Here is a 57,671-nt window from a genome sequence, read left to right as displayed (position 1 = left end):
ATCAATAACCCCTCTACAATCTCTATCGTTCCTTCCTGTATAAAAGGAAGCATTTGATCCAAAGAAAAAGGAATCGAATTTAGAAGAGACGTCTCCCCTGCTTTCATTGAAATATAAACGCTCTGTTCCTGTTCACGGATCCCCACATTTTCAATCCCCCATGATTCATAAAGGAAATCAATAAATGGATATAAAATATCCTCTCCTTTTGAAACTTGGATATGAACATATCCTTTATAATCTAGTGTATCTTTATGGATCTCATAACATGGTTCTAATCCATACTTTTCAATTCCTTCCTTATATTCCACCCATTTTTGATACTCAAGAAGATAAAAGCCCCAGTTATGCTCCTCGTCTTTCATTACTCTAGCAGCTATACTATCCGACGACTGAAAATATTGAAAAAGTGCAATATCATTCGTAGAATCATAGAATTCACTTCTTCGCACACGATCCGATTCCGAAGATTGGAAGTATTCCTTTGCCTTCTCGAAGGCCTCGTCTGAAATCACATAGGTTGTTCGTTCATCACCAAAAGGAACCTCTACCGCTTGAATGGTACCATCTTTAATATATTTGTAGACGCTTTGAACCGATAATCCTAACTGTTTCGCCACTTCCGATGGACGCATCCCGGTTGGGTGACCTTCTCTCTCCATAGCTATCCTATCTACTTCCTCTTTATAATAGCGAGCCTCTCGGTGTAACCGATGTGGATCTGCAATTTTTCTTATTTTTCCTTGTTTTGCATAATGATAAACAGTTGCTTTCGAAACCGCTAATTTTTCAGCCACTTCTTTTTGTGTATACCATTCATTCATATCCAACTACCCCTACCTTATTAATAACCCTGTTCTTCTGTTCAATTATTTATTTAAAAGAAATAATTATATATAATGATATCTATCTCTTTAGGTATCTATTAATATAAACATTTAATTACATATTTTTAATTATTAACTAAAATTCATTTTAATATCTATATAAGTAAATATCAATCAATATATAGATATTAATAAAATATGTTAATGTATATTATATATCTAACATAAACAAAGGGAACATTTTTTTAGGTTAATCAAAATTTATATGTATTTTAATATTTGTTATAATGTATATAACTTACTAAATTAATAGATATGCATGATTTATCACATATAGGTATTAGTTTTGATAATTCAAAAAGAAGGTGAATTAAATATGAATAATTTAATATTAAAAAATAAAGACCTTCAAATAAATGAGTGGAAAAAGAGGATTGGAGACTGTTCTTCAGTTCATCTTTTACAAGAGCAATTAGATCTTGCAGAGAAAAACCGAGAGAAGCCGTTTTCGGATTTTTCAGATGTGGAAATGATTCAGTGGTTTTTATATCGAAAACAGCATTTGAATCAGCAGCATGATAAATCCTCCCGAACCATCAAAGAGTATGAACGGGAACTCACGCAATTTACAGAACAAATAGTTCGATATTCTGAAGAGATTGATGTAGATATGGACTATATAATAGAAGGTTCTTTATTCAAATCACTTTCTCCCCGCCATATGAGGAGATACCAAGAATGGCTAGCGGAAAAAAGCCCCTATGTACAAAAGAACGGATCATACTCAGCAGCCACCTTAGCAAGAAAAACAACGATTATTAAAAACTTCCTGGTATTCATGTATGAGGTGGAATATATTCATGAACCGTTACATAAAGGCTTACTTACAGCAACAGTAAGAAAAGATGATCGGCCTAATCGTGACCTAGGGCCACAAGAAGTAATACAACTGCTCGATCACTTCCGTAAAATTAATCATCCTATAGCCTTTGCCATGATTCATGTACTAACCACTACAGGTTTAAGAAATGAAGAGTTTTGTAAGTTGAAAGTAAAAAATCTCCAATATGATTCAATCAACGGGGGTTACTTTCTAAATGTATTGGGAAAAGGAAACAAATGGAGACAGATTCCCTTGAAAGAGAAAGTCTTACATAGCATTCATATGTTTCGGGAAGCTAGAGGACTGAAAAATCTAACAGATTCCGATAAAGAAAGCCACTTATTTACTACGAATACAGGGAATCCATATAGCCCATCCTATTTATCACAGTATTTGACCAAAATCATCAAAGAAACGAATCTCCCTTTTATTTTACATCGCTCATCTCCTGTTGGGCCACATACTTTCCGACATGCCTTTGCAATTATTTCTCATAAAAGTGGAGTAGATATTTATCAGATCATGCGCTCGCTCGGTCATGAAAAAATTGAAACAACCATGATCTATTTAGAAAAGATTTTTGAAAAAGAGCGTCATGCGATTCATGGATGGAATCATGAAGTTTTTGGAGAGTATATATAATAGAGGGAACTAGTAAATAAATTTGATTGCTCTAAACTTTGATATAAGAGCAAATATAAAGAGTGTATTTTGAGCACAACTTTTCAAAATACACTCTTATTTAAAACATAACCTTTTTGTACATTTATATGACGAGTTTAAAGACTAAGTAAACTATGTGGAATTATAAAACAATTATTTTAAATAAACTATGTTGAATTTTTGACTCTTTTTCCTAATTTCACACTAGCAAAAATCAACATAGTTGCTCTTATGTTGAATTATTATAACAACCGTAAATTGCTCCATAACTTACAACTAGGCTTTACTTTTACAAAGACTGTAAAAGTTTCTACTTACGAACGGGCAGATTAATTCAATAAGCTATTAGTCTTTTATGGTAAGATTATAGAATAAGACAAAATAGGTTTTGGGGAAAAGTTGAAAGTCACCGTTTTTAGAATGAATAATATAAAACTATTATAGGAGAGTCCTAAAGTGAAAAAGAAAATGAACTATTTAATCTTACTTTTAACGATCATCTTTATGGTTGGTTGTACCAACGTAGAAGATTCATCCAATACAGATGTAGAAACAGATTCACAAGAAGTAACAGTTGAAAATAAAAATAATGCAAAAAAAGAAGAAACTGTCACTACGGTTGTTGATGAACCAGTAGTTGAGGAAACACCGAATGTTCCGGTTGCGGAGGAAAAAACAACCCAACCAAATAATGAACTATTTTCGGGATACAAACTTATTGAAGTTGATGGTGGTGATTTGTCTGGGTATCGTGAACCTAACGTCGTCGTAGACATTGGTTATGGGGACCGTGAATATTGGGCATTTACTAATGAATACGGGCAACTAGTACGTGTCATTGCTGACGAAATCGTTCTACAAGATGACAGTAACGAACCTGTATTATCGTCTGGCAGATACTATTCTGATGAGGCAAAGGTTCCAGGTGTTGAAAGTGACGTTTTAGATGAAGGACATGTCATTGCTGATTCTCTAGGAGGGGTAGCAAATGCTTATAATATTACCCCACAAGATAGTACGCTCAACCGACACGGTGATCAAGCCTATATGGAAGACGCGATCAGTAGAGCAGGTGGAGCTACAAATTTTGAAGCAATTATCACATATCCGAATACGGAAACGCAGATTCCTTCAAGTTATCAGTATACCTATACTTTAATGGGTAACGAGATTGTTGATACATTTGACAATGTGAACCCTGATGAAGTAAATGAATCACTCGGTTTAACAGGTAGTGAGTCTTCTAATTCAACTAATTCAAACACAAGCGGTGATATTTCTAGCGTTGATTCAAACGGTAATGGACAGGTGACGATTAAAGAAGCAAAAGAAGCAGGCTTTAGTATGCCAATAACGAGTGATCATTGGTTATACCCATATATGGACGATCGTGATAATGATGGTATGGTAGGTGAGTAAGCTCATAGAACTTTGAGGCAAAATATATGAACGAAAGAACATTTTCCTCGTTGGACGATTTATTACATTTTGCAAATGGGTGTCTGTACAGGAGAAAGGCTTTTTATCCTTCCTCCTTAAGAAAACTTCAATGAATTAAAGTGTAAAGAAGTTAAAAAAGGAGATATTTTAATTTTTAGACTAGTCGAACCAATCGGAAGGGCTTGTGTCGTACCACGTCCTTCTGAAAAAATGATAACTTCAGTAGATGTTGTAATATTTAGAGTATGAAAACAAATATAATACAAATTCTGTTAACCAATTGTTAAATTCGAAAAGGTTTGGGCTATGATGAATAATTTAAGTACAGGGAGTACCCGAAAAAGAATAAGCAAAATTAATTTTGGTAATGCAGTGATAAGAATCCCTTCCTATTCCGAGCAACAAAGGATTGCTGATTATTTATCAACTCTCGGTTCCTAAATGGAAATAGAAAACGAGAAACTATCTTCTTTAATAAAATTGAAAAAGGGTTTAATGTAACAAATGTTTATCTAATAATTTTTGAAACCTTATCGTTAAAATATCATGCTATGGAGGAAATAATCTTGAGTTCACCAATTGATTTATTATTTGAAGAAATCTTTGAATATAAACCTAAGAAGGCTGGAGAAGCATATGAGATACTTGCAGCAGCTGTTACTAAATTATTGGGAAAAGGGAGCCAAGTTAAGCATGATGAAAAAATGAGAGGTACATTCAGTGAAACATTATATCAAATTGACGTATTATTGGAGCAACAATCCAAAAAGGAAATGGGAGAAGCGAAAGACTATACTGTTAAAGGTGCAAAAGTTGGACGGGCAGATTTACAAAAGTTAGGAGGAGCACTAGTTGATTTACCAGATATTGATGGGGGAATATTTTTTTCGGCAACAGACTATACCAAACCAGCAAAGAAATATGCAGAAGCAAGTCAAAAAATATTTGGAAAAGAGATAAAGCTCTTTAATTTAAAACCATCAACCGAGTTAGATGAGCAAGGTCGGATAATGATTATTACAATAGAAATGCATATATTACTGCCTATTTATAAAAAAGCAAAATTCACACCGTTATTTTCCGATTCAGGACAAGTTGAAATAACTAGATTGATTGAATCAGGACAACTAGAACAAGGAGGAATGAAACTAAGTATTGAAGAAATTTATGATGATAATAGAAATGTAATTACAACAGTAAAGGAATTAACTTCGAACAACTTCGGAGGTAACTCTAGTTTTAACGCAAAGGGAACATTCTATTTGAAAGGCCGATATATTTCTATATCTGGATTTCTAATAGAAATATTGGGAATCACTTATGATATTCCATTTTCAGAAACTATTGAAACAATTGAAATTCACTCGCAAGGTAAAGCCAAATTATTATTAAAAGACCAATTTGGTCATATTGATAAACTAATTACAGATGATGAATTAAGAAATATTATTAAAGAAATTAACATTAATTAGTACTTAATAAAGAAATCAAAATGGCTATTCAACAATCAGACCTTTAATTAAGAAGGATCACAGTAATGATCAAACTTTATTTTAAAGCAACAAATAAAAACTCCTTTTTTACTAGAATAAAGGATAAACCGGGATTAATTTAATTAGATGGTTGATTAAGTAATTCATATTCATTAATCTTTTTATAAAAGGTGATATTTTCATTCCCACAAGATCGATAAATTCTACAGCCTTTATTTGACCGTTCTTCCATTCAAGGTAAAATCATTTTTCTATGTCCCCTCATTTGTTCCTAAATCTGAAAAAGAGCAAAAAAAATGCACCTATTCTTTTCGTTGACTATTAAATAGTCAAAACTGTTAGAATAGGTGCTGCTTAATTGGCTACCTTAAGCAATTACTTCACCCAATGTTATTTAATAAACTTTATAAACTTGCTGCTTCCTCTTTTGATAAAGTTACGCCTTTACCCATCTTCTCATGATTTTCTGACCAATCTCTAAGGTCATATTTAGGTTCACTACCATTCCAACTAATTAGGTTAAGTTCTTTTTTCCATCCCTTTGCTGATTCAGATAGAACCCCAATGGTTTCAATAATTTCATATTTAAGGTCCGCCATTAAATTTCATCCTTTAACTCAATAATTGAATTTAACACCCAATAATTATTCTATTTCAGGATTTCCAGTAAATATTTCACCATCTGTATTGTAAGTAACACTAAACACCATATCAGAGAGCCACTTTTTAAACGAGTCATTATCATTATACTGCTTAAAGATTTCTATATTATCAGTCATTAAGTTGAAAACCGCTTTATTTACCGCTTTTTGACTTTCAATTTTAGCATTTTGTTTATCAGAATTTTTCATAGCATTTTGATAATCCTTATCTTTTGCTACAATTTCAGGAATGGATGCAATATGCTTTTTGACATGGTCTTCATCCTTCCAAGGAATATTTCCGAAAAGGTCATGAAAAGTTGATAAAATGTTACTTAATAAATCAAGTTCTGGGTCAGGCTTCCCACCCCCAGCGGTTGTGGGAACAGGGTCAATTTCATAATATGGTGAATCTTCCAGAACAATAGACATTTTCGCCTGTGCTTCTGCCCTATAACTATCTAAATCAATTGCTTCAAGAATTCCTTTTGATAAATCTTCTTCCTTGGGTGCAGGAAGTTTCGGTATTAAAAGATTTAAAAATATAGATAGTTTTTCCCACTCAGCATTACCATAAGGCAAAATTGATGCTAAAAAGCCATATGTCCGAGTAAATGCTTTCGCCTTACTCTTAAAATCTATTTGTTCACTTTCGTCTAATTCATCTTCGTAGTTTTTTGCACTAACATCTAAAATTGGGTCAAGTTTATCCCTATCTGCACCATTCAAGTAAAGCTCTACGATTGTATCTATATGATAATCAGTAAATACATGATATCTTCTAATATCGCTTTCAATATCATTTAATTTATCTGGGTCAGTTTCATCAGAAAGAATCGTAGTCTGATAATATTTTGAAAATGCTTCTTTTATAATATCTGTCTCATTAGCAAAGTCTAAAACAAATGTATCATGTTTTTGTGGATGTGCTCTATTAAGCCTAGATAACGTCTGAACCGCTTTAATATCTGTTAAAACTTTATCTACATACATTGTATGGAGAAGTGGCTCATCATACCCCGTTTGAAACTTATTGGCAACGACCAAAATTCTATAAGGGTCTCTTTTAAGCTTCTTCTCGATTTCATTACTTGGAAAACCATTAATGGTACTCTCTGTTAACTTTTTACCACCGAATTCTTTTTCCCCAGAAAAAGCTACAATTGCTTTGAATGAGCTCTTTCTCTTTTCTAAATAGGCTGTTATAGAATAGTAATATTGTATTGCCCTCTCAATACTGCTCGTAACAACCATAGCACGAGCCTTTCCACCAATTTTACCCTTGGCAATAACTTGCTCGTGGAAATGGTCAACCATGATTTCTGATTTTAACTCAATTGCCTTTTCGTTCGACTCTACATACTTTCTTAACTTTTTCTGAGCCTTTTTCTTATCAAACATCGGGTCATCTTCTACTATTTTAGCAATCTTATAGTAACTCTTTATTGGAGTATAATCTCTAAGAACATCAATGATAAATCTTTCTTGAGTAGCTTGTTTCATTGTGTATACATGAAACGGCTTGTGTTTTATTTTTCCGTCTGCTTCATAAGGAACACCGAACATTTCTAGAGTTTTATTTTTAGGTGTAGCAGTAAATGCAAAGTAACTAGCATTCGTGAGCATTTTTCTACCCTCTAATATTTTCACTATCTTATCCTCAATAGTCTCTTCATCGCGATCCTCATATTTACCAGATAAAGCCATGTTCATTTTCGCAGACATATTCCCACTTTGGCTTGAGTGAGCTTCATCAATGATAATGGCAAAGTTATTTTTTCTATGCTGATTCCCTATATCCTCAAGAATATAGGGAAATTTATGAACAATTGTAATGATAATTTTCTTGCCATCTTGAAGAAGCTTTTTTAAGTCTCCTGAACTTTCAGCATGACCTACTGTATTAGACACTTGCATAAAGCTTTTAATCGTATTCTTAATCTGCTTATCTAGGTTAACCCTATCCGTAACAACAATAATAGAGTCAAAAATATTTTTCCCATCTTTAGTTAGCGAAACAAGTTGATGGGCAAGCCAAGCAATTGAATTTGATTTCCCACTACCAGCACTGTGTTGAATAAGATACCTCTGTCCAACACCTTTCTTGCTTACATCAGCTAAAATAGCCTCTACCCCAGAAAGCTGATGATATCGAGGGAATATTTGTTTTCTCTTAACCTTCTTAGTTTCCTCGTCTTTCTCTTCAACAATTTGAGCATAATTTTCGATAATATTTGCTAGCTCATCTTTGACTAATATCTCTTTCCAAAGATAGTCTGTTTTAATACCGTTCGGATTTGGTGGATTTCCTGCACCATCTTTATGACCTTTATTAAAAGGTAGGAACCAAGACTTTTTTCCTTCAAGCTTTGTACACATCTTAATCTCGTTATCATCAACAGCAAAATGAACCATACATCTACCAAAGTTAAATAACAGCTCTCTTGGATCTCGGTCAGTTTGGTATTGATATACTGCATCATCAACATTTTGCTTTGTCAGTCTATTTTTCAATTCGCAAGTTATAACCGGTAGACCATTAATGAAAATGGCAAAATCAAGAGCAAGCCTTGTATTATCTCGTGAATACATCAGTTGTCTGGTAACACTAAAGATATTTTTATTATACAATTCTCTTGCTTTGGCATTTTCCTGAGAAGGTGTTAGATAAAATAAATCCAGTGTTACTGGATACATTTTTATACCGCTTCTAAGAACATCAATGATACCGTTCTTAGTAATTTCTCCTTGTAAACGATTCAAAAACTTAGTCTTGTTAACATCACTTTTAAATACACCTAATTTTTCAAGTTGATCTGGTTGAGTATCCTGTAAAAACTTGAATAAACGAGTTTCATCTATTGCATATTCTTTGTTGTAGTCATTGTTTTGCCCTAGTTCATAACCATTATTCTTAACAAGATAATCTACAATAAGCCTTTCTAATCCTGACTCTTTGGTGTTAGATGGCATTATCCCTCACACTCCTCGATATCTTCAACTCCCTCGGTTTCATCAACTAATTCTTCATCAAGATCTGTAGGATCTAGTTCGTCTTCATATATCTCATCCACGGCAAAGTCCCGTACATCTATTTTACCTGTTATCACATCAGAAATTAGACTGGTATGGTACTCAGTGATCAGGTCAATTTCTTTATTAATACTTCTTATACTTTTATTTAAAACATCCACTTTTTGATTAATACTTTTAACAATAGCCTGTTGCTCTTCAAGTGGAGGTAAAGCAATAATGGTATTAAAATAACTTTTTTCATTTAGATTTTGTATACCTGTTGTCTGTGTAATATGTGGTAAAGTGAGCCTTAAAAGATTTAAAGCATGAAGATAAAGCAAAAGGTACTCGCTTTTAATAAGCTCAGAATCCACACTAACTTTGGTTATAAAATTAGAACAAACAGCGACATAATCTTCGTTAAACAATACTACTCGACCAACTGGTTGTTTATCACCACCACCTGATTTTTCAATTAACAAGTCTCCCTTTTTTAGAATACGACTGAGATTTTTGCTTTTTTCTACACTTCTAACCGTGAGTTTTTCTTTAGAAACAGATAAATGGTCCCTATCGAAATCCGCAACTCTTACACAAATTAAATGATTAACTGCATTCCCCTCGTTGGGATCTTCTCCCCAAGTGCCGTTAGCAACACTATCAATACAATTTTTTACACGCATTGGTTCCCAATGCTCTGGAATATCTCCAAGCCAAGCAACACCAGAAGGCTTTAGCCGCACTTCAGAATTTACTCCTCGTGTTACTGCACTGGTTATAATAGCTTCTTTTAATTCTCTTAGTAACTCGGCCTGTCTTTTCTTAATCCGAACAAGTCGGGAAACCTTTCTACTATAGTAATCTAAAAAATCGGAGATTTTCTTCTGTTCATTACTTGGTGGAAATAATGACGGTATTTGCTTAAACTCATCCCAATATAGCCTGTTTCGATCTGCAACTATTCCATGTGAATATTTTTTTACTTCATTCATGTAGGTTTGAGTTCGAAACAGGTATGAATAATATCGACTGTCTACTTCTGATAATGGACTCGCAACTACATATGCCGGACTTACTAAACCATCAACAGGAGCAACCCCAACAGCTCCTTGCCACATCCTCATCATATTGTAAGCAATATCTCCATTGAGTGCACGTTTGTATTTTTCACGATCACTCATGACTTGCTTTCGCTTCGAATTTTCAAAGTTCCTCACACGAACCCCTGTCTTCAAAGATACCTCCAAAATCGGTAAATCTGGAAAGCCTGTCTGATTTCGCTGTGAGAAGATTTGACCATTCCTAAGGAGTTTCCAATGTTTTGGGATTTGTCCAAATGAAGGATGACCAGAATCTTTATACTCTAAATAAGTGGAAAGGTTCTCTAGCATAACTCTCTCCTTCCTATTACCTGCTCTAATAATCCTTCAGCTTCAATCTCAAGTTTATAAATATCTGCTTTAATTTCATCGAGTGTACGAAGTTTTACTGGTTTGTAAAAGTATCTTGAAAAGTTAATTTCATAACCTATCTGTATTTTACTTTCATCAATCCATGCATCTGGTGCGAAAGTTAATACTTCATCTTTGAAAAATTGCTCAATACCACCTTCATGAAGTAGAGGTATTTGTTCCGTATCTCTTAAATTGTTATCAACCTCATACTCCACAACACATTGCTTATCATCAATCGTTGTATTAAAAAAGCCGTATAGTGGATTTACTACTACTTTCCCTGGCTTGTGTATTTTTTTGATTACTTTTTCTGCATTCTCATCAATAAGAGCTAGACTATTTTTTATAAGATTTAACCTCTTAGCTGGTAGCTTTATATTTAATTCAGCTGCTATCTTACTTAATTCCTTTACGAACAAGTTAAAGTTAGTAATTGTAGTGTATTGGAATTTCTCAGCTACTGCATAAATAACAGACATTAAATCTATTTCTTTTTGCTGCTCACAGATTATCGCAAAGTTTTCTAGGTTTTCTTTTGATAGATTTATACTTAAACGTAAAGGTCTTTCAACTGTAATCTTATGGTAACCAAACTCTTCGTTTTCAAATATCATAGACTGCTCATTGTGTTCAAAGTCGATGAGCATGTCCGAAATCTTCTTTCTAATTTCAGGTGTAAATTCACAGTTCTTGTTACCCAAGTTCTTTCTAAGTGGATTCTTTAGCTCTGTTGCATCTATTAGTTGAACTTTTCCTCGTCTATGTGGTGCTTTCCTATTAGTAACAATCCAGATATAAGTTGCAATACCTGTGTTGTAAAACATATTTTCAGGTAATGCGATAATCGCTTCAAGCCAATCGTTTTCAATAATGTATCTTCTAAGATTACTTTCACCTTGCCCTGCATCACCTGTAAAAAGTGAAGAACCATTATGGACTTCCACAATCCGACTACCAAGTTCTGTATCATGTTTCATTTTGCTTATTTTGTTTGCCAAGAATAACATCTGTCCATCACTTGAGCGTGGAATCATCTTAAATTCCGGCTCTCCTGCATGAGATACAATAAAGCGAGTGTCAAAGATACCTGATTTACCCCCAAGACGCTCTAAGTCTGTTTTCCAACTCTTACCGTATGGTGGATTTGATAACATAAAATCAAAATTATAAGTTGGAAATCCGTCATTAGATAATGTAGAACCATAGGCAACTTGGTCATCCTGTATAGCCTCACCTTTAATGAGCATATCAGCTTTAGTTATTGCATACGTTTCTGGATTAATCTCTTGTCCATATAAATAAGTAGTAATACTTTTGTTATGCTCGTTAGCTAATTGATGTAACCGTTCATCTGCAATAGTTAACATACCACCCGTTCCACAAGCTCCATCATATACAAGATACGGTGCATCTTTAATTTTATCTGCTACTGGTAAGAACGTAATATCTGCCATAAGTTCAACTACATCACGAGGTGTAAAGTGTTCTCCTGCTTCCTCATTGTTTTCTTCGTTAAATTTACGGATAAGTTCCTCGAAGATTACCCCCATCGTATGATTATCAAGCCCTGGAATTTGAATCTCACCATTATCGTCTAAGATTGGGCTAGGACTCAGGTTAATCTTAGGACTTACAAACTTCTCAATAACCGCACCTAGAATGTCTGCTTCAATCATCGTGTCGATTTGATTTCTAAATTTAAACTTTTCGAGTATTTCTTGCACATTTGGTGAGAAACCATCCAAATATGCTATAAAATCAGCCTTAAGATGTTGTTGTTTAGCTCTCGACTTAAGGTCTTTTAATGTAAAAGGTGAAGAATTACAAAAAGCTTGTCCTGCTATATTACAGAGTGCAGCTGTCTGATTCACTACTTCTGCTTTATCCAATGCATCTTTCATCTGCAATACTGCCTCTTTTGTAGGCTCAAGAACTGCATCAAGTCGACGAATAACTGTCATTGGTAAAATTACATCTCTATATTTACCCCGTACATAAACGTCACGAAGGCAATCATCTGCAATGCTCCAGATAAAACTAACAATTTGATTATATGTTTGATTATTCACGTTTGTTCCTCCAGTTTATATACCATTTATACATAAATACTTAGTTTAATAGTATCATATCATTGGTCACTTTTGAGATTCCAGGAGGTTATTACCATTATTTTTACATAAATGATTGTATTTCATGGGTAAAAAAGCACCTATACTTTTGGGTAACCTGCAAACAGTCATCCCCAAAAGTATAGGTGCTAATTTTTGATAAATCTGAGATAAAAATTTAGATGTTTTTAAAAGAAAAGAGCAGTATACCCAAAACAGGATTAATCTTGGTTATGACTATCTCTATTTATTGAAGGTCTAAATACCGGTGAACTCTCCTGTTCCCCTTGTCTCTGCTCATTTAATACCGATTTCAATATGTTAGAAATAACATACATTATTCTATAGGAAGAGAAGAATAAGAAGGTGATGAGTAACACAAATGCAATTAGTAAGATGTTTGCATACTTTCCCTCATAATCCATAAACATAAATAAGGTCATTGAATAAATTACTAAAATCAACCCTGCTACTATTGCTTGTGAAATATATGCAGTTAAGGTGTTATGGGCACCGTTATCCCTTATTCTCTGCATTACCTTTGCATTAGTTAACGTTAAAAGAATTGAAATCATGGTTCCTAGAAACGCTATAATAATGGAACTTAACGTAACCGTAGCATTAAGTATAAGGTCAAATTTATTAACATCAGAAATTTCCCACCCGAAAAAGTAAACCATTACCCCAAAGATAATTGCAAACACATATGGATAACAACTTTCCCATAGTTTTGCCATTGGTTTCCTCCTTACACGTACTTACACGTAGGTATTATTTATATCATCTATCCTTGTTCTGTAAAGTATTTGCATTCTATTTACAACCGTAGTATGTAATATATTTCTCGATTCAGGACTTATGTCATTTCCAGAGAAATTATGGAAATCATATAGTCTATGCTGAATTAAATCAACTGTTTCCACCTTAGCATTTTCATTAGCCTTTTTTCGAACTTCAATTTTACTAACATTAGGGTCACTTGCCATATCCTCAAGTTCTTCGTAAACTGGTAAACGACTATTTTTCTTAGAGCCCTTTGGTTGAATACTTATTTTGAAGGTTACCCCAACCGATTCATTCAAATCATTTGCCCCACTAATGATTTGACCAAGTGACCTTTTTGTTGTAGGTAAGGCATTCTTTACATCTGCAATAGAAACTTCAGCACCTCTTATCAAGTGGTCTTTTTTTAAAAGCTCCATTGCTCTAGGGTGAACTAATGGTTTAAAGAAAACTGTAAAACTAGGGTCATTTACAACATCAGTAAAATAATTTGCTATTGCAGATGGTGATAAACTGTGCATATTTCTCCGTATCATTATTACGCAATTAGTTGGATCATATAGTACAGAAACTTCCTCACCAAAGCCCTCATCCTCGCCTAAATCGTCAAAGAAACCAAAGGTTCCATCATCATTTGTTTTGATTGGGAATCCATCTTTTCTTATTCGAACAAAGTGCATTTCCCATTTATTATTTTTCTGTTGAATATCTTGTAATCTGGCTTGGTCATTTCCAACTCTATATACTCTTTCTCTTGTAGGAATTGCCTGGGCTTGTGTTAAAACATTAGTCAAATCACAAACTCTTTCATCCATTATTTCTTCTTGCTCATTATATTGACTTGCATAAACCTTAAAATAATCAAATCTAATAGCCCTTGCCAAAGTTTCTCCCCCTTTTATACTATATAAAATTTCGACAATAGGAGAAATTATCCTGCAATTTTCCCAGATTCATAAAGAGATCCATTGTTTTATATTTTTCCTTTAATGTCTATTTAGGGTACACCTTAAACAATCACCTAATCATTATTATTAAGACTAGGTTTCGAGTGTATGATTAGGGTGTCTATTAAATAAAAAGAATCCCTTTTGAAAAAAAATAATCAAAAAGGATTCTTATCCAGCAGATTTAAGTTTCGATTATAAAAAAGGTTGATCATTTTCTACCTGTGTTGCTCGACAATCGCGCCCGATTGTTGAAGATCAAAGGCTGTTTCAATTGACTGGCACTTATTTAATAACGGGTATTTATTTAATTTTCATATCAATTCACTTAATTGTTAAACTAAAACTAAAATTAATTTTTTTCTGAAAACCTTTCCTATAATTAAAATATTAAATCCCATACTAGACGGTTTTAGTTTCAATATGGTTAAAATTCATGCATATTTACTCTCTTTCTAATGAACTATTCCAATATCAACTCAATACATTCCGAATATTCACCCACGGTTATTATTACCTATAATACTATATTAAGGTACTTCTATATTCAATCTTTTTCGCAAACGATGGGGCTAATTCTGAAGCAAAGATTCGTTCAAAGGTAGGTTCACCCCTTTACTTTCATGGTACTAAAAAACCGACTGATTTATTAATAAAATCAATCGGCTATATAAGAATATTAATATTGTTTTTGAGAAACACTCTATGCCAAAAAATTTGATGGCTTTACTAAGTTTAGACTTTATTCCTTAAAATGAGTTTCCCAATTTCAAAAATTGCAGCAAACTCAACAGATGCAACTTTATCTACTTCTTGCTTATCTTTTATTCTCCTAAAGTATTGTCCATCAGTATATAATTCTTCATAAATAGGTGCTAGATTTAATTCAGCCGTAACATACATAGGCGCTTCATTATTAATAATATTCATTACAGTTGAATGGTTTCCATTGTCTACATATCCAATATTCAAAGGGTGAATAAGAACAACTTTATGATTCAAAGGGTCCTGTTTCCATTTATCTCCTACCTTTTCACCGATATTATTAAACGCGTCCAATAAGCGACTTGTTTTCCAAGGAAAAGCAAATATAAGAGAGTCTGAGGGATGAATTGTAGTCTTTTTCTTGCAGCTAGTATAATTTATAGAATTGCCTGTTTCATCTGTTTTTTTAAATTGAAAATGCTTATTGCCATTTTTGAAAAATAGATGTTCAATACAAAAAGCCGAATCTCTTGATAAAGGCTTTCCTTTAATACACATATTTATTACTTCAAATTGGTACGGTTTTCCTAAAGAATAAATAAGGTCGTATATACGGTGAGGGTTATCACTTTCTAATATTGTAGTAGCAACGAATAAAATGTTTTTATAATTTTGAAGATGTTCCTCACTTTTAGTATCTTCTTCATTTTTAGTATTTTCTTCACTTTTAGTATTTACCTTTTTGGATTTAAAAAAACTTAGCATGATTTTCTCCTTTTTACTTTTAATATATTATGATTACGACATTATTTTTAAAATTCCTACAAATTTAGATTAATTTACTATTTCCTTTATTAAAATAGATTAAAAAGGTTTTGTTGAAACGAAAACATACTTATTAAGGAATTTTATAACTTATATTATTATTTCAATATTTACAACTATTTTTATAGCACCTCGATTTATTAATGAATATTCCGAAACATTTTATACATTGTTATTTGTGGCTTCTTATGCATTTCTATTTGTTTTTATGTATGGTTCATTATCATCATTAATTTCTGAAATTATAAGCAAAAGTGGTTTCTTAACAATTAATCTTCTAGTAATAAAATCTATTATATATTGCCTTGCTATGCTTATTTTCTCATTGCAATCCCCTAAAGAATTTATAATATACGGAACCATTAGTGCAGTATTTTATTATCTTTTAGAGGAATTTATACGATATAATCAAAAAAAGCTTGTAGAAAAATTATTTCTATTTTTACAAGCTAAAATATTAAAGGTAATGGCCCTAAAATGAAAAATTGGTGCATATCCTTTTTATGCAGGATAGCACCCGATTGTTGAACAAGGGCATTTTTCCCTAATTTGAATGTCCAAAATGTGTAGCTATACCAAAAATAGATTAACAATCATTCGAAGATTATAAGTTCTTCAGTATTATCTAAAACCTTTTGATTATACTCATTATCAATGATCCATTTATCAATGCCTTCTAAAATGGCCTGGCAATAAATTTTAGGATTTAAAAGAACTGTACTATCTGTTTGTTCAATCGCTAAATTTGTTGGTTTTGCAAGAAACTTAACCTTCTTAATACCTAACAAAAAATTTTGATTATTCGGATGTTTAGTAATCCGTTGATTTGCAACTTCTCCATCACCATTATGTAGAAAAGCACAACGTAAAGCATAAGCAATTACACCAGTTAAAAACACATGTGGTGTTTCTACCTCTATTGGAGTAAAAGGTTTTTTCCTTTTTGTCATTGTCCCACCATTTGGAAGAGTAGTAACTTGGTCGTTCTCACTACGATATATTGTTATCTTATATTGCTTAACGTAGTTATCAAACCATTCAACATAATCATCTGGCTTTCTTTTACCCTCCAACGAAGTACAAATGTCTGGTAATGTTAATGCAGCCATCAACGATAAATACCAATTTTCAGCTTCTATACCTTTAACTAAAGCATCATAATATGGTTTCAATCGATCACGTAATTCCATATAATCACCTCCTACTATAAATATTTCGACAAGAGTTGGATAATTCATTTAATAAATATAAATTGAACTACGAGCAGTTCAATAAGAAAAGGGATGCATCAGCAAGCCCTCTTATTTAAGTGAAGCACCCGTTATTAACAAGAAAACCAACAATTTTAATAGAGCTTAGTTATAATAAAATGAAATGTGCTACCTCCCTACGGTTAGCAAACTTTACCTCTCTTAATCTTGTAATCTATAAAACATGCGCGCTGTCGTTAAAATTGATGATTTGTGTAACAATCGCGTCCTTCGTATTATAAGTTCATCCAGAATATATATCTGAATGGTCTATTTTAATTAGGTTATAGATAGAGAGAAACTTGGCTTCAAACGCAAATAAATAAGATGTTAGCCAGGATAATGAGACCGCTGGCAGATCTCAATACAATTGATAGAATAAAATAATACAAAAGAATCGATAAAAAGACGACAGAAGCTAAGCTTAAATACATTCCCCGAAAATCAGTATATCGAACAATCATGCCAATGATGTAAGGTCCTAATCCCATTCTAGCGTCCATGAAAATGAAAAAATATAAAATATAAACAACCTCAAAATGAGGTTGTTATATATTAATTTACTTTTGACACACTAAAGATTACACCAGCAGATTGATCGTATTTTAAGTTATAACGAATTGTATTTTTCTCTACTGTTGTTTCATTCTTTTGATATTGATAATCCTCATCAAACAAACGTAAATCTTTCAATACTTGCCCTACTTCTTCTTGATTAAGATCGGGATTAGTCATACCAATTAACATTCCCATAGAGAGAACGATATCCGTTCCTTCCCCCTGTCCTACCATTATTAACTCATGTACCCCACCATTCTCATCAATATTTTCAATTAAGGTAATATCCTCATCTAACATCGCAGTAATAGTTTCCTCTTCTTCCTTTAGGTTCTCTAAAGCATAATTCAACTTTAACTCTTTAACTTCTTTATCGAAAGCCCCTAAGAATTCATTTTGGTTATTATACAGTGGTTGAGTAGTCGTCATAACAGCCATAATCGGAAAGACAAAATAGGCAGTAGCTATTAGAGTTACTACAGTACGTATGACTTTTGTAAATCTACCTTGCCTCCACAAAAGAACAATACCGATAGGAGGAAAAATAATTAAACAGAACCACATAAACCAAGCCTTCTGAAAAATTGGAGTTCTACGTTTTAAGTTTGTCTCAGGCTGCATCTTTCTGACCTCCTTTAAACAATTGTTTAATATTAATATTAAAAATAAAATTCATCACATCTTCTGCCTCTTCTACTAAAGAAGATTTAAGTTTATGCACTACATTCTCACTATATGGTGTTTCATTTTCTTCCTGCATTAAATGATTAAAGAGAGAATTTCCTTCAGAATCTGTAACTTCAATTCCAAAACTTTCTTGAAGTAACTGCTCATCTTGTATTTGCTGTATCATGGTTTGGTACTGAGCCTTTAATTCTGGGGTTGATGTGACACTAACCAATAAATTGTAAAAACTCTTTGCCTTTTTATATTCTTTTTTCTGGTAAGCTGTTTTTGCATCATTAGTTAATGACTCAATAGTCTCATTGTACAAATTTTTTACCTCTTCTGAATCTTTAACTTCCTGTGCTTCTTGGATAAATTTTAAGGTTTGTTCATAATCATTTTCATTTTTAGCAATGGTAGCCTTAGATACTAGGTCTCCAACTTTCTCATTAATATTGATTTGTTTCAACAATGTATTAGCGGTTTGTTTAATTTGTTCACTGGAACGATTGTAATTTTGGATATATGATAAATGTTTCTTTGCTGTTGTATAATCTTTCTCGCTAACTGCAGTTTCTGCTAATCCATAGATTCTGTTCAGAGAGTTTTGAACGAGAGAATCTGTTTGACTACCATTTTTCCCTAACTCATAAATCTTTTCTAATTCATTTATAGTTCCTTGGTAATCACCATTGTTAAATAGTTCATTTGCAGTTTTATAATGTTGATCAGCCTGTACTTGTTTTTCATCTATTACTGGCTTAGGTTTAGGTTTAGGTTCAGGTGCAACTGTAGGAGTTGATGGCGTTGTATTTCCGCTGCTAGACGTATCTGAACTACTTCCACCGCTACTCTCACTTCCTCCATTATGATAATGATATCCTGTGCAAAGACCTTTAGCTATGGATTTATCTGAGCAATTGTGTCCCCCACTACTATCTGTTCTACCTGAGTGGGCATTTGCTGATAATGGCATTAGTAGAAGAACTAAACAGCAAAGAGTACTACTTAAAGATATGAAACGTTTTCTCATACTTTCTTCCCCCTTATATAAATTTTTTCTAATATTTCTAGAATACTATATTTGTAAAAATATGTCTAAGTTACCATTTTTATTATAAAAAATTTGACCAAACATCCTATAATAGTAATGTAAAGATATATTTATGATTAAAAATTACCAAAAAGGGATGGGTTAAAATGGGATTACGTTTCCGAAAAAGCTTTAAAATTGCCCCTGGGATTCGTCTAAATGTCAGTAACAAAAGTACTGGTCTTAGTTTTGGAGGGAAAGGTCTACGTTACAGCATTAATAGTAATGGCAGACGAACTACAAGTGTAGGTATTCCAGGAACAGGTCTTTCATATGTTTCATCAAACTCATCTGGCAGATCCTATAAAACAAAAGCCTATCAAACTCGTCAAAGTTTGAAGACTCAAGAAAAAATGATATTAAAAGAACAGGAAAAAGAACGTGCAAAATATGAAGTTAAAATATTTGAAAATCAATGTGAATTAGTTAAATCAATCCATCAAGAGTGCGATGATGAAGTAGACTGGAAAAAAATTATAAATAGTCAACCTCCCCATCAACTTGAAGAGGTTGGTTTAAATCAAAAAAGGGCAATAAGAGACTATGAAAATTACAAGCCAAAATTTTTTGAATGGTTATTTAAAAGAGAAGAGCAAGCTTATGATCGATTATCAAAGCAAATTGAGCAAGCTAAAGTTGAAGACGAAAAAAAATATAAAGAATGGGAGGAACTTGTAGAGTTAGCAAAAAATGTGCTAGTTGGTGATATCGATACTTATTTCAAAGTTATTGAAGAAATGAACCCATTAGATGACTTAAGTGAATTTGGTAGTGGTTTTGAGTTTTCAACAGACGACCCATCATTTATGGAAATCGCATTCGAAGTTCATTCTGAAAAAGTCATACCTAAAGAGGAAAAGAAATTAACGAAAACAGGTAAACTATCAATTAAGCAAATGACTAAAACTCAATATTATGAACTACTACAAGATTATGTCTGTAGCTGCATTCTTCGAATTGCTAGAGATTTATTCGCATTACTCCCATTAAAAACAGTTATCATTCATGCGTATGACGAGCTGCTTAATACCGTAACAGGTCACGAAGAACAAAAGTTAATTCTTTCTATTAAAATTGATCGAGAAATCTTAACTAGGTTAAACTTTGAAAGCATTGATTGTTCCAACTCTATGAATAACTTTCCACATAATATGAACTTTAGAAAAACAAAGGGTTTTGATTCAGTCGAGAAAATTGCTCCTACGGAATAGTAAATATAAAAGCCTGTTTTGAATAACCAGAACATCCGTACAGTTGGATTCGTAAATCCTCCCAGGGGCAGAAAACATTGATATATTAGCGTTATGAGAATCAAAATTTACAACAAATATTTTTTTAAGCCATTCTATCCGATTTATAAATTATTATCATAAGAAGTGAAGACTTTTAAGTTTTTGCTTCTTTTTATATTGTACAAAGAATTAAAATTAATCATTCATAAGGGGGATTACAATTCATTAGTTAAACGAAGTAAGCAGAAGAAGATATATTAAAAATCATTGAATAAGAAAAAATGGCTGCCGTTAAGACAACCATAACTTGAACCAACATATAGCGAGTAAAACTACATCAGCTGGGTAGTATATGTTTAGGATGGTGTGCTTTCATCATTAGCATATTCCCCATTAATAAACAAGGAAGTGAATAGATGAATCAGAGTAACAAACGCAATAACTTTGGTGGAAATGTAGAAGAAAGTGACAAAAATCAAGCTGGTAGTAATGCTAATCAAGGTGCGAGTGACTTTGGTGAAGCAGCAGCAGCAGGAACTCTTAATGGAGCCGTTACGGGTGCTATGATAGGTGCTCAATTTGGACTAATTGGTACTGTAATAGGCGGTGTTTCAGGCGGTGCTATTGGTAACCAGATTGTAGAGGGAGCTGAAGTCGATGACAAAACAGCTTCAAAAAATCATGATGAGAGCAATAATAACTCTATAAATAAGTAGCAGGCACTTTACAAAAATGTATTTGTGTTAATCTCACCAAAAAAGACCGTCAAAAAGACAGTCTTTTTTTCGCTAAAGCACCCGTTCGTAATATAAGGTTAGCCAGATTTTTCTGTCCTCCTAAGGAAACGTCGGGACTGGGCCTTTTTTAGCTTTCAATACAATAAATATAAATATTTTTTTCTTGCGATAAAGTGGATTCCTCTTTTTTATAAATCTATTAGAGATTAATATCCTGACTCTCCGATTGGAACAATTCCATTATAATCTGTCCAATAACCCGCTAGCGGATATGCTGGTATGTCATTCCAGTGGTTTGGATCTACCTTATAGACTTCCCCTGTCACGTAGCCATAAACTAAAGATTTCAACGCCAGGTAATTTTGTTTAGTTAAATAACCATTAGATTTTTGACCTAAACTTCCGTCAGTTGTATTTCCTTTTGTCTCAAAGAAAACGGCAGGATGGCTGTGGTGGTCAGGGTTTAATCCGTTATAGTTTAATCCCATCATCATTGCCGATACCACACCGCCTTTAATATCAATATCGTACCCTGCTTGTTTAGCGGAGTCGACAATTTGATAGCGATCAATATGAGTATATCCGTATCCTTCCAAATTATCGTACACATACGCAAGCATTTGCCGCGTTTCATCATTGTAGTTTTTGTATGCTGGTAATGTTGGTCCATTTGGAGCAAGTGACACTCCAAGAGAGAAGGATGTAGCTTCATTGGTTCCATACACTTGCTTGATTCCTTGATGATGCAAGTCTATAGCAAAGTCTGGCTTTACATCTGCCCAGTATGCGTATACCGCTTGTGATTCCTTTGCGGCAAAGCCCCCATCAAGCGTCCAGTCGCGATTTAAGTCTAGGGACTTGCCGGTCGCCATAATTTTAGTTCCACGGGTATTCATCTCCGCCCCGTCCGGGTTATACATTGGGATAAAATACAGGGTAGATTCCGCCAAGACTTTTTGAACATCTTTTGATTTGTTGCTTGCATACGTCTTCAATAAGTCAAGAGCCGCCTCAGTCACTAACTTTTCATTTCCATGTATTTGGGCCTGAATCCAAATCTTTTTTGCGCCCGTTCCAACTTTTGCTGCATAAATGCTTCGGCCTGCTTCAGATTTACCGTATTGATCTAAAGTGAAAACTTCCACTTTTCCCTTGCTGGATTGTTCAATATCACCTAGAATCTTTATCACTTCGTCATACGACAAAGTTGAACTAATATTTGTTTGTCCTTTTGTTGATGGACCGCCAGGATTTGTTGAGGCAAAAGCAAGGGATGAGCATACCAGCAGCAATACTGCCGTTAAAATACTAGTCTTTTTAAAAATGGATAAATTCATAACTTTACCTCTCTCTATTTTTTTGCCCTAATGGATAGTAAACTCCTCTCTAAATTTTTTCGGGCTATTAAACAAATAGTATGGAAAAAGCTTTTGAAAAAATAGAGCTAAAAGTCCGAATTATCAAATAATTAAACCCCGATTTATATGTCGTAAGTTTCAGCGATGATTTGCTAGGAAGGTCTTTTGTCATGTCTATAAAGTGAAATCATTGGAAGTAGCAGGTAAATGAGAACAACATTTGTTCCATTAATTAAAGGATTTTCTTTCGGATACATATTTTTAAGTTTATGTTCTGTTTGAAACTGTGTATTATCTACTAAATCATTGGGTTTCCAGTTACTTGAAATTCCTAATAATTTTCTTCTATTTCATTCCCACTTTTATCTAAAAATCGTACAAACCCTATTCCATATATTTCCGGCAATATCGTCATCTTAAATAAATTAGAACACTATTAATATTTGACATTATTTTTTACCCCTTTTTTTCCTAAGAGTAATAAGTATAGTATATCAATAAAATCAATTTTTTGGTAATTTTGGCCTATTACGATGAATAATTAAGGAAAGTCTAGCAACGGAAATACAACGTCATAAAACTCCTACAGTTACACCTGAACCTAAATCTGAGCCAGTAATAGATGAAGAACAGTCGTTCTTCTTTTCCTGGTTTAAAAGCCGGAACTTTAAAAGCAGCAACCTCAATTTCTTAACCGGTTTGTGGATTACGACCTTTACGAGCTGAACGTTCACGTACTTCAAACGTTCCAAATCCAATTAATTGGAGCTTTTCTCCTTCAGCAAGTGTGTTAGAAATGGTATCAAATAACGCATCAACTGCTTTTGTTGCATCTTTCTGTGTCAGTTAGCTTGTGTTGTTCCACCGATAAGGATACAAGAAATGGCTTAGACACAAATGCTTAACGTTGAATCTGCGTATGATAATGCTCCCCCTCTATATAAGTGAATTACTAATAAAATACCTCATAAATTCATTGAAATATAAACTTCGTCCATTTGATCTTGAGTGATACCAATAAAATGTAAAGTATAGATTGCAAAGAATGATTAAACATTCTCTGTAACAAGACAGGTACGAACGGGTGCTTTAGTTTGTTCCACAATCGGGCGCGTTTGTGGAAGATTACAACTATAAAATGATCAAGCACTTTTATAAAAATGTAGAATACTTACAAATAATGAACCCCCAAAATGACCAATTTTGTGACGGGGGCTAAACTATAATCCAAACTCGGAGATAAAGTTAAGATGAACGGATTAAAGAATCGATAAGTAAACAATAAGTTATTATTCAATTAAAGAGCCGTTTGTTGAAAAGGAATAAAAGTAGTGTAAAATAATCAAAACACTGAAGGCATTCGCTATCCGATAGGAGAATTAATTAAAAACCAACTATTATTGGAGGAATTATTAATGAATGAACTGAATGCTTTATTTCGTAAAAGAATCGGTATTCCAGAAAACGAGAGTATTCCATTTGAAGCGTTGGATAACGTTCTTGAAAAAACAGCAAAAAGCATCCCTTTTGAAAATTTATGTATTATTGAAAATAAAACAAATGATATCACTAAAGAAAACTTAATCAATAAAATACTAGTCAAAAAAGAAGGTGGTCTTTGTTATGAATTAAATTCGATTTTCTATTTCTTCTTAATCGAAAATGGTTTTAACTCAGTCCTAGCACGCGGAGTTATTTACGAAAATGCTATTCAAGAGTTTCTAATACTTGGAAGAACTCATGTAACTATTCTTATAACTCACCAGAAACAAACATACTTAATAGATACAGGCTTTGGAGGGAATTTGCCATTAAAACCTGTTCCTTTAACCGGGGAAACCATAACCTCTAATAATGGTGATTTTCGGATTAGAAAATTGGAAAGTGAACATGGAGACTATGTTCTTGAAATGAAATTGAAACATAAGGATACAGATTGGAAAATAGGATATGCCTTCGATTCCAAGAAACCTATAATCGATGTATCGGAATTTAATGATATCCAAACTATCATCGCCGAACACCAAGAATCTCCATTTAACAAAAAACCTTTAATCACACGACTTACAACTAGAGGAAGTTTAACATTAACAAATAATTCATTTACACAGTGGATTGATGGAATAGTTACAAAAGAGAAAATTGACAACGCGAGGTTCAAAGAGCTATTGAAACAGCATTTTGGGGTATAAAACACTCAATAAAAAAGAAAATGATCACAAAAATTCATAGCGATTGCTTAATTTCATTTTGTTTATTGATAAAGTCTGCAAATGCTAGGCTTTATTTTTTTAGTTGGGAAATTTTTTATTGTAACAAATATTTCTATCTCAAAAACCATGTTAAAGCTACACATTTTTGATCTAAATAACGGAAAGTAAGGAGGTCGGTATTTAAACCAAAGCTTTTTGATATGTTCCGTGTAATCATGTCAGACAACTTTCAGTTAATTTAAATATCTAAAATCAGGCTTGATTGTGTAGGTGTAAGTCCATATCGGTTCATCCCTTAGGCATATAGTGTTATGGATGTTGTTAGCAAAACAAAGCTTTATCATAGAAAAGGAGAGGTACTATGAATTGTAATTGCGGCGGCCAATACGAATATTGTAATTGTGGTGAACAATACCAACCTGAATATAGACAATCCGGTGGCTTTGGTGGATTTTACCGTCCATGTCCTCCCGGATGGATTGATCGGGGGCATTATTGCTGTCGTATGACTTGTATACCTAAGAGACCAAGACCAACTTGGGGTACTGGTATGGGCGGAATGAGTCCTGGCATGGGTGGAATGAGCCCTGGTATGGGCGGAATGAGTCCTGGTATGGGTGGAATGAGCCCTGGTACGGGCGGAGTGAGTCCTGGTATGGGCGGAGTGAGTCCTGGTATGGGTGGTATAAGTCCTCATATGGGTGGTCCGCGTCCAGAAGAGGAGATCTATTTCGAGGATGATTACTATTATTGATCTCTTTGCACTGATAAAATAAATAAAAAGTCGACTCCTCAACTTAGGAGGATCGGCTTTTTTAATTTCTAAATAGAAATTATGTATCATAAATTATACGATTAGTTAAAGCGATGCCTTTTCATAGAAATTTACCATAATTTAAAATATTATATGATGGGTTGGATCGATATAATGAATTGATTTACCCCATATTGTATATTATCGCAAGACGAGTTTAGGAGAATATTTTGTAGCTGATTTTAGATGTTCAGATTACAAGAAAATATGAATTGTTTACTCCTTATATTTTAGTAAATTAAATTAAAGTTTTAAAAGTAGAAAAACCAAGTTCATTGGAAGGTACATATATTATTTAACAATAACCATAAAATAGTTTTTACCATTTCTATTTTATGGTTATAAACAATATTCTTCCAAAGGTGATTACATTGTATGGAGTACGATTTAGAAATAAACTTTGGGCCTTGTCGTTAGAAATCGAGTGAAGCCCAATGACTTAGTTAGAGTTGACTTGCGTTTTTTGCAAGATTACTCTAACTTAGCCTACTTGGCTTTGCCGATTTCTTTCCCCGAACGCCTGCCCTTCTCACTTTCATAAGCGAAATTGTTACAATGAGGAGAACGAAGGAAGGAGATAACCCACCAGACACCCCGGCGTCTAAAAACAGACCGCAAGGGATGTAGACGCCTAACGGCAAAGGGCTCGATGCCCTAAAGCCGTTATAATAAAGCAACTAATTTTAAAGCTGCTAAAAAGCAGGTTTAGAATTAGAAAGCGAACTGTATTAAGGCGAAGCCGAATACAGTCGGGTTTATGGGGGTTCAATGCCCCTATAAACCCGTCTTCCTTGCCTTTGACCTTAAGGTTTTCGGCTCGTTCGGTATGGCGGCTTGCCGTAAATGGAACAGGAACCTACGGTATGTAGGCGTTAGCCGTACAGACCGTGGTTATCGGGCCATTTAATACCGAAGCGACACGTACAGAGTGACAGAAAGCGTCCTTTGCTTTCTGATCAATCTGTAGTGCTGCCGCCCAAATATGTTTATATCTGGCATAAAAAAAGGCACTTGATCGGAAAAACTGTCTTTTCCTCCCCCGGCATTTCCATTTAGTCATACAGGTTGAAACAATTATAAGAGTCATATTAAATATCTTTAAAATAAAAAATACCCTGGCTTTGAATCCCCAGAGTATTTTACAATCCTAATTTAATTTTTTATTTAACGGCTTCTTTTAATTCTTTTCCCGGTTTAAAAGCCGGAACTTTAGAAGCTGCAATCTCAATTTCTTCACCGGTTTGTGGATTACGACCTTTACGTGCTGAACGTTCACGTACTTCAAACGTACCAAATCCAACTAATTGAATTTTTTCTTCTTGAGCAAGTGTGTTTGAAATGGTATCAAATAACGCATCAACTGCTTTTGTTGCATCTTTCTGTGTCAGTTCAGCTCGTTTTGCCACAGCTTTTACTAAATCTGTTTTATTCATTCTTATACACCTCTATTTTTAAAATTGATCTATAGAAACTACCAATATAGCATATAGTAGAATCGTATTCTGTTTCAATCAATACCCTATGAAGAGGTCCGAACTTTTATCCACAAATTCCAACAGATAATCCCTCACCTAACAAAACAAGGGTGTTTTTAGAGTAGGTCTAAAGGCTACCTTCGGTGGCATGTAAGAACCATTCGAAGTAAAAATCATCTTCTCATGAACCTTACATGTACATAAAAACCTTGGAAACTCTAGAGGCTATTTTCCGTTCATGAAAACATGTTAGACTCTTTCCTTTGCCCTTCAGGATTCAAATGGATTTACTTGATCGTCATTAATAATTTATCACGTTGTTAATCTAAGTGTTTGGTCTTTGGCACCTTTTATATACTGATTGATTGGATAACTGATTAAACAAATAGGATAGGTAAGAGCTCAGTTCAAATTGATCATTACAAACAAAATTGGATATAGTTAATTTACTTTCTTTAGACATCTATTTTTACCCTCCCTGCTAACCTCGTTATATATATTCTTTCCAAACTATTATTCTTTTATACATACAAATTAGCAAGACACCTCTTCTGAGAATAAAATTACTCATTAACTAAAATTTAATCTTTAACATGTTTTGACCGTGCATGTTTCTTGCAATTAATTGATGTATGTTTATTAACCTTTTCGAATTACTAATCAAAGAGAAACTCTATAGGTTCTATTATTTATACATAAATTATGAAGCAGAACTTACTATACTAACGAGTCGCTTAAATAAGCAAAGCCCTCTCTAAACAGTAGCGCTGATAATTATTTTTTGTCCTCGACTTTGTCCTCGGATTGGTTATCAACTATTTTAGGTTATTTAAATTAGAACTCGAAAATAGTGATTTATAGCGGTTTTTTGTTACAGGCTTTCTTATATTATTTATGAAAATGAATGGGTGGCATGATGTTATAAGATACGGTTAAAACTCTCTTGTTATTATATTGTGATTAATCAGATCAGTAAATTGGGTTTCAATACAGCCTATTATATCCTCTTTTTCCAAACAGAATTATTACAATACGATTTACTTTTCTAACTTGACGGGGTAAGGCTAAAAAATTTAGTCCATAAAAAAAAACCCTAAAGATATAGGGATAAATTAGGTGATAACAATTTTGACCACAGACCACAGTATGACCACACACTTAAGTTTTTTAAGTAAACGCAAGTAGTCTAAAAGCAAAGAAAGGTTTGGGTAGTATGCACTTAAATCAATTAAATAAAGTAAAATAACAATAGTTTAAACAAGTACTCAATACAAGTCATGTAGAGTGCTAAGAAATTAATGGTAATTTTTTATTGGATATGGGTTTTGGTACTTGATACGGAACTAACGGGCAGTTATCTTCAATTTTACGATGTGGAAAAGTGAGGAGAGCCTAAAGGAGGAAACGGGAGGATTATCGATGTTTTATGATTACAAGGTGAAGCTAGCATGTCGCCGGTTGTGGGAATGAAAAATGTACATCCATAAGGTTGCTTTTTATTTTAACAAAAAAATGTGGGTCTTTAAGCTTTCCCATATTACCAGTATGTTAAGTTAAACGAACTTTAGGTCACCGACAGCCGTCCGATTCGTTCAGTCTAACGTAGCTGATCAACCATTTTTTTGCCCGTACGAACAGCGAAAGACCGACATCCGAAAAGGAGGTCGCTCTTTCGCTGTTCGTACATGGTCCTGGAATCTGCCTTAACTGACTTTTACCCAACTCGTTGAAACAAGGGATATTATCGCCTTGCTCCGAGTGCAGACGGGTTGATGATAAGGTCAATAATCCGGGTTGTCCTTCTTGAACATGATTATTTATTAAATTGTTGGGACAAGATTAAAGATTTTATAGCGTTCGTAGTTGTTGGTCTATATCATCAGGGGGGGCCTACTGTATATAAGTATCGGGAGGTTGCTAAGCATGACAGACATTCTGTTCCATAAAATTTACTCTTAGTTTACGTTTTAAAAATACAATTTTTGGGAATTCTATGTTATGTGTTGTAACAGAAAGATGTAATTTAAGGAGTTGTACGAATGAAAGTCTGTTTAGTAAATATGCCTTTCGGAAATCTATATCATCCTTCTATTGGGATTTCGCTGCTACAGTCTGGCTTAAACAAAGCAGGCATTGAATGTGATACTTACAACCTAAACCTACTATTTGGATCAATAATTAGTCCTGAAAAATATAACTTTTTACTTGAGAGTATCTCAACAGGAGGAATTAAACTTGCTGGGGAATGGATTTTTTCATCTTCTTTGTTCAACGTAGATAATGTTGATGAATACAATAAGTACCTAAAGTCCAAAATTAATCATTCAAGATTAGATTTTGGCAATATTATGAATGAAATCTTGTCAATTAGAGAGCAGGTAGAGCCTTTTATAGATAAATGTTTAAGTATCGTTCCATGGGATAACTACGACATCATTGGTTTTACAACAGTATTTGAACAAAATGTATCGTCATTGAGTTTGGCAAAACGAATAAAAGATCAATTTCCTAATAAGTTCATTATTTTTGGTGGTGCAAATTGCGAAGGAGAAATGGGTATAGGGTTATTAAAAAACTTTCTTTTCATCGATGCTGTTTGTGTGGGTGAAGGGGATCATTCTTTTATTGAGCTTGTTAAAAATATGAATTGCTATCCCAAATCTGTCCCCAAAATTAAAGGTATTGTATACCAAGATTGTTATAACAACGTAGTAAAGCATATAGAAAATATAAGTCAATCCAACATAGTTCAGGATATGGATAGCCTTCCATATCCTAATTATGATGATTATTTTGCTCAATTTGTTCACTATGGTATCGCTAATAGCAATATTGAACCAAGAATATTATTTGAATCTTCTAGAGGATGTTGGTGGGGAGCAAAATCACATTGTGTCTTCTGTGGATTAAACGGTCTTAATATGAATTATCGTAGTAAATCAGGAACAAGAGCTTTGGATGAATTAGTTTATCTAAAGGAAAAATATTCACTCTATACTAATAAGGTATCAGCAGTTGATAACATTATTGACATGAAATATTTCAAAGAGTTTTTACCAACAATACGCGATCTACAACTTGACCTCGATATGTTTTATGAAACTAAAGCTAATTTGACACAGGAACAGGTTAAACTTTTTAAAGACGCGGGTTTTAAATATATTCAACCAGGTATCGAGAGCTTAATAACCGATGTATTGCAATTAATGAAAAAAGGGGTGAGCATGCTTCAAAATATACAATTATTAAAATGGTCGAAGGAATATAATGTGACTCCCCTGTGGAATTTTTTATATGGTTTTCCTGGCGAAAATCCTGAGGGTTATCTTGAATGCATACCGATAATAAAAACTCTAACCCACTTAAAACCACCGATGATTTGTTCGCCAGTCCGATTAGTCCGATTTAGTCCCTACTTTAACAATCCATCTAATTACGGAATTTCCAACATAAAGCCTTTCGAAAGTTACCAATACGTATATCTGGAGCAGAACAATTCTGATTTAATGAATATCGCCTATTACTTTGATTTTAGTTATGATTCCAGCTACGACATTTATATAAATGACTTAAAAAAGGAAATTGAATCGTGGAAGAATTCACACGATTCAAGTGAGTTTTTCACGGTATCAAAAGATAAACATCTTATTGTTGTAGATCTTCGACCCTTTCAACAAAAGAAACGAATCTATACAATAAGTGGATCAAAAAAAATTATATATGAATATTGTCAGAGTATTCGTAAGTTTAGCTCCATTTTGCAACTTTGTAACTCGTACAATATTTCTTCAGATGAGGTAGTTGAGGTATTAGATTATTTCTTAAAAAGTAACACGATGTTAAAAGAAGGTGATAGGTACCTTAGTTTGGCAATCCCATTGGGAGAATACTCGCCTGGAATAAAGGGGCTACAGTCTCTTTTAAATCAAATCGTATAAAAACGACAAAAGAAGGTGTATGAAAAGTGAAAAGAAAAGTTGAAATTAAGCTTACCTCAGATGATTTTTATATAACACCGAGAGGAGAAGTTGTAATTAATAACTCAAAACTAAAAGAGATCCTTGAAGCATATAAACACTTACCTGAATCGGACAAAAATCAATTATTGGCGGCTATCTGGCAGGATATTATTTGATTAGCAAAATTGTAGACGCTATTGAAAACGAAGCTCACCGAATATCGATGGGCTTTCAGATTTTTTGCATATAACTGCAACTTATCGTCCCGATGGTTTTGCTCGGTGTTATGACCAAATTATAAAAGATGAGAAATAAGACCATTTCTCATCTTTCGAATGTTTAAATAAGGATAGGTTCAACCGATTCATTTACAATAGTTGTATATACAGTTTCCCCGTCAATAAATATTTGCACTTCATCATGTTTCTTATCCTCTATATCAATTTTAGATAACCATGGGGTAAGAATTGTAGGGCACATTTCGCCGCTTCTTGTATATTCAATAAATACCTGGGCATAACCTGGGTCTTGAAAATAATGAATATTTCCGCCAGGATATTTATCAACTATCTTTGCGGAGTCACACGATCTAGGAAGATTCCCCGTAACCAAAACAGTTATGATGCCACTTTTACGAAAAGCAATGGCCGCAGTAATTTGCATTATCAAACTCTCCCCTCATTGAACGATAATAGGTATTGATACAGAGATGTTTCCATATCTACACTTTAAGTTATAAACATCTTCGTCATGATTTACCGGAAATGTTGCTTCTTTCTCAATTAAAGCTTGAGGTGTAAGTTGAAATTGACGGAGATCATCAGTACACCATTTAGGGTCAACACTTCCTTGACCGGCCCACTGATCATGACCATCTGAATTGGATATTGAGAAATATAAGTTATTATCGCAAGTGCTTGATCCCCTATAGGTATATGGATCATTACCTTTATTTATAATTTTACCCTTAGCTTGTATCGTTTCTCCTTGACTGTAAATATTCTTATCTGTTAATAACTGCAACTCAATTTGTCCCATTTTACAAGTTGTTTCCAATGACATAAGTCCTCACTCCTCTTAATGAACTTTGACATTTATTTTAAGCATTTTTTCTTTCATTATCCTGTTAAGTTTTCCCTGCTGACTGTTTGGAGTTATTTAAGTAAGCTTAGGAGAGAACAAGAAGAGTATAAGAGGAAGGAATTACACAAATTATTAATAGGAAGTAATCCGCAAAATTATTATCTACTTATTTGGTACACAATAGTTTAGTAAAGGAGAGCGTTAAGCTAAACCAGCTAATAGTTTGTCAACATTTTTAAATAAATATATTAATTACATCATGTTATACTAAAAATACTCATGCCAAATACCTTCCTCTCTGGTGTAATTGGAAGGTTTTGTTGTATTTAGTTGGATATAGTTTTTAAGCTATATCTTGGAAAGTGGTTCTGCTTTTTAGTAAGGCATAAATCCAATGTAAGAGCTTATTAACACATGCAATGACTGCGACTCTGAAGGGTTTTCCTTCTTCACGTTTCTTATCATAAAACTCTCTTAGTCTTTTATTGCGTGCTATGATCTCATCAGTCGTTTTCTTCTTACGGGAATCACAAATACCACTTTGAATAGCCATATACAGGGCATGACGAAGCCTACAAGAGCCTCGTTTGGTAATTCGGTTTACTGACGCAGTAAACTTACCAGAAGAATACACACTTGGATCGACTCCAGTGAATGTAACGAGCTTTTTGGCATCATTAAACCGATCTATCTCTCCAATCTCGGAAATAATCGTGGCAGCGATTTTCTCTCAGATTCCAGGGATAGACTGGAGTATATGGTATTCTTCAATTTCTTTAGCGAGGGCATCTATTTCATTTGCGATCGTAGATAGATGCTCTTGATATTGAAGAACGATCTTGACTAATAACTCAAGATTAAAAATATTACTCTGGTACAGTTTTGAAACGGGTTACGAAGGGCTGCTTCCCTTAACTTTTTAGCCTTTTCGTTTGCCCATGCATCTGAACCACTTATACATAGCGAAGCTATTTTCTCTGTTATTTCTTTTTTACTCGCACTTAGCACTGCTTCTGAAGTAGGAAATGCTAATAATGTAAGCAATGAGACCTTTAAATATAAGCTTCCAAAAACTCCTTTATATTCAGGAAATACCTGATCCAAAAGGGTATGTAGCTGTATTTTAGTCTGTGCTGATACTTCGGTAATACTTTCTTGTTGTCTTGTTAGATTACGAAGGTTTAATAGTTGAATTCCTCTTTTTTTATAAGGCTCTAACTCTTCTTTATAAAACAGCTCGAAAAAGTGATAAGCATCAACCACATCTGTTTTTACCTTTCGTAAACTCGAACTTTTGGCTCGATGTGAGATAAGAGGATTGACAACAATATAAACATAATTTTTCTCCTCAAGAAATTGAATGACAGGAAAATGGTAGTGTCCTGTTAATTCTAAAATGACCGAAGGTTGATAACCACCAGCTGAACTCTCTACTTCATGAAGAAACTCTAATAAACTACCTAAACCATCAGTATTGTGTTTGATACTAAAGCTCTTGCGATATGGTTTGCCTTTATCTAAAAATGCTTGAACTTGACTTTCACCTTTTGAAACATCCAGACCAATGACCGGATTCATAATCAAATCTCCTCCTCTGTAAAACAACAATTGTCGGTATCCCCTAAGGCTCCTTGTAATGTCATAGGTTCGCTTGTTAAACGGGATCCTTGTCCCAACCAGCCTGAAACATGCTTATACAAGTAGGGGGTGAACAGTTTAGCTGACGGGATCGAGTCCCACGGGTGCGACGTTCTACCCCGACTACCGTAATCATATGACCATATATAAAAAGGTCAACCAGAAAAATCTGGCTAACCTTATATTACGAACGGGTGCTTTAACAAAATAATAAATAAAATAAAAGAGCCGGAAATATGCAAGCTTTTATGCACTTCTTGTATATTCTGGCTCTTTTTGCATTTTGATCAGCATTGAGATAATGTGTATTAAAATACCGATTATAATTTAATAAATTATAAGTCTTCTCGTTAGGTATATCGACTTTTTTCCTGTTCCATATATCTAGAAGCAGTTGCTCGGGACCAATATTTCGTACCACCAATCAACAAATCAGGTTGAGGAATTTTTCCTCGTTCATAATATAAATTCACCTTTTGCCTGTCATACCTTAAGCCTTGATCTGTTAAAAATTGTGCGAATTGAGTTAAATTCAGATAATCAGAGCCATCTTTAATGATCACAAAAGACGGATTTTGAATTAAAAACGTATCCTTCTGAAAAAAATGTGTGATTAATTCAAGAGCCCATTCCAACCAATCATTATCTAAATCTTTATATAGAGATGCTAAATCAAAATGAGCGTTCTCCGGATTTTCAAAAAACAACGCTAATTTTAAAAACGTACACTCCACTGAATCTAAAGATATATCTTCACCGACTACTAGCCTACTTCCAGTCATCTCCAACACTTTTTCTTCTAAACTCGGAAACTTTTCAATGATACGCTTGGTTGTATTTTTCATTTAATCTCCTCCTGTATACACTGTATACAAATTATAATATAATTATGTATATATTGTATACAGTTATAAGTAAAAATAGGGAGATTGCTTTCTCTCTCTGGTTCAGATGTATCCCTTTTCTTTCATACTGTAATACCCTTCCTCAACATTTACAATGACGTGATCCAGTACCTCAATCCTGAGAATCTTACCGCATTCTACTAATCTTTTGGTTACTTCTATATCCTCTCTGCTTGGATATGTATCCTCACTTGGATGTTGGTTGAAGGATTGCGGACTTAAACACTTCTCTTGGAATAACTAAGCTGACATTTAATCCCCTAACATGGCAACGGTGAACGGCAACTACTCTATTTTTGGTGTTCAGACACATCACGAAAAATACCTCTCTGTCCTCATCGCCAATAAACTCTGCTGCAATTTTTGCAGCATCTTCCGGTGAACGAACAATAAACTTCTCGTCCCCTTCTACCTCTTTGATTACCTGTTTGATTCTTAAAATTTCATAAATTGTTTTCATCTTTTCCTCTCTCCTTTCTTTGTTCGGGAGAGACTGAACAATTCGCGCAAACAGTGAGAAGGGTTCGCTAACGAAGAAGCGAACTTGCCAGAGAGGGGTAGACAAAGTCCCTGCTTTTTGGGCTTTGTCGTTAGAAATCGAGTGAAGCCCAATGACTTAGTTATAGTTAGCTTGCGTTTTTGGCAAGGTTACTCTAACTTAGCCTACTTGGCTTTACCGATTTCTTTCCTCGAACGCCTGCCCTTCTCACTGTCATAAGCGAACTTGTTACAATGAGGAGAACGAAGGAAGGGGATAACCCACCCCACCCCCGGCGGCTAAAAACAGACCGCAAGGGATGTAGCCACCTAACGGCAATGGGCTCGATGCCCTGAAGCCGTTATAATAAAGCAAATAATTCTAAACCTGCTAAAAGCAAGTTTAGAATTAGAAGCGAACTGTATTAAGGCGAAGCTGTATACAGTCGGGTTTATGGGGGTTCAATGCCCCTATAGACCCGTCTTCTCTGCTTTTGACCTTAAAGGTTTTCGGCTCGTTCGGTATGGCGGCTTACCGCAAATGGAACAGGAACCTACGGAATGTAGGCTTTAGCCGTACAGACCGTGGTTATCGGGCCATTTAATACCGAAGCGACACGTACAGAATGACAGAAAGCTTCAGAAAAGACTTATCGGAATATTGGAAATGGGACCCTATAATTTTAAAAGGCAATGATACATATACCTAGAGCCATTTAATTAAAGAACGAAAAGAACTGTAGAAAATGGTTACTACAGTTCTCAATAAATGTCCAAGGATAATAAAGTTTGTACAAAAACAGACAAGAATCTTCAAGTTATATAACATATTAATGCTCATTAAAGAAAGGAATCTTTTATTTTTAAAAAGAAATCTCTTTACAACGTGTCTGAAATCATTAATTTATCCACTGTACAATATCCTTCATATCTTTTCTTCCCCTAGGGAATTCAGGCTCGTTTGCTCGGTATCCAAATGCGACCATAGCCGAAACAGCTAAGTGACCATCCTCTAGTAGGTTTTCTTCCTGAAGGAGTTTTTGGACCTTATCACGATAGAATCCTTCTATTGGACAAGAGTCAATTCCAAGTAATGCTGCTACAGTCATCATATTGGCAAGGGGAATATAGGTTGACTTTCCAGCCCAATCCAACATTGTACGTTCGTTTACTAGGAGATTTTGTTGTTCTACTTGGAATTCTCTATAAATGTCTTTCAGTTGATCATACATTTCAGCTGGATATCCCATAACATTAAGTGCTTGGTTTTTTACGTATTCTGAGTCATACTTTGTATCTTTGATTGTTCTTGCAAGAATGATGACGAAATGGCTCGCAGTTGGTAGATGACCTTGTGCTCCTGGAGAAATTTCTTTTAGCCTTTCTCTGAGTTCCTGATTTTGGACAATGAGGAATTTCCAAGGCTCATAGCCAGATGAGCTAGGTGAAAGCCGGGCTGCTTCTAAGATTACATTAAAGTCATCCTCTGAGATCTTTTTTGTTGGATCAAAGACTTTTATAGCACGTCTAAAGTTAAACGCATCAAGAATTTCTTGTCTTTTTATTACTCTGTTTGTCATATTCAAACACTTCCTTCTTAGTAGTTTTTATGTAAGCTAGCCTTTTTAACATTCCACCTAAAGAAAAACAAGCATCGGGTTAGCTAGCTGCTAATGCTAATGCTTAATTGCAACAAAACAATAAACTCTTTAAAAGCATAAACTAGCATTTTTATCAGTGATTGTTCATAGAACTAATTTAGGAAAGGCTATGTGCAAATCAATCTGCAAATGGTTTTCTTCCTTTCGGTTTGCCACACTAACGCCGTAGTTAGCCGTAGTTCTAGGGTCATTTGTCGTAACAGCATTCCATTCTGCTCGCCCATGACTTCAATATCTTGTAACAAGTAAATTTGATTTCATTAAATCCTTCATTCAAACTGACAACAATTCCCTTGCTAATAATCGATAGACATCTAGGCGTTTTTCTTGTGAATGGGGAATACTGACAATCATTGCTTCATCAAATCCATATTGTTCTTGTTCTTTTTGTAACAGCTTCGCAATTTCCTTCGCATCTCCCACTAAATGGATTTTACGGTTTTCTTGAATGATCATGTGATCCATTTCCGTCAATGGATAATCACGTGCCTCTTCCGGTGTCAAAAGTGGTGCGATTCTTCCCCTCATAAACAGTAAACGCCAAATATCTTGAGGCTTTGCTTCGAATTCAGCTTCTTCTTTTGTTTCAGCTGTTGTCACCATATAGGAAACATTGATTTCTGGTTTTTCCATAAAAGCAGAAGGTTGAAAGTTCTTTTTATAGGCATCCAAAATTTGCTTATTCATTTCCCCATTGAAAAATTGTGCAAATGAATAACCAATCCCCCTGATTCCTGCCTGAATCGCACTATTACCAGTCGAGCCCAACAGCCAAGCTTCCGGCAATTTGACTCGGGATGGCGTAGCGATTGTTTGATTATATAAAGGATCTTCAGGTATTTCGTCGTTGATCAATTGCAATGCCATATCAAGTTTTTCATACATATTGTTCACTAATGGCTGACGTCCTTCGGATAAGGCGTAGATGGAACGCTGATCCCCGCCCGGAGCTCGACCCACTCCAAAGTCAATCCTGCCAGGTGAAAATGCACTTAATGTTTTAAACACTTCAGCTAGTTTTAATGGGGAATAATGCATCATCATCACGCCCCCGGTGCCGATTCGAATATTTCTCGTTTTAGCAGCCAAATGAGCTGCCGTTACTTCAGGAGATGAACTAGCAAAGTCATTTGTTCCGTGATGTTCTGCCATCCACATTCGATGATAGCCTAATTTATCGCCTAAAATAGCCAATTCTTCCGCCTTTTTTAAAGCATCTACTGCATTGTTTCCCTTCGTAATAGGGGCTTGATCTAAAATACTTAATCTCATTTTTTATATCCTTCCAATCTTCTTATTCAATCATAATTCGATACCTATGTACCTAAAGATCTATTCACCACATTTGAGATGAGGTAAATGATTTGTCGAAAGTCATTAGTATACAAATCATTTTTTAAAAAAGCTGAGCTATCATAGATTCTTAGACATTTTTTTCAAGAGTTTTTTTAATATGATTAGTTCCTCGGATGACATGCATTCCAATAACTGACCTTGCTGCTTTTTCCAAACGTTTTGAATCGTCTCTATTATTTCTCGGCCCTCTGGTGTAAATAATAACCAATTAAAACCAGAGTTCAGCAAGCAGCTCCATCGACCGCTTCCTATCTTCCGGATCGTAGGTGTACGTCACAACAATCAGTTCATCGGCCCCACTGTACTCCGTAAATTCTTCCAATTTCTTACGTACTGTTTCCGGAGAACCGACCGCTTTGTTGCTGAACATGGATTCTATAAGTGCCCTTTCCTGTTCCGTTCCAATTTCTTCAGGATCCACAGGTGGTTGTAATAATTGCTGTTTTCCAGTTTGTGCATCCAATAAAAATTGCTGTGTCGTGGTCCAAAGTCTTTGTGCTTCCTCATCTGTTGGAGCAACAAGTACGTTAATCCCAGCCATGACATAAGGTTCTTCAATTTGTGCCGTTGGTGCTGTCGATTTGAATGTCGAACGATACAAGTCAATCTTCTCTCTATAATTATCCGGGGTGAAATGCGAGGCAACGGAAAAAGGCAAACCCAGTTGACCTGCAATCGAGGCACCATTCATACTTGAACCTAAGACCCATATTGGTACATTTGTGCCTGTCCCTACATTAGAGGTTACAGGTACACTATGTGCCAAGCCCTCATCACTGAACCATCCAGTGAGGTCATAAATAGAATTAGCAAAAGATTGTGGATCACTACCGGAACGAATAAGCAGTTGAGCAGTCCGAGCATCGGTGCCTTGAGCCCGTCCGAGGCCTAAATCAATTCTATTAGGAAACATTTGTGCAAGTGTGCCAAAATTCTCAGCTACCTGCAGTGGGGCAAAATTGGGCAGCATAATACCGCCAGAGCCAACACGAATTTTTTCAGTCACCATTGCAGCTTGAGCAATAAGGATGGAATTTGCTGCAGATGCCAAGTTTATCATGTTATGATGCTCTCCAAACCAGAGTCTCTTAAAACCAAGCTTATCTAACAATTGAGCAGCTTCGATGGATTGCTCAATTGCTTCACTTACCGTTTGTCCTTCTGATACACTGACATGATCAAGCACATTTAATGGTATATGTTTTGCCATTTTATTCTCGTCTATATTATTGTCCATACGTCTATTGTCTTCCTTCTAAACATTATTATGATTTGATATTTCTATAAATATCGAAATAGTGGTTAAAAACTTTAATCTGGAATTAAAGTTGGTGCGTATTTTTCTAACACATCACGTTGAAGACTATAGTAACGATAAGTACCCTCTTTTTTTACAACCAGTAAACCACAATCAATCAATAATTTTAAATGATGAGTTAACGTGGAATTAGAGTTTATATCTAGTTCATCTACTATTTCGTTACAAGCCATCTCTGGTAAATTAGCTAATTTATTTACAATTTGTAATCGAGTTGGCTCACCAAGTGCTTTATAAACTTTTACTGCAATTTCGTCATACACGTTCAAAACCTCAATTCTATTATTTCGATATTTATGAAAATAAGTATACAATGCATTTGCATTATTTGCTAACAAAAACACCATTTCATTCTTACCCATTTCTCAGCCAGACTTTGATACAAAAATAATCTTTAACCTAGCAACAATACCTACAGTTTAAGTCCTTTTTCAGTAATTCCACCTTTTTCTTTTTTATTGAAGTACACTGTTCTTTAACACAAGAAGCGACTCCTTTTATTGTGCAATCACATTCATTAAATTTAAGTATATTTCTTTACAGCCTCCCAAAATTCTAACATAAATATCCAATTCTTTATTGAGTATTATTAAAGGAAATGGCCCGATTGATTAATAAGAAAGAACCCTGCACAACACAGGATTCTTGATCAATTTTTATAAGCGATTAACCTTTAAAAATTATCAAACTCTGTTTTAAAGCTACAATTAGGGCTTAATTTAAATCTCATATTCTCTTAACACGCCCGTTAAAAACTCCTGCCCAATAACTCCCTGGTGACATATCAGCATCGCGGAGACGAAGACGACTGTGCTCCTATAAACTCCCCATCTCCTATGTAAATACCAACTTGTCCAAAATAAATAAAAAAGCAGACCCTTCATTTAGGGTCTGCCATCTGCTATTATTAAGCGCTTTGAACGTTTGTAGCTTGTGGGCCACGTTGTCCTTGTTCAATTTCAAAAGTTACACTTTGACCTTCGTCTAAAGATTTGAAACCTTCGCTTTGGATTGCTGAGAAATGTACGAATACGTCTCCTCCTGCTTCACTTTCGATGAATCCAAAACCTTTTTCTGCATTAAACCACTTAACTTTACCTTGTTCCATAAATGTTGCCTCCTCGTGTGGGTCTCCACACATTGTGTTACTATCCTTGCTCAAATACCTTAGACGAAAAACAAAATCTTTTCTCCAGCTGAAAAAGAACAAAAATAATTCTTCCTAAGAATAACAGATATACCAAAAAATAGCAAATAGTATAACTCTCATTTCTTATGAAGTTATTTCTTTATCAAACGTTACCTGAAGAAAATGGTCCGATACCAAGAGACACCTTCTTCAAGAATAGCGCCCTTTACTAGAAGAAGAGCTCGAGTTTATTTGTTAATTCTTTGGACAAACCTCATATTGATTACTAGAGTAAAAAAGATAATTGGATATAATAATCCGGAATACAAAAGCTTCCACCCATTATGGTAAAAAAATTCAGTTTGTAAGGAAATCCATTCAAATAGGATGGAGAAAATAGACCAACATAAGATATATAATCCTTTTTTAAATATCCTTTTTTCTGAAGGATAATAATTAAGAAATAACACATTAATTGAAGGGAAGTAAAGGATGATACCGAGTAAACTTAGCCATTGAAATCCCGGTTGAAAATAGCCATAAAGATTATAATGTAAATCGAAAACCATATCGGTTGTCAAACCGTATGCATAAGCAAAAAAACATGTTGCATAAATTTCTATTTTAGAAATCCTTTTCGGAACTATAAATGCAACGATGTTGAAAGTGATAAAAGTAATATATATGAAGATCCACACGCTTTTTCTTTACCTCCTTTACTGATCCTTTACTTTCGCAACCCCTAAAGCAAAGTGATTCCATAGAACATTCACTATTAACTCAGCACTTGATTCCTCACACTCGACAATTAGAATCACCTCAGAATGCTTTCCTTTTAATAACCTTCTCTTCTTCTTTAGAATCACTTCGGTAAAAAGTCGAATGCTGAATCCAAGAACAAACCCCATAATTGCAGCTATAATCCCCCAGTAAATCGGCCCCCATGATAGTTTAAACCCGATACTAGCACCAAAAACGGAAAAAGCTGTAGCAAGTGCCATTCCTATATCAATGAGTGATGTACCATCAGATCGATGAAGAGAATCAAATACCTTACGTTCCTCTTGACGATTATCTAACGGTACTGCATATATGCTTTCCTTCTTAATTCCTTTTTTTTCTAATGTTAAAATTGCCATCTCTAAATAGGATGTCGTTTCAAAGGTCGAGAAAATTTGCATGTTATTCACTTTACCTTTTGCCCCTTGATTATTTTAAAACCATTGGATTGGTAATGATCTTTTAAATGTTTCCTTAACTCATTCTCAAAAAGTTTATTATTTTCAACTGTATTAATATAAGAATCGTAAATTGCAAACCCATAATGTGAAGGGATAAATAATAGCCACTCTGGTTTTAACACAGAGGTTGCTTCTTTTACCTTACCTAAAAATAATAGAGAAACTGCCTCTAAAGCATGGGAAAAGTAAAAAAAGATAACTAATCCAATTATGATAAATAAAGCTGTTAATATCCTATGTATATACAGTTGTCCTAGACCTGGTATAAACAATGACCAAATGAAGGAGAGAACTGGGTTTCTTTTATCTAGATAGTTAATTTCTAATGCTCCCAAAGTAAATGTATTAATTCGATGATCTTCACGTTCTGCCAAGAGATAAACTCTATTCATATCCACCGTTGTTCGATAACTATCCCAAATACCAAAAATGTAGACAGGAATATACATGAGAAGCCACCTAGTGTCTAACACTTCTTTAGCCATCTCTATATTCCCTTGAAAGGAATAAATCATCGACAGGTTAACATTTGCATTGATGTTAACAATAACCTCCCAAATAAATAATGCATATCCTCTAAGGTATTTTGATAAAATCAAATGGCCGAAACCTGGGAATGCCGCTGACCACCATGCGATAATATAAGGGTTCCTTAAATGAAGTTGTGTGGTTCCAAGTATACTTACATGGGCTTTATATCTTCTTGCAGTATTATCATTTGTATAATTGTTCATAATAGCCATCCTTGAAAACGAATATTAACCATAGGTTTCCAAAATCTATTTTTTTATCCTATTTTACCATTTAAAAGTGTTCCATGGCCCGATTGCTTAATAAGAAAGAACCCTGCACCACACAGGATTCTTGTTCAAACTCTGTTTAAAGCTACACTCAGGGCTTAATTAATCTCATATTCTCTTAACACGTCCGTTAAACACTCCTGCCCAATAACTTCCCGGTGACATATCAGCAATGGCGACACCAGTAGATGATTGAGCACCGATGAACTTTCCATTTCCCATGTAAATACCAACATGTCCGTCCTTTTTATAAGTATCAAAGAATACTAGATCACCTGGCTGCATGTCACTTAGAGGTATCCGTTTACCTAGATGTTTTAATGTTTCCGTACTCGTGGAGGTTAATGGACCTAAATTAACGCCTACTTGATCAAAAGCCCAGTGCACAAAGGATGAACAATCAAATCGGCCTCTTACTATATCACTCTGGTTCCGTCCTCCACCAAAAACATAATTCGAATTTCCAATCCACTTATATCCTACATCTATAACCTCAATACCCGTATAATCATTATCTACAGTATTAATCTCAACATAACCATTAACGTATTGATCAGCAAATCCAATAACTTCTTCTACATACCAATCGGCATGATTATAAGCATAGACAGCATCCCTAATATTTCCCTCGTCTGCACCATTTGCCGCAAGATAGTTTGCTGCTGAAAAAATGGCATCTTCTATGTCAAAAGGATCGGCTTTTCCATCACCATTTGCGTCTACACCATAGCCGCCATACTGTGAAATTACAGCAGGATTCACTTTTTCAGAGTCAGATATATTTCCTTTCCCTAAGCCTCCACAGGAAGGATGGCTCCATCCTACCCATGTACAAGGCATGAACTGCATGTGTCCTTCGGCTCCCACTGGGGAAAGCATGGGATTAATGGAAGAAAAACGTGTTTCAACTCGATGATGTGCCGCAAGCAAATTCCATGGAACTCCATACTTTTGTTCTGCCTCTTTATAAATGGGAATAAATTGCGTAGGAATTTCATTTGCACCTATTTCCGATATATCTCCACCCCAGTAACCACTACCTTCTCGTTTTGCTTCTTCACCACCAGATGCAACGATAATAAATATGGAAATGGCAATCATTCCAAAAATCAAAACAACCGCAACAATCCCTAATATGACAAGAAGTCCAGCTTTCGCTATGGCAGCTTGTCCTGCCTTTTTCGCTACCTTCTTTGTTACTGTTTTTCCAGCTTTAGTTGCTGTATCCTTTAAAGCAGAGCTTCCTTCAGTCTGATAATTATCTGGATCAATTTGGGACATTAACTCTCACATCCTCTACTTTCCACTCACCATTAACATTACGAAGCCCTACTAAGTACCAATCTTCTGTTTCTAAAATACTTTCATCAACAGATTTTGCTTGTCCCTTTACAATCACATTCCATCGAATAACCAGACTGCTTTTATTAACTACCGGTATAACTTGAGTTTCCTTTGCTGTTAAATAAGATCGGTCAAGTACTTCCCGCCTCACACTTTGATTCATTTTTTCATATAAAGCTTCCGTCATATAAGGTTTTGCATTTTCTAGGTACTCCATTGGTCTGTCCGCATTATAATTGTGGTAGGCAGTTGCAAATTCAACGGCAATTTTCTTCGACTTTTCAAGATCTCCCTGTGAAAACTTTTCAGTTTGATCGTAGTCATTTATTTGATCTTCTACTGTTAATAGTCTTTGATCATCCAATGAAGTGGCGAAATCATTTTCACCCGACTTATCTACATCTCCATGGTTTTGTTGAACTGCCACAGCTTCGTCTTTATTCATACTTCGAAAAAAAGCTGAAACCGTAAAAGCCACTATTAGAAAAATAACAAGAAGTAATACAAACAATTTAATCCGATCCGACTTGCTATTTTGAAAATCCCATCCAAACATGGCTTCCCCCTTATTCTTTATTTTTCCTGGCTTTAATGATCTGTTCAACTTCCCATTTTGTTAATGGTTTATCATTTTTTTTGGCATTTTCAATAATTCGGGAAACATCTACTTTCTCTCGGTTTACAATTACGTTTTTTTCGTTTTTACGTGTTGTATTATAAGTAATACCTTCTTTATGGCTCTCATCTTTTTGTATATTGCGATAATTCTCTGTTACATGATTGTTTCGCTCTGTGAGTTTCTTGATGTCTTTTTCATTATTTTCACTAGAAGTTTGATTACGATTAACTGTTTCTTGTGAAATATTTTTCTCCATATTATTTTCAAGAGTTCGACGTTCTGAAATTTGATGTTCTTTTTTCTCACTAATGTTATCCTCAAATGTCTGTTGGTTACGCAAGTTTACATTTCGTTCAGCTTGCTGACGGTCCACTAACTCCACATCTTGCGTATCAAAACGTTCCTTCGATGCAGCTGCCTCTCGATCCACATCTTTTAAAATCTGGCGTTCAGTTAATGGCGTATCCAATACATTTCTAGTTTCTAAGCGACGTCGACGTAAATCCTCGATGCTCATTACATTTTGACCACTTTTCTTTCCTACCTGCCCTTGCTCTGCTCGGCGATCCATCAGCTGTTCATGGTCAGTAATCGCCGCATTTTTAACACCAGTACCGTTTTTATATATTTCTTGTCCTTCATGAAATTCTTCACTGTTACGATCTGCTAACGAAGCACCATCGACCGCACGTTTAAGACCATCTTTTGTTGCTTTAAGCTGTTTTTGCCTTTCTACCAACTGATCTTTATTCAATAAACCAATTTTACCTTGCATCCGTGTACGATTGGCTAAAGGCTGATTACGAATTCGTCCTTTGTTATTCGTTTTATCCACTATACTCTGACCATTTCTTATTACCGATTTTGCTTGTCTGAACTTTCTCTGATAACTTTGCAAGGAAGCACCTGTGCTACTTTGAACATTATTTGCTGCCGAAGTCACCATATTAAATAATTCCTTCCTCTTAGCCCAAACACCTACAAAGCAAATAATTTGAATGATCATCATACCTAAGTATCCTAAATCCGAATTCTCGGTGGCCCGATATAAAATAGCTGATATACCAAATAGAATCGTTAATAATAAAGCAATCGCTATTTTCATTAACTGAGCATGTATGACCTTCATTAGCCAATCAAATGCTGTTTGTTTCCATCTTGGAATTAATGCCATAAGCAATGGAACTGGCGCAAAAAGTACTAAAGCTAGAAAAATCATTTGATATAAAATGATAGAACCAGAAATCATAAGTAAGAATAATCCAATAATGGTATTTGCTAAAAAAAGCAAAGGAACAAAAGAAGCTCGCTGTGTAATGCCATCAATGGACATCATTGTGTTATCTTCTTCCTCTACTTCACTTTGAGCTTTATTTTGTCGTTCTTCTGTATTTAAAATGGGATCAATAGAAAGCATTTCATTAACACGTCCCTCATCAACTCCTGTTGATCCATACTGCATAAGCATATAGGGTTTTTTTACCATTAAATCAAACATTTGATTACGAACAGTTGCGATGCCTTCTTCTGCATTGTAAGATGCACCTGGATTTACAATGCTTGCAGAAATCCCTAAAATATCACTCTGAAGGTTACTTGACCATTTATTAACCCCGCCGATAAACTCGTCGGCATTGGAAAAAAAACCGAGAGAAAAAACAAAAATAACTAGAGAGGAAATTAAACCACCCCAAGCATGACTACTTTCCCTTTTAATCATTCCCACATAAGTAGCCCAAGCTCCTACAATGGCAATTAAAAACGTAACAAGTAAAGGCCATAATCCATTTGACATGAAACCACTGGGTCCAAAACCAGCTACATTTTGAATAGCTTTTGCGATTTGATCTACTACTCCGGAAATGAAATCTAGATCAAATGCTTCTTGAACAATTAACATTGTAAAATTGGCTAATAATACGTTTAAACTCCAAATGGAATTTACAACTTCCATTAATGCAATATAGATTTGTTTTCCCGCGCCATCTGCCCAATTCCATGGCATCCAGTCACCGGCGGTATCTACGTAGGTATCCAGTTTATAATGATGTTGGGGATATTCATTATATTCCAAATCAACTTCTCCAACTGATCTTGTTTCTGTATCCTGAGGTACCAAGTTATCTTGAAGACTTTCTGCTGATGCGGGTACTTTAATGACTAGAATCAAAGTTAATAATGCCAAGAAGATCCGCATTAGCTTTTTCATTCTTCATGCAACTCCTTTATAACCTCGGGTTCTAGGTCCTCAATAAGCTTGTCAAAATTATACATATCACCATATTTGGTGCGTTTCCAGCCACTTTCTGTTTTAACAACTTCCATCTGTTCAGTTTTCAATTTACTTTCAGTAGGATGACGGTAAGTTATTTCATAGTAATATCTACTACTATCGACCTTCCATTCAGTAAGTTTGTAGTCTTCAATTATATGATCATTTTGGGGACCCTTTTCGGTTGACATAGTACCATCACTTTCTACAAGTAATTTGGCCCTAGTTGCTTGATCTTTTTGAACTTCAGCATTCGCCCATTCTAAAGGTATATCAGCTGGCACTTTCCCATCTCCATCTACTTCCTCACTACCGCAACCTACAACAATTACAAAGAGAAACATATAGCTCATAATAAAAAAGATTTTTCTCATACATACACGCCCTCCTTCTTAAATTTAATTTGATCATCTATCTGATGTAACTCATCCGAAGCAATCTCCCAATCATTTAATGCTTTTTCTATTGGTGGGCGTGTATCAAAAGCATCAAATAAATCTTTAAATAGAGCATTGATAGAAACCACTCCAACACGTCCAGTAATATCCTGAAATAAACACTGACCATTCTGAAGTTCCCGTAGGGTTGAGGCATTGTATTCTGTATTTTTTAGATTTAATAACGAAAGGACATTTTCAATTTCTTTAGGATCTGTACTCCGGAAAGCAAATTTCATCCCAAGGTTATTCTTCATCTTCTCATCCAGTAAGTCACTTGCATTTTGGGTAACAAAGTAAATCCCAGCATTCATTGAACGCCCTGCCCTTACTAACCTTGTGGCTAAATGACTTCCTTGATTCGTATTTAACAATGACCATGCCTCATCCAGTAATACCACCTTAAAAATACTGCGATCCTTTTGGATAAACTTAAGAGCAAATGACGAAATTGGAAGCATCATCGCAACAGATAACATTTGGGACAGATTAAATTGATCTTGTGGTGTATTTGGTGCAGGTAACTCAAGATTCTGGATTTGAAGCACATTCAGAGCTGTTTCAAGACTAATCGCTGAATCATTCTCTCCATCACCAAATAATAATTGGGCAAATGATAATTTACTAAATGATTGAATATGGCTCCCTAGTAATCTAGCTGATTTATTTTCACTATTTAGTAGCTTTTCAACCACTTTATTTAAGCAAGGGTTTTTCTCCTTCGAAACCTCATGGACAGCATTCGAAAGCTTAGGAAAACGTTCCGAATCATCAAGCCTTACACCTGTTAAGAAGGTTAAAATATCCAGAGCAAGTGTCTCTGCTTCCTTTAAATCATCATGAATGGAAAAAGGATCTAATCTCCCTTTATCCTCTTCTTTGGTAGAAAGTGAAATAATATTAACCTGCTCACCCAAATCATATAAATCACGTTTCCAGTTCCCACGTTCCCCCTTCGGATCAATAACGAGTGCTTTTCCTCCTGAAAGAACCGATAAATAGGTAATGAGATTGGCACTGAATGATTTCCCGCCACCTAATGATCCAAGAAAAGCAGCTGACAGCGCATTTGTCCTCGTTCCTCGTATCCCCTGTGCAGCCCGATTAGGCATAATATATACAGGTTGATCCAAAATCCCTGTACTCCCAATAAAGAAACCTTCCCCATCACCTAACTGTTTGGTCGCACCAAACATGCCGCCTGCAACAGCTGCCGGTTCCATAAAATGCACATAATCAGTCACATAGCGTTTTGCACCAGGAAGAAATTCATTGAAAGCAAGCCATTGATCTCCGTAAGGCTGTTCAATTTGAAACATCATATCTTGATACAAATCTTTAATCGTATCGCAACGACGTTTTAATTCATCTTCATCCATAGCTGATACGCCTAATATAATAGAGGTCTTAACTAGGGGCATTCTAGACTTTTCCAAATGGGCTTCTAATTCATGTGCTTCTTGCCTTCCCTCTAAAATATTTAATCCCGTATCGTTGCCGGTTTCACGCGCATGTCGATCTTGGTCTTTTAATTCCTTTTGTTTATTACGCACAGCTGATAATGCCTTTCGGTTATCCATGGTTTCCGTTCGAACACTCACTTCCACAGGGAAATCAAGGCTTTGAATAACATACATCCATTCCTCACCCGGAAACTCCATTTCATAAGGAACATTGGAAACAGTTAAAAAAGCTGCATGACCTTCCACTTCTTCTCCCTCAATTATCTGCTTCAAAATCAAACTTCGTTTTGGAGAGTCATCGACGAGTCCCTCTGATAGTCGTAAAATATCATAATATAATGGGCGGCGTACTGTAATTTCCTCTTCTTCATACTCTTTATAATGAACTGTATATTCAGGACTCCAATTTTTTAAGATTGGGGCTTTTCCCATACCTCGATAAAAATTCCTGCGAATCAGCCATTGAATATCCTCTTCTGAAACTGGTTCAGCCCTTAATCGAGCATTGACCTTGTTGTAGACTCTCCTTTCAGATTTTTGGTAACGATTGATTTCATCTTCAACGATTTCCTGTGTATCAAAACCAGATGCATCATGGACACCATTAATAAATTCCTTCCATGCCTCTTTGATATCCTGAAGAATAGATTTTTTGATAACATCGGGTTTTTGCAGCTTAACTCCAATAAAAAAACGATATTCAGTTCCTTCTTTTCCTAACATTTTTACAAGTTGCCTGGCAGAGTCATCGGTATGTTTAATCGCTGCTTCTTTTAAAGGTCCCGTTAACTTCATTTTAAATCGATCATGGGTCTCTTTTATGGACTGAAAATTGGGAACAATCAACATATGAGTATCTAACTGAATTTGCCAAAAAAAGGCTTTGATTCTAGTGAAGATAAAATCCTTCTCATCATCCGATAAAAAATCATAATTATAACCCTCTATTTCATAATACGCCCAGCATGATCCATCTTGAGAGAATACAAGATTCCCTTCAAAGTATTTAATAGGAAATTCAATCATCCGTTCTCCCCCCCTTGTTATAACTCAATTGACGATAACCGACGTTGCTGCCATATTGATAAGGTTTCTTCCTATCAGATACTTCTTTATATCGATTTCGTAAGTGAGGTGAAAGATGATACTGAATAACCCGAATAAAAAACCGATGTGCTGCTTTTCCATCTAATAACTGCTTTGTAAAAAACCATGTGAATAGCCCTGGTAAAAAAACATACTCAACCAAACTTAAATTCAATAAACTTAAAGGTGGAAATTGATTTAGAATCCAGACAATAAATACCCCGCCTGAAAAGAATCCAATTTGTCTATACGTTAAGGGAAACGGTAAAGGAATGTCTTGAATCCCATATAAAACCTTTTCTACTTTCCACACACTATTGTAAGTTCGTAAAATTTTAGGTTTCATGGTACTTCCTCACTTTCCTCTTACTTTAATTAACTGCCAAAAACAGTTGCCCATAATTTTGTACCTAAATCCTTAACAGCAATAGGCGTAAAAACAAATACTCCAACAATCATGGCAAATATCGCAAAACCTACAAACCTGGAAAACTCTCGTTTAACTAAGAAATAAATCGCTACTGCACCAATAATCACCAAAAACAAAGCACCTACCTGTACAGAAAACCAACTTTGAATATTCTCCCCAAAGTTCATAATCTACTAACCTCCTAAAATGTTTTAATGATTTTTAATAGATTTTATAAACCAACGGTTATCTTCTTTTAAAAGAATTAGTTCATATGGATAAATCACTTCTGCTTTTGATTGATTTTCCTGAAAAACAACTGTAGCGCTAACCTTATATTGATTTGTAGATTGATCTTGTTTAATGATTAGGTTTTTAACCTCTTTAAATGTAATGACACCCGTCATCGATTCAATATAATCGCCTTTAATGTAATAAGACAGTTCTTCTTGTGATCCATTTGTATATACTTTGAAAAATGTATTAAGTGCTGATATAATTTCTGCTTGGAGTTTTGTATCTTGGAGTTTTCCGTCTTCATTGATAGAGGTATCAGAGGTGATTTGCGGTTTTTCTGGCGCAGAGATAAAATATGGTATTTGATGGACTACAAAGGACTTTCCATCTGTTTGAATCGGAACGACAAAATACTTTTCATATGGTCCAGATTTTTCTTCAGAAGGAGCATCTTCTGCATCTTGCGAAATAGTTCTATTTAATATGTGTTCTACACGCAAAGTAATATTTGCTGAATCATGACCTGTTGCTTCAACATTCCATACTTGCGAAGTGGATAAACTGCTATTCCATTCCATCCCTTCAAAAGATAGTCCAGCCTGTTCATCTAAACCAATAGCTAGATATGTTTGTAAACGGTCAATACGGCTTTTCTTACCCTCATCACTATTCTGCCAATCAAAATATTCACGTGCAAAATTCTGAGCAAAAGATTGAGCTCCTTCTCGGGTAGCAAAATTAACCATATTTTCCTTTGGTTGGGCCTGTTTGGCCTCAACTTGATTAGTGTCAAAATTTGATAATCGAACAATAGCTACAACAGATAAAAAGAGTGCCAATAAGAATCCAGTCCAAAAAAATCCTTTAAAAACCTTCTTTCTAAATACCGTTTTTGGATATATGCGCTTTTGCATTCTTCCCCCTCTTTCTTATTTCATCATTTGTTTCATAGCCTCGTTTCGACGTTCTTTTCTTTTGGCTTCTTCACCTAAGGCCCATACAGCAAGACAAATTAAGCCAATAAACCCTAATGTAGCCCAAAGACCATGTTTAGCATAGAAACCTTTAACAAAAGCAATGACATCATCAGCAGCTATCGCAAAAACCGGGAAATTGGCATAGAAAAATTGCAACAGAAAATAACCTAATACAACCATTACGGTCAAAATAATCAATACAGCTATCAATCTCTTAAAAAAACTTGTTATCATTTCTTTAATTGTATTACCAGTTGAGGTCGTACCTCGCTTAACTTTATATCCCATTGTTTCACCCCCCTTCAAATCGAAGATATATATCTGCCCTTTTATGAGCATTGACTATTCAATTCGACTAGTTAGGGAATACAAATGATCAACAGTTGTAGAATGTTTAGCTTTCCATATATCACCATAAGGATTTTCTAACACATCCTCATAAGTAGCAAAAAGTAACGCCCCATGCATTTTTTCAATTTCTCGTGAATCGCCATTTTTAGCATTGAGCATTAAACGATCCCTCTCATTCTCCTTTTGAGAAATAAATAAAATACGTATCATATCAATTGGAACACCAAATCTTAGATCATTTAAATAGGCCTTTTTCAATACGTATTGATTGTAACGATGAATTTTGTCCAAAGTATTTTCAATTCGTTGACGGCTTCGCTCCATTTCTACAAAATATAGAAAGTGGAAGCTCTTCCCATTAACAACACGCTTTAGAATAAAGGCACCATCCGGGCGAATTACTGTATTTGAAGGCTGACGTTTTTTCCCATCCTTTTCTACTCTCACTTCTCCATAATTTCGATAAGCGCGTCGCTCTGAAAAATACTCAAGAAATTCAATTCCACTATGTTTTTCTCTATTATAAGTAGTTAACACGTGAGCAATTTGCAAAGAATGATAAATATACGTAGGTGTCCTTTGAGTCCATCTTGTATCCCAGTCAACATCTCCAAGTAGTTCCCTAGCTTCTTGAATTCCTTTAGTATCAAGTGTATAAACTAATCGATCTGCCCCTCTTACATTCGCTTTTGCAATCGGTGAAGATTTGATATACCCTTCACGCTCTAAAGCACGAAGATGATTCATAATCGTGTTTTTGTGAAATGGAGTACCATCTTCATGGATAAACACATATTTTTGTAAAAAATCATAATCGACAAACACTAAATCATGTAAAGCAATAAATAAATCTTCTTCCTTCGTCCCGATACGTTTCGACATCTAAATCCCCCTACATTCAAAACAGCGCGTCTTCAAGACTAGCTTCTTTTTTATCCATTTTATCATCCTTTTTCACCTCTTCTCGAACATTTATTTGTCTAACTAAAGATTCAGTCAATTCATGATTGTCCAATTCTAGCTTCGATTGTTTTATTTCATTTTCTAGTTCCAACTGATCGTAAGCATTTAATATATCCAAAGTTTCATTTTGATTCTTCTCTTTATTACTAACATCTATTTCAGCAATATCTTGAGGATCAGATTTATCTTGATGAAATTGTACCTGATCTTCTATAAATTCATTGTTTTCTTTAAACATAGAATCATTATTTGTTTCATGCTCTTTTTCTTGAACTATCTGTTGGTCATTCATTTTTTCTAATACTTTATTTTCAATTTCCATTGCTTCTGAAATTGTACGCGTCTTTATCTCAAGTATAGAATCTTGATAATAAGCCGGCCCTGGAGGCTTCATACGAACTAAAAATGGGTGTGTTCGCTCATTTCCAACCTGCATCCTCATATATGCATGATAAGGCTCTATCTGTAAATAATCAGATTCTTTTATAACCTCGGAATTCATCGAACGATGAACATACTGGGCATCATCCGGCTCCCCTAACCGGAATGAAACAAGAGTTCCGAAGTTTCGGAAAATTGCTGACGCGACTTCCCTTGGTAATTGATCTTTAATTCCTTGCATCCCTAATATAATGGAGACCTTGTACTTCCTTAACTCAGAAGCAAAAGACTCAATAGCATCTGTACTGTGTTCCATTAAAGTAGGAGCTTCATCCACCATGACAAAATGATAAGGCAACTTATCTCGTTCAATAGCTGGTATATCGGCCCGACTCTTTCCTGCCAATTCAGCAAATGTCAAACACATAGAACCAATCAATTTCTTCTCATCGCTTGTTAATTCCGATAAATCAAGTAGATTAATCATGCCTTGATCCATGCTTTCTCGAAATCTCAAACCATTTGTTTTTGCTCGAAGAATTTTTCCTAAAACACCAGACAAGGTAATTTTTCTTAATTTATTTAAAGTAGAATTCGTTTTTAATTGTAACTCACGATCATGAAGCCCATGTAAATTGGCAAAATATAAATACAAATCGTTTTCAATAGGATCACTTCGATTTAATCGAGAAAGTATATCATCACGATAATCTGGATCACTTAATAATCTCTGCAAATTGGGAAGACTTGCTTCTCCTAATCGTTGTAAAACAATTCCCCCATTTAAAAAATTATCGTCAATGTTAGGACCCCAAAAGTCCTTCCATGTTCTTTTTAAAACATCCGCAACGGTTTGAGCAATCTTATCTTCTGCAGACACAAAATCAACATCATAAACATTAAACGGAATCTCACCTTCCGAAAACTTAATATAACGAACAAGGTGTTGCTTCTCAGGTGGTATTCTTGCTGCAATATCCTGGCATAGGTCACCATGTGGATCAATAATGGTTCCTCCAATAAGCGTTCCAGCACCTTCAAGACTAACTAAATCCTCTACTAAATTATACATAGCAGTAGATTTACCCATCCCTGACATCCCCATAAAAGCTGCATGATACCTCAAAGTAGCAAGATCGAATAAAACATTATTTTTCTTACCGTGATAAGAATGTTCCCCTAGAGTAATAGCTAAACCTGAATTAAATGTGGCACCTTTTAATTCTTTTGGTAATGGAGTCGATCTCATTTTAAGTCGATTCAATTTATTGGTTTGAACTCTTTCACTTGGAAGCCTCATGATGGCCGCCATTTCCTCTGACCCTAAAATGACTCTTTTTTTCATCCGTTCTATCGGAAAAATACGATTTTTATATTCCCAGCGAAACAATGGTCGAATTGTTCGAAACCACCACCACTCACGACCCTTTAATTGATTCAAACGTCCACTAGAAAATGTACCAATAGATCCTTTGGCAGCCTTTATCAAGTCCCTAGCGTCTTTCTGATCTCTACCAAAAGCCACAACCTTAATACCCAATCTAGAAAGTATTCGCGTTGATTTTCCCTCAATTGCCGATAAATAAAGTTCATTATCTTTTTCTAGGGATTCATCAGCTTCTCCCTCTTTATGAAACTGCCGAACAATTCCTCTAAAGCTTTTTTCAGTTCGATAAGCAGGTTCAATGAGAAATTGCATATGAATCTCTTGTTCACCCTCTAATCCCTCTAGAAACTCAATCAATTCAGCTTGCGTATCTACTACTTCGTTATGATAAGTTTTAATAGGAATTGTCCAATGACTTTCTGTATATAACTTAGTCCCAGCATGGTTTCGAGAGAAATCAATAACCCGATCTTCCACTTCCACAATCTCAACATCTGGATGTTCAGCATAAAACTTACTCATAAAAGCTTTACCTGCTTGTACATCTGGAACCCATACAAAATACCGAATGTCATCCTTCGTTGCAACAATTTCCCAGCTAATCCACTCACGTTTAAACAATCGTCTATACCAAGGACGAGTTAAAAAACTGAGCGTAGTAACCCAAGACGTCTCATCTTTAAAATATAAAATCTTAGCATCCATCGTTGTCTTTAACTCATACACTTTTCCCTCTTTCGAAATTAAAAACGGCAACAAATGGAACCTCAAACACCCTTCTCCTCCTTCTTACAAGTTCTCAATTACTATCAAAATTCTCATTTAAAAACTACACACAACCTTAAACTTTCACCTGATCCCTTGAACTACCGCACTTGAACTTGTCCTTGAACTCACTAAATCACTTACACTTACTCATACTCTCTATACCTACCTACCTACCTACCTACATACCTACATACCTACTTACTCACACACTAACACTCTACTATCTCTCTACCTAACTCACTACACACAAACTAACTACACACCACCACCCCCTACCACTACATATCAGTTTATATCCAGGTAAGTGGGTTATTTATCTTAGGTCCTCCAGAAGAATCACGGAATAACTCTCCACCATTCCGTGATTCTTCTGGAGGACCGGTCTACGTTTAACGGAAAAATATTTGTGTTTTAATATGGGTGGTGATAAACAAGGTAAAACACATAACTAAACATATATCCAAACACATTATATAACCCCATAATAATCATTATGGAAATTGTTTACAAGGTTCTTTATACCTGAAATATAGAACTAGCGTTCCTATAACTTTTTAATCAGAATTATTAGAAAATACCTACATTCTCTGTTGTTACTAAGAAATTAAATAAGATCTTTTAAATGTAAAATGACTAATAAAACATTTACTTAATAATTAAATCAAACTCCAGTAAAGAATATCTAAATAATAATAATTATAAACACAAAGAACAGACACAAGGAGAATTAAGATATGTATTGGCAGACTGGCTTATTAATTTTTAACTAATTAATTTGTCAGGCGGAGACTTCCCCTGGCTAAATAATAAATCTATTTCATTAAGGATAAGCTCTTTTTCTAACGACGGTATTTCAAGTGTTTGGAATAATCCATTCAACTCAGATAATAGCTCAGCAAATGTTAATTGCGCCTGTTTTATCCTGTTTTTACGTAAATATAGTAATCTTTTAAATAGCATGTTTCGACTGGCTACTTTTGTTACTGCTGCACGTCCACGGCCAATAGTTCGCTTAATGATCTTGTTCGAGCGTTTTAAAACCTCTTTGAGAGTAGAAACGGCCATTCCGAAGGTTTCAGCAAGTGATCTAAGTGACCCCTCTAAATAAGCTGATTCTTGGTTTGTATATTTTTCTAAATAAGCAATAATATCAGCTTCACGTTCTTCGTAGTGAGAGCGTACACGTTCCTCGCGTGGCTTTTTAAACTTGTACCAACCTTCTCTTCCAGAAAATTGTACTTCTCCATCCGTCCAGGTTTCCAATAATCCTTCAACATAAGAACGTTTTACACCCTTATATTTTCCGGAATAAGCGCTTTTCAACGTACGTTCAAACTCACTTTTACTCAAAGGATTAAACAAATTACTATTAAATTGATCCAGTTCATCGTATGCTTCCTCCATTGATCGTCCACTTGCATAATTTGCAAGCGCTAATGTCATTAAAGCATTATTACGACTAGCACTATGATGACCTTTATCAATGTTGGTTGAACATATAAGCGTACGGTACCAATCGGATGCCGTTAAATCGAGGTTTGGTTGATCTTTACTGTACACTACACGTAAAAAAGAACGCTTTTCTTGCCTTTCAAAGTTTATTGACCAAGACAGAAGTTCCTCAGTGCTAGCAGGCTCACTATAGAAGTCTAAAACATTATCTTCCCTTGGTATCCTATAAAATCCAAATGGTGCACAATTTGTGTCTACTGGAACATATGTTGATAATGCTTTACGTACATTTTCGTGTAAGCGTTCAGCTACTCTTAAAGACTTGTAGTCTTGATTTTTATGTATAAAAAAAGGTGTTTCGAGTACATAGAAAAACTGAAATCCCTTAGGAGTTTCCAACAATAAATTAGGTCGTGGTAATCCTAATTCTTCGCAACCCAAATATAGAGCATAAAGGTCAATTTCTTTCGTATCGATATCAAACCCTAATACATTAATTTGCTTTAAATTATCTCGCGTATGACCCTTAATGATTCTTTTTTGAAAGTTGTAGTATGTACCACCTCGAAAGGTATTAGGTGTCCAATGCGATAATGCTTGCCCTTTTTCTTGAAGAGTTTCATAAGATGTAACAATGTAACCCTTCCCTTCGACAAGATTGGCTTTAGATGGAGTAACAAATACGACACCCTTTTGAAATGGATTATGTTTCTCTTTTTCCTCATAAGCTGCTACTCTATCAAGAGAAACAAGAGATCCCTTTTTCTTGTATAAAAGT

General features: G+C 34.9%; 47 protein-coding genes and 2 pseudogenes (2 of these 49 cut by a window edge). 9 read left to right on the top strand and 40 right to left on the bottom strand.

From position 1 onward, the window contains the following. On the bottom strand, window positions 1-824 hold the 5' portion of the coding sequence (locus R4Z10_RS21630) for a helix-turn-helix domain-containing protein (protein WP_338473345.1). The gene continues 139 nt to the left of window position 1, outside the view; only the first 824 of its 963 coding nucleotides appear in the window; it begins with the start codon at window positions 822-824; its stop codon lies beyond the left edge, outside the window. A gap of 379 nt (window positions 825-1,203) precedes the next feature. Between R4Z10_RS21630 and R4Z10_RS21625 the strand changes: the two genes are divergently transcribed. The 3 genes from R4Z10_RS21625 (at window position 1,204) to R4Z10_RS21615 (ending at window position 5,285) form a co-directional block, all read left to right on the top strand. After that, complete coding sequence (locus R4Z10_RS21625; RefSeq protein ID WP_338473344.1) at window positions 1,204-2,352, top strand: tyrosine-type recombinase/integrase; 1,149 nt, start codon at window positions 1,204-1,206, stop codon at window positions 2,350-2,352. A 477-nt stretch (window positions 2,353-2,829) separates the two neighbouring features. Next, the gene (locus R4Z10_RS21620) at window positions 2,830-3,792 is read left to right on the top strand and encodes a DNA/RNA non-specific endonuclease (protein WP_338473343.1); all 963 of its coding nucleotides are present in this window, start codon (window positions 2,830-2,832) and stop codon (window positions 3,790-3,792) included. Window positions 3,793-4,379: 587 nt separating this feature from the next. Next, window positions 4,380-5,285 carry a restriction endonuclease gene (locus tag R4Z10_RS21615; RefSeq protein WP_338473342.1) on the top strand — a complete coding sequence of 302 codons (906 nt, stop codon included), beginning with the start codon at window positions 4,380-4,382 and terminating at the stop codon, window positions 5,283-5,285. 425 nt (window positions 5,286-5,710) lie between these two features. Here R4Z10_RS21615 and R4Z10_RS21610 read toward each other — a convergent pair whose 3' ends face one another. The 11 genes from R4Z10_RS21610 to R4Z10_RS21560 form a co-directional block, all read right to left on the bottom strand. Further along, complete coding sequence (locus tag R4Z10_RS21610; protein WP_338473341.1) at window positions 5,711-5,905, bottom strand: PC4/YdbC family ssDNA-binding protein; 195 nt, start codon at window positions 5,903-5,905, stop codon at window positions 5,711-5,713. Between the two features lie 45 nt (window positions 5,906-5,950). Further along, window positions 5,951-8,920: a type I restriction endonuclease gene (locus R4Z10_RS21605; protein ID WP_338473340.1), complete on the bottom strand. Its 2,970-nt coding sequence runs from the start codon at window positions 8,918-8,920 to the stop codon at window positions 5,951-5,953. Beyond that, a complete protein-coding gene (locus tag R4Z10_RS21600) occupies window positions 8,920-10,353 on the bottom strand; it encodes a restriction endonuclease subunit S (protein ID WP_338473339.1) in 1,434 nt (477 codons plus the stop codon). Before R4Z10_RS21600 ends, R4Z10_RS21605 begins: the two co-directional genes overlap by 1 nt. Next, on the bottom strand, window positions 10,347-12,485 hold the full coding sequence (locus R4Z10_RS21595) for a class I SAM-dependent DNA methyltransferase (RefSeq protein WP_338473338.1): 2,139 nt from the start codon (window positions 12,483-12,485) through the stop codon (window positions 10,347-10,349). Before R4Z10_RS21595 ends, R4Z10_RS21600 begins: the two co-directional genes overlap by 7 nt. A gap of 260 nt (window positions 12,486-12,745) precedes the next feature. After that, window positions 12,746-13,261 carry a hypothetical protein gene (locus tag R4Z10_RS21590; protein ID WP_338473337.1) on the bottom strand — a complete coding sequence of 172 codons (516 nt, stop codon included), beginning with the start codon at window positions 13,259-13,261 and terminating at the stop codon, window positions 12,746-12,748. A gap of 21 nt (window positions 13,262-13,282) precedes the next feature. Next, window positions 13,283-14,191 carry a DUF6731 family protein gene (locus R4Z10_RS21585; RefSeq protein ID WP_338473336.1) on the bottom strand — a complete coding sequence of 303 codons (909 nt, stop codon included), beginning with the start codon at window positions 14,189-14,191 and terminating at the stop codon, window positions 13,283-13,285. Window positions 14,192-14,989: 798 nt separating this feature from the next. Beyond that, window positions 14,990-15,724, bottom strand: coding sequence for a DUF6710 family protein (locus R4Z10_RS21580; RefSeq protein ID WP_338473335.1), 735 nt, complete (start codon window positions 15,722-15,724; stop codon window positions 14,990-14,992). Between the two features lie 653 nt (window positions 15,725-16,377). Next, window positions 16,378-16,974, bottom strand: coding sequence for a hypothetical protein (locus R4Z10_RS21575; protein ID WP_338473334.1), 597 nt, complete (start codon window positions 16,972-16,974; stop codon window positions 16,378-16,380). Window positions 16,975-17,342: 368 nt separating this feature from the next. Further along, a complete protein-coding gene (locus tag R4Z10_RS21570; protein ID WP_338473333.1) occupies window positions 17,343-17,537 on the bottom strand; it encodes a hypothetical protein in 195 nt (64 codons plus the stop codon). Between the two features lie 52 nt (window positions 17,538-17,589). Continuing rightward, complete coding sequence (locus R4Z10_RS21565) at window positions 17,590-18,213, bottom strand: hypothetical protein (protein ID WP_338473332.1); 624 nt, start codon at window positions 18,211-18,213, stop codon at window positions 17,590-17,592. Beyond that, window positions 18,203-19,291 carry a YHYH domain-containing protein gene (locus tag R4Z10_RS21560; protein WP_338473331.1) on the bottom strand — a complete coding sequence of 363 codons (1,089 nt, stop codon included), beginning with the start codon at window positions 19,289-19,291 and terminating at the stop codon, window positions 18,203-18,205. The genes R4Z10_RS21565 and R4Z10_RS21560 overlap by 11 nt, the downstream gene beginning before the upstream one ends. A gap of 167 nt (window positions 19,292-19,458) precedes the next feature. Between R4Z10_RS21560 and R4Z10_RS21555 the strand changes: the two genes are divergently transcribed. Together R4Z10_RS21555 and R4Z10_RS21550 are read left to right on the top strand one after the other, a co-directional pair. After that, complete coding sequence (locus R4Z10_RS21555; protein WP_338473330.1) at window positions 19,459-20,562, top strand: DUF4236 domain-containing protein; 1,104 nt, start codon at window positions 19,459-19,461, stop codon at window positions 20,560-20,562. Window positions 20,563-20,999: 437 nt separating this feature from the next. Further along, on the top strand, window positions 21,000-21,299 hold the full coding sequence (locus tag R4Z10_RS21550; RefSeq protein WP_338473329.1) for a hypothetical protein: 300 nt from the start codon (window positions 21,000-21,002) through the stop codon (window positions 21,297-21,299). Window positions 21,300-21,526: 227 nt separating this feature from the next. On the opposite strand, the gene R4Z10_RS21545 is transcribed toward R4Z10_RS21550, so the two are convergent. Then, on the bottom strand, window positions 21,527-22,657 hold the full coding sequence (locus R4Z10_RS21545) for a M14 family zinc carboxypeptidase (protein ID WP_338473328.1): 1,131 nt from the start codon (window positions 22,655-22,657) through the stop codon (window positions 21,527-21,529). A 714-nt stretch (window positions 22,658-23,371) separates the two neighbouring features. Then, a pseudogene (locus tag R4Z10_RS21540) lies at window positions 23,372-23,524 on the bottom strand (HU family DNA-binding protein); the annotation flags it as partial. A 569-nt stretch (window positions 23,525-24,093) separates the two neighbouring features. Between R4Z10_RS21540 and R4Z10_RS21535 the strand changes: the two are divergent. Continuing rightward, window positions 24,094-24,870 carry an arylamine N-acetyltransferase gene (locus tag R4Z10_RS21535; RefSeq protein WP_338473327.1) on the top strand — a complete coding sequence of 259 codons (777 nt, stop codon included), beginning with the start codon at window positions 24,094-24,096 and terminating at the stop codon, window positions 24,868-24,870. Between the two features lie 382 nt (window positions 24,871-25,252). Further along, window positions 25,253-25,645, top strand: coding sequence for a hypothetical protein (locus tag R4Z10_RS21530; protein ID WP_338473326.1), 393 nt, complete (start codon window positions 25,253-25,255; stop codon window positions 25,643-25,645). 1,220 nt (window positions 25,646-26,865) lie between these two features. Here the strand turns inward: R4Z10_RS21530 and R4Z10_RS21525 are convergent. Next, a complete protein-coding gene (locus tag R4Z10_RS21525) occupies window positions 26,866-27,138 on the bottom strand; it encodes an HU family DNA-binding protein (protein WP_338473325.1) in 273 nt (90 codons plus the stop codon). A 2,081-nt stretch (window positions 27,139-29,219) separates the two neighbouring features. On the opposite strand from R4Z10_RS21525, the gene R4Z10_RS21520 reads away from it, so the two are divergent. Next, window positions 29,220-31,118, top strand: coding sequence for a RiPP maturation radical SAM C-methyltransferase (locus tag R4Z10_RS21520; protein ID WP_338473324.1), 1,899 nt, complete (start codon window positions 29,220-29,222; stop codon window positions 31,116-31,118). A 26-nt stretch (window positions 31,119-31,144) separates the two neighbouring features. Continuing rightward, window positions 31,145-31,315, top strand: coding sequence for a hypothetical protein (locus tag R4Z10_RS21515; RefSeq protein ID WP_338473323.1), 171 nt, complete (start codon window positions 31,145-31,147; stop codon window positions 31,313-31,315). Window positions 31,316-31,478: 163 nt separating this feature from the next. Here R4Z10_RS21515 and R4Z10_RS21510 read toward each other — a convergent pair whose 3' ends face one another. From R4Z10_RS21510 to R4Z10_RS21390, 25 genes and pseudogenes are all read right to left on the bottom strand, one after another. After that, a complete protein-coding gene (locus R4Z10_RS21510) occupies window positions 31,479-31,802 on the bottom strand; it encodes a hypothetical protein (RefSeq protein WP_338473322.1) in 324 nt (107 codons plus the stop codon). Window positions 31,803-31,817: 15 nt separating this feature from the next. Further along, complete coding sequence (locus tag R4Z10_RS21505) at window positions 31,818-32,201, bottom strand: hypothetical protein (RefSeq protein ID WP_338473321.1); 384 nt, start codon at window positions 32,199-32,201, stop codon at window positions 31,818-31,820. Window positions 32,202-32,565: 364 nt separating this feature from the next. Further along, window positions 32,566-33,800: pseudogene (locus R4Z10_RS21500) on the bottom strand (IS110 family transposase). Between the two features lie 410 nt (window positions 33,801-34,210). Then, entirely contained in the window at window positions 34,211-34,705 is a 495-nt protein-coding gene (locus tag R4Z10_RS21495) for a hypothetical protein (protein WP_338473320.1), read from the bottom strand. Window positions 34,706-34,807: 102 nt separating this feature from the next. Further along, window positions 34,808-34,927 (bottom strand): JAB domain-containing protein, encoded by a 120-nt coding sequence (locus tag R4Z10_RS21490; RefSeq protein WP_338473405.1) that lies wholly within the window; start codon window positions 34,925-34,927, stop codon window positions 34,808-34,810. A gap of 25 nt (window positions 34,928-34,952) precedes the next feature. After that, window positions 34,953-35,225, bottom strand: coding sequence for a JAB domain-containing protein (locus R4Z10_RS21485; protein WP_338473319.1), 273 nt, complete (start codon window positions 35,223-35,225; stop codon window positions 34,953-34,955). Between the two features lie 916 nt (window positions 35,226-36,141). Then, on the bottom strand, window positions 36,142-36,822 hold the full coding sequence (locus R4Z10_RS21480; RefSeq protein ID WP_338473318.1) for an NAD(P)H-dependent oxidoreductase: 681 nt from the start codon (window positions 36,820-36,822) through the stop codon (window positions 36,142-36,144). Between the two features lie 354 nt (window positions 36,823-37,176). Beyond that, entirely contained in the window at window positions 37,177-38,175 is a 999-nt protein-coding gene (locus tag R4Z10_RS21475; protein WP_338473317.1) for an LLM class flavin-dependent oxidoreductase, read from the bottom strand. Window positions 38,176-38,467: 292 nt separating this feature from the next. After that, window positions 38,468-39,469, bottom strand: a complete 1,002-nt coding sequence (locus R4Z10_RS21470; RefSeq protein ID WP_338473404.1) for an LLM class flavin-dependent oxidoreductase — start codon at window positions 39,467-39,469, stop codon at window positions 38,468-38,470. 101 nt (window positions 39,470-39,570) lie between these two features. Next, on the bottom strand, window positions 39,571-39,939 hold the full coding sequence (locus R4Z10_RS21465) for a metalloregulator ArsR/SmtB family transcription factor (RefSeq protein ID WP_338473316.1): 369 nt from the start codon (window positions 39,937-39,939) through the stop codon (window positions 39,571-39,573). A 545-nt stretch (window positions 39,940-40,484) separates the two neighbouring features. Next, window positions 40,485-40,685, bottom strand: coding sequence for a cold-shock protein (locus tag R4Z10_RS21460; RefSeq protein ID WP_338473315.1), 201 nt, complete (start codon window positions 40,683-40,685; stop codon window positions 40,485-40,487). Window positions 40,686-41,422: 737 nt separating this feature from the next. Further along, entirely contained in the window at window positions 41,423-41,887 is a 465-nt protein-coding gene (locus R4Z10_RS21455) for a hypothetical protein (protein ID WP_338473403.1), read from the bottom strand. 5 nt (window positions 41,888-41,892) lie between these two features. Further along, a complete protein-coding gene (locus R4Z10_RS21450; RefSeq protein ID WP_338473314.1) occupies window positions 41,893-42,681 on the bottom strand; it encodes a hypothetical protein in 789 nt (262 codons plus the stop codon). Window positions 42,682-42,855: 174 nt separating this feature from the next. Next, complete coding sequence (locus R4Z10_RS21445) at window positions 42,856-44,028, bottom strand: bifunctional lytic transglycosylase/C40 family peptidase (RefSeq protein ID WP_338473313.1); 1,173 nt, start codon at window positions 44,026-44,028, stop codon at window positions 42,856-42,858. Continuing rightward, on the bottom strand, window positions 44,015-44,647 hold the full coding sequence (locus R4Z10_RS21440; RefSeq protein ID WP_338473312.1) for a hypothetical protein: 633 nt from the start codon (window positions 44,645-44,647) through the stop codon (window positions 44,015-44,017). The genes R4Z10_RS21445 and R4Z10_RS21440 overlap by 14 nt, the downstream gene beginning before the upstream one ends. Window positions 44,648-44,657: 10 nt before the next feature. Further along, a complete protein-coding gene (locus R4Z10_RS21435) occupies window positions 44,658-46,919 on the bottom strand; it encodes a conjugal transfer protein (protein ID WP_338473311.1) in 2,262 nt (753 codons plus the stop codon). After that, window positions 46,916-47,356 (bottom strand): hypothetical protein, encoded by a 441-nt coding sequence (locus R4Z10_RS21430; protein WP_338473310.1) that lies wholly within the window; start codon window positions 47,354-47,356, stop codon window positions 46,916-46,918. Before R4Z10_RS21430 ends, R4Z10_RS21435 begins: the two co-directional genes overlap by 4 nt. Continuing rightward, window positions 47,353-49,908: an ATP-binding protein gene (locus R4Z10_RS21425; RefSeq protein ID WP_338473309.1), complete on the bottom strand. Its 2,556-nt coding sequence runs from the start codon at window positions 49,906-49,908 to the stop codon at window positions 47,353-47,355. Before R4Z10_RS21425 ends, R4Z10_RS21430 begins: the two co-directional genes overlap by 4 nt. Beyond that, window positions 49,901-50,314: a TcpE family conjugal transfer membrane protein gene (locus R4Z10_RS21420; protein ID WP_338473308.1), complete on the bottom strand. Its 414-nt coding sequence runs from the start codon at window positions 50,312-50,314 to the stop codon at window positions 49,901-49,903. Before R4Z10_RS21420 ends, R4Z10_RS21425 begins: the two co-directional genes overlap by 8 nt. Before the next feature lie 29 nt (window positions 50,315-50,343). Continuing rightward, window positions 50,344-50,565, bottom strand: a complete 222-nt coding sequence (locus R4Z10_RS21415; protein ID WP_338473307.1) for a hypothetical protein — start codon at window positions 50,563-50,565, stop codon at window positions 50,344-50,346. Window positions 50,566-50,589: 24 nt separating this feature from the next. Next, a complete protein-coding gene (locus R4Z10_RS21410) occupies window positions 50,590-51,528 on the bottom strand; it encodes a conjugal transfer protein (RefSeq protein WP_338473306.1) in 939 nt (312 codons plus the stop codon). Between the two features lie 15 nt (window positions 51,529-51,543). Further along, a complete protein-coding gene (locus R4Z10_RS21405; RefSeq protein WP_338473305.1) occupies window positions 51,544-51,879 on the bottom strand; it encodes a hypothetical protein in 336 nt (111 codons plus the stop codon). 54 nt (window positions 51,880-51,933) lie between these two features. After that, window positions 51,934-52,824, bottom strand: a complete 891-nt coding sequence (locus tag R4Z10_RS21400) for a replication-relaxation family protein (protein ID WP_338473304.1) — start codon at window positions 52,822-52,824, stop codon at window positions 51,934-51,936. Between the two features lie 16 nt (window positions 52,825-52,840). Then, window positions 52,841-55,444, bottom strand: a complete 2,604-nt coding sequence (locus R4Z10_RS21395; RefSeq protein ID WP_338473401.1) for a DUF87 domain-containing protein — start codon at window positions 55,442-55,444, stop codon at window positions 52,841-52,843. 759 nt (window positions 55,445-56,203) lie between these two features. Next, window positions 56,204-57,671 carry the 3' portion of a primase C-terminal domain-containing protein gene (locus R4Z10_RS21390; protein ID WP_338473400.1) on the bottom strand. 80 nt of this gene lie beyond the right edge of the window, so only the last 1,468 of its 1,548 coding nucleotides appear in the window; the start codon falls outside the window, past its right edge; it ends in the stop codon at window positions 56,204-56,206.

This window comes from Niallia sp. XMNu-256, from assembly GCF_036670015.1.
In the GTDB taxonomy this organism is placed as follows: Bacteria; Bacillota; Bacilli; order Bacillales; family Cytobacillaceae; genus Bacillus_BD.
Note: the sequence above shows the minus strand (reverse complement) of the source record. Positions and strands in the feature narration are given on the sequence as shown.

Bases quoted from the DNA above. Each gene is read 5' to 3' on its own strand.
- R4Z10_RS21625 (WP_338473344.1), top strand. From the start codon at position 1,204: ATGAATAATTTAATATTAAAAAATAAAGACCTTCAAATAAATGAGTGG.
- R4Z10_RS21610 (WP_338473341.1), bottom strand. From the start codon at position 5,905: ATGGCGGACCTTAAATATGAAATTATTGAAACCATTGGGGTTCTATCT.
- R4Z10_RS21605 (WP_338473340.1), bottom strand. From the start codon at position 8,920: ATGCCATCTAACACCAAAGAGTCAGGATTAGAAAGGCTTATTGTAGAT.
- R4Z10_RS21600 (WP_338473339.1), bottom strand. From the start codon at position 10,353: ATGCTAGAGAACCTTTCCACTTATTTAGAGTATAAAGATTCTGGTCAT.
- R4Z10_RS21590 (WP_338473337.1), bottom strand. From the start codon at position 13,261: ATGGCAAAACTATGGGAAAGTTGTTATCCATATGTGTTTGCAATTATC.
- R4Z10_RS21580 (WP_338473335.1), bottom strand. From the start codon at position 15,724: ATGCTAAGTTTTTTTAAATCCAAAAAGGTAAATACTAAAAGTGAAGAA.
- R4Z10_RS21575 (WP_338473334.1), bottom strand. From the start codon at position 16,974: ATGGAATTACGTGATCGATTGAAACCATATTATGATGCTTTAGTTAAA.
- R4Z10_RS21570 (WP_338473333.1), bottom strand. From the start codon at position 17,537: ATGGACGCTAGAATGGGATTAGGACCTTACATCATTGGCATGATTGTT.
- R4Z10_RS21565 (WP_338473332.1), bottom strand. From the start codon at position 18,213: ATGCAGCCTGAGACAAACTTAAAACGTAGAACTCCAATTTTTCAGAAG.
- R4Z10_RS21560 (WP_338473331.1), bottom strand. From the start codon at position 19,291: ATGAGAAAACGTTTCATATCTTTAAGTAGTACTCTTTGCTGTTTAGTT.
- R4Z10_RS21555 (WP_338473330.1), top strand. From the start codon at position 19,459: ATGGGATTACGTTTCCGAAAAAGCTTTAAAATTGCCCCTGGGATTCGT.
- R4Z10_RS21550 (WP_338473329.1), top strand. From the start codon at position 21,000: ATGAATCAGAGTAACAAACGCAATAACTTTGGTGGAAATGTAGAAGAA.
- R4Z10_RS21545 (WP_338473328.1), bottom strand. From the start codon at position 22,657: ATGAATTTATCCATTTTTAAAAAGACTAGTATTTTAACGGCAGTATTG.
- R4Z10_RS21535 (WP_338473327.1), top strand. From the start codon at position 24,094: ATGAATGAACTGAATGCTTTATTTCGTAAAAGAATCGGTATTCCAGAA.
- R4Z10_RS21530 (WP_338473326.1), top strand. From the start codon at position 25,253: ATGAATTGTAATTGCGGCGGCCAATACGAATATTGTAATTGTGGTGAA.
- R4Z10_RS21525 (WP_338473325.1), bottom strand. From the start codon at position 27,138: ATGAATAAAACAGATTTAGTAAAAGCTGTGGCAAAACGAGCTGAACTG.
- R4Z10_RS21520 (WP_338473324.1), top strand. From the start codon at position 29,220: ATGAAAGTCTGTTTAGTAAATATGCCTTTCGGAAATCTATATCATCCT.
- R4Z10_RS21510 (WP_338473322.1), bottom strand. From the start codon at position 31,802: ATGCAAATTACTGCGGCCATTGCTTTTCGTAAAAGTGGCATCATAACT.
- R4Z10_RS21505 (WP_338473321.1), bottom strand. From the start codon at position 32,201: ATGTCATTGGAAACAACTTGTAAAATGGGACAAATTGAGTTGCAGTTA.
- R4Z10_RS21495 (WP_338473320.1), bottom strand. From the start codon at position 34,705: ATGAAAAATACAACCAAGCGTATCATTGAAAAGTTTCCGAGTTTAGAA.
- R4Z10_RS21485 (WP_338473319.1), bottom strand. From the start codon at position 35,225: ATGAAAACAATTTATGAAATTTTAAGAATCAAACAGGTAATCAAAGAG.
- R4Z10_RS21480 (WP_338473318.1), bottom strand. From the start codon at position 36,822: ATGACAAACAGAGTAATAAAAAGACAAGAAATTCTTGATGCGTTTAAC.
- R4Z10_RS21475 (WP_338473317.1), bottom strand. From the start codon at position 38,175: ATGAGATTAAGTATTTTAGATCAAGCCCCTATTACGAAGGGAAACAAT.
- R4Z10_RS21470 (WP_338473404.1), bottom strand. From the start codon at position 39,469: ATGGCAAAACATATACCATTAAATGTGCTTGATCATGTCAGTGTATCA.
- R4Z10_RS21465 (WP_338473316.1), bottom strand. From the start codon at position 39,939: ATGGGTAAGAATGAAATGGTGTTTTTGTTAGCAAATAATGCAAATGCA.
- R4Z10_RS21460 (WP_338473315.1), bottom strand. From the start codon at position 40,685: ATGGAACAAGGTAAAGTTAAGTGGTTTAATGCAGAAAAAGGTTTTGGA.
- R4Z10_RS21455 (WP_338473403.1), bottom strand. From the start codon at position 41,887: ATGCAAATTTTCTCGACCTTTGAAACGACATCCTATTTAGAGATGGCA.
- R4Z10_RS21450 (WP_338473314.1), bottom strand. From the start codon at position 42,681: ATGAACAATTATACAAATGATAATACTGCAAGAAGATATAAAGCCCAT.
- R4Z10_RS21445 (WP_338473313.1), bottom strand. From the start codon at position 44,028: ATGTCCCAAATTGATCCAGATAATTATCAGACTGAAGGAAGCTCTGCT.
- R4Z10_RS21440 (WP_338473312.1), bottom strand. From the start codon at position 44,647: ATGTTTGGATGGGATTTTCAAAATAGCAAGTCGGATCGGATTAAATTG.
- R4Z10_RS21435 (WP_338473311.1), bottom strand. From the start codon at position 46,919: ATGAAAAAGCTAATGCGGATCTTCTTGGCATTATTAACTTTGATTCTA.
- R4Z10_RS21430 (WP_338473310.1), bottom strand. From the start codon at position 47,356: ATGAGAAAAATCTTTTTTATTATGAGCTATATGTTTCTCTTTGTAATT.
- R4Z10_RS21425 (WP_338473309.1), bottom strand. From the start codon at position 49,908: ATGATTGAATTTCCTATTAAATACTTTGAAGGGAATCTTGTATTCTCT.
- R4Z10_RS21420 (WP_338473308.1), bottom strand. From the start codon at position 50,314: ATGAAACCTAAAATTTTACGAACTTACAATAGTGTGTGGAAAGTAGAA.
- R4Z10_RS21415 (WP_338473307.1), bottom strand. From the start codon at position 50,565: ATGAACTTTGGGGAGAATATTCAAAGTTGGTTTTCTGTACAGGTAGGT.
- R4Z10_RS21410 (WP_338473306.1), bottom strand. From the start codon at position 51,528: ATGCAAAAGCGCATATATCCAAAAACGGTATTTAGAAAGAAGGTTTTT.
- R4Z10_RS21405 (WP_338473305.1), bottom strand. From the start codon at position 51,879: ATGGGATATAAAGTTAAGCGAGGTACGACCTCAACTGGTAATACAATT.
- R4Z10_RS21400 (WP_338473304.1), bottom strand. From the start codon at position 52,824: ATGTCGAAACGTATCGGGACGAAGGAAGAAGATTTATTTATTGCTTTA.